Origin of the sequence: Evansella sp. AB-P1 (genome assembly GCF_029688925.1) — a bacterium.
Classification (GTDB): domain Bacteria; phylum Bacillota; class Bacilli; order Bacillales; family Salisediminibacteriaceae; genus Evansella.
Window position 1 is genome coordinate 1 of record NZ_JARUKY010000011.1, and the last position, 57,671, is coordinate 57,671.

The 57,671-nt window shown below is 33.3% G+C and carries 57 protein-coding genes, 10 tRNA genes and 2 pseudogenes (1 of these 69 running past the window's edge); 50 read left to right on the forward strand and 19 right to left on the reverse strand.

What is annotated here, in order from left to right; all coding sequences use genetic code 11:
- Positions 1–45 precede the first annotated feature (45 nt).
- The 23 genes from QA612_RS12565 to QA612_RS12675 all read left to right on the forward strand — a co-directional run bounded on the left by QA612_RS12565 (position 46) and on the right by QA612_RS12675 (position 14,836).
- Positions 46–122: transfer RNA gene (locus tag QA612_RS12565), tRNA-Met, on the forward strand.
- Between the two features lie 51 nt (positions 123–173).
- Positions 174–262 (forward strand) — tRNA-Leu (locus QA612_RS12570).
- A gap of 3 nt (positions 263–265) precedes the next feature.
- Positions 266–342: transfer RNA gene (locus QA612_RS12575), tRNA-Arg, on the forward strand.
- Positions 343–390: 48 nt separating this feature from the next.
- Positions 391–467 (forward strand) — tRNA-Pro (locus QA612_RS12580).
- A 6-nt stretch (positions 468–473) separates the two neighbouring features.
- Positions 474–547: transfer RNA gene (locus QA612_RS12585), tRNA-Gly, on the forward strand.
- 72 nt (positions 548–619) lie between these two features.
- Positions 620–695: transfer RNA gene (locus tag QA612_RS12590), tRNA-Asn, on the forward strand.
- Positions 696–876: 181 nt separating this feature from the next.
- A tRNA-Glu gene (locus tag QA612_RS12595) sits at positions 877–951 on the forward strand.
- 80 nt (positions 952–1,031) lie between these two features.
- Positions 1,032–1,107: transfer RNA gene (locus QA612_RS12600), tRNA-Val, on the forward strand.
- Positions 1,108–1,123: 16 nt separating this feature from the next.
- A tRNA-Lys gene (locus tag QA612_RS12605) sits at positions 1,124–1,199 on the forward strand.
- 84 nt (positions 1,200–1,283) lie between these two features.
- A tRNA-Leu gene (locus QA612_RS12610) sits at positions 1,284–1,368 on the forward strand.
- Between the two features lie 379 nt (positions 1,369–1,747).
- Positions 1,748–2,107 carry a DnaJ family domain-containing protein gene (locus QA612_RS12615; protein ID WP_278284170.1) on the forward strand — a complete coding sequence of 120 codons (360 nt, stop codon included), beginning with the start codon at positions 1,748–1,750 and terminating at the stop codon, positions 2,105–2,107.
- Positions 2,108–2,637: 530 nt separating this feature from the next.
- Positions 2,638–3,906, forward strand: a complete 1,269-nt coding sequence (locus QA612_RS12620; protein WP_278284171.1) for an ABC transporter substrate-binding protein — start codon at positions 2,638–2,640, stop codon at positions 3,904–3,906.
- 88 nt (positions 3,907–3,994) lie between these two features.
- A complete protein-coding gene (locus QA612_RS12625; protein WP_278284336.1) occupies positions 3,995–4,903 on the forward strand; it encodes a carbohydrate ABC transporter permease in 909 nt (302 codons plus the stop codon).
- Positions 4,904–4,915: 12 nt separating this feature from the next.
- On the forward strand, positions 4,916–5,761 hold the full coding sequence (locus tag QA612_RS12630) for a carbohydrate ABC transporter permease (protein ID WP_278284172.1): 846 nt from the start codon (positions 4,916–4,918) through the stop codon (positions 5,759–5,761).
- 47 nt (positions 5,762–5,808) lie between these two features.
- Complete coding sequence (locus QA612_RS12635) at positions 5,809–6,858, forward strand: LacI family DNA-binding transcriptional regulator (protein ID WP_278284173.1); 1,050 nt, start codon at positions 5,809–5,811, stop codon at positions 6,856–6,858.
- Between the two features lie 34 nt (positions 6,859–6,892).
- Complete coding sequence (locus QA612_RS12640; RefSeq protein ID WP_278284174.1) at positions 6,893–7,507, forward strand: YesL family protein; 615 nt, start codon at positions 6,893–6,895, stop codon at positions 7,505–7,507.
- A 101-nt stretch (positions 7,508–7,608) separates the two neighbouring features.
- Entirely contained in the window at positions 7,609–8,952 is a 1,344-nt protein-coding gene (locus tag QA612_RS12645; protein ID WP_278284175.1) for a GH1 family beta-glucosidase, read from the forward strand.
- A 325-nt stretch (positions 8,953–9,277) separates the two neighbouring features.
- Complete coding sequence (gene desA / locus QA612_RS12650) at positions 9,278–10,351, forward strand: Delta(5) desaturase DesA (protein ID WP_278284176.1); 1,074 nt, start codon at positions 9,278–9,280, stop codon at positions 10,349–10,351.
- A gap of 43 nt (positions 10,352–10,394) precedes the next feature.
- Complete coding sequence (locus QA612_RS12655) at positions 10,395–11,528, forward strand: sensor histidine kinase (RefSeq protein ID WP_278284177.1); 1,134 nt, start codon at positions 10,395–10,397, stop codon at positions 11,526–11,528.
- Positions 11,525–12,124 carry a response regulator transcription factor gene (locus tag QA612_RS12660; protein WP_278284178.1) on the forward strand — a complete coding sequence of 200 codons (600 nt, stop codon included), beginning with the start codon at positions 11,525–11,527 and terminating at the stop codon, positions 12,122–12,124. Before QA612_RS12655 ends, QA612_RS12660 begins: the two co-directional genes overlap by 4 nt.
- A 225-nt stretch (positions 12,125–12,349) precedes the next feature.
- The gene (locus QA612_RS12665) at positions 12,350–12,916 is read left to right on the forward strand and encodes a DUF2179 domain-containing protein (RefSeq protein ID WP_278284179.1); all 567 of its coding nucleotides are present in this window, start codon (positions 12,350–12,352) and stop codon (positions 12,914–12,916) included.
- Between the two features lie 278 nt (positions 12,917–13,194).
- Positions 13,195–14,040, forward strand: a complete 846-nt coding sequence (locus QA612_RS12670) for a VOC family protein (protein WP_278284180.1) — start codon at positions 13,195–13,197, stop codon at positions 14,038–14,040.
- A gap of 103 nt (positions 14,041–14,143) precedes the next feature.
- Positions 14,144–14,836, forward strand: coding sequence for an AIM24 family protein (locus tag QA612_RS12675; RefSeq protein WP_278284181.1), 693 nt, complete (start codon positions 14,144–14,146; stop codon positions 14,834–14,836).
- Between the two features lie 48 nt (positions 14,837–14,884).
- Here QA612_RS12675 and QA612_RS12680 read toward each other — a convergent pair whose 3' ends face one another.
- The 6 genes from QA612_RS12680 to QA612_RS12705 form a co-directional block, all read right to left on the reverse strand.
- Complete coding sequence (locus QA612_RS12680) at positions 14,885–16,135, reverse strand: ABC transporter permease (RefSeq protein WP_278284182.1); 1,251 nt, start codon at positions 16,133–16,135, stop codon at positions 14,885–14,887.
- Positions 16,128–17,030, reverse strand: a complete 903-nt coding sequence (locus QA612_RS12685; RefSeq protein WP_278284183.1) for an ABC transporter ATP-binding protein — start codon at positions 17,028–17,030, stop codon at positions 16,128–16,130. Before QA612_RS12685 ends, QA612_RS12680 begins: the two co-directional genes overlap by 8 nt.
- 95 nt (positions 17,031–17,125) lie before the next feature.
- Positions 17,126–17,983 carry an ATP-binding cassette domain-containing protein gene (locus QA612_RS12690; RefSeq protein ID WP_278284184.1) on the reverse strand — a complete coding sequence of 286 codons (858 nt, stop codon included), beginning with the start codon at positions 17,981–17,983 and terminating at the stop codon, positions 17,126–17,128.
- Positions 17,980–18,369 (reverse strand): GntR family transcriptional regulator, encoded by a 390-nt coding sequence (locus QA612_RS12695; RefSeq protein WP_278284185.1) that lies wholly within the window; start codon positions 18,367–18,369, stop codon positions 17,980–17,982. The genes QA612_RS12690 and QA612_RS12695 overlap by 4 nt, the downstream gene beginning before the upstream one ends.
- 116 nt (positions 18,370–18,485) lie before the next feature.
- The gene (locus QA612_RS12700; RefSeq protein WP_278284186.1) at positions 18,486–19,217 is read right to left on the reverse strand and encodes a hypothetical protein; all 732 of its coding nucleotides are present in this window, start codon (positions 19,215–19,217) and stop codon (positions 18,486–18,488) included.
- 1,308 nt (positions 19,218–20,525) lie between these two features.
- The gene (locus tag QA612_RS12705; protein ID WP_278284187.1) at positions 20,526–21,482 is read right to left on the reverse strand and encodes a UDP-glucuronic acid decarboxylase family protein; all 957 of its coding nucleotides are present in this window, start codon (positions 21,480–21,482) and stop codon (positions 20,526–20,528) included.
- A gap of 242 nt (positions 21,483–21,724) precedes the next feature.
- Between QA612_RS12705 and QA612_RS12710 the strand changes: the two genes are divergently transcribed.
- From QA612_RS12710 to QA612_RS12760, 11 genes are all read left to right on the forward strand, one after another.
- On the forward strand, positions 21,725–22,288 hold the full coding sequence (locus tag QA612_RS12710) for a D-sedoheptulose-7-phosphate isomerase (protein ID WP_278284188.1): 564 nt from the start codon (positions 21,725–21,727) through the stop codon (positions 22,286–22,288).
- A complete protein-coding gene (rfaE1, locus tag QA612_RS12715; RefSeq protein ID WP_278284189.1) occupies positions 22,278–23,759 on the forward strand; it encodes a D-glycero-beta-D-manno-heptose-7-phosphate kinase in 1,482 nt (493 codons plus the stop codon). Before QA612_RS12710 ends, rfaE1 begins: the two co-directional genes overlap by 11 nt.
- Positions 23,752–24,426, forward strand: a complete 675-nt coding sequence (locus QA612_RS12720) for a vWA domain-containing protein (RefSeq protein WP_278284190.1) — start codon at positions 23,752–23,754, stop codon at positions 24,424–24,426. Before rfaE1 ends, QA612_RS12720 begins: the two co-directional genes overlap by 8 nt.
- A 23-nt stretch (positions 24,427–24,449) precedes the next feature.
- Positions 24,450–25,502 carry a protein kinase domain-containing protein gene (locus QA612_RS12725; RefSeq protein ID WP_278284191.1) on the forward strand — a complete coding sequence of 351 codons (1,053 nt, stop codon included), beginning with the start codon at positions 24,450–24,452 and terminating at the stop codon, positions 25,500–25,502.
- An 8-nt stretch (positions 25,503–25,510) separates the two neighbouring features.
- Positions 25,511–26,194: a nucleotidyl transferase AbiEii/AbiGii toxin family protein gene (locus tag QA612_RS12730; protein WP_278284192.1), complete on the forward strand. Its 684-nt coding sequence runs from the start codon at positions 25,511–25,513 to the stop codon at positions 26,192–26,194.
- Positions 26,181–26,924 carry a deoxynucleoside kinase gene (locus QA612_RS12735; protein WP_278284193.1) on the forward strand — a complete coding sequence of 248 codons (744 nt, stop codon included), beginning with the start codon at positions 26,181–26,183 and terminating at the stop codon, positions 26,922–26,924. The genes QA612_RS12730 and QA612_RS12735 overlap by 14 nt, the downstream gene beginning before the upstream one ends.
- Entirely contained in the window at positions 26,921–27,964 is a 1,044-nt protein-coding gene (locus QA612_RS12740) for a glycosyltransferase family 9 protein (protein ID WP_278284194.1), read from the forward strand. The genes QA612_RS12735 and QA612_RS12740 overlap by 4 nt, the downstream gene beginning before the upstream one ends.
- Positions 27,957–28,913, forward strand: a complete 957-nt coding sequence (locus QA612_RS12745) for a glycosyltransferase family 2 protein (RefSeq protein ID WP_278284195.1) — start codon at positions 27,957–27,959, stop codon at positions 28,911–28,913. The genes QA612_RS12740 and QA612_RS12745 overlap by 8 nt, the downstream gene beginning before the upstream one ends.
- Entirely contained in the window at positions 28,904–30,133 is a 1,230-nt protein-coding gene (locus QA612_RS12750; RefSeq protein WP_278284196.1) for a radical SAM protein, read from the forward strand. The genes QA612_RS12745 and QA612_RS12750 overlap by 10 nt, the downstream gene beginning before the upstream one ends.
- 7 nt (positions 30,134–30,140) lie before the next feature.
- On the forward strand, positions 30,141–31,745 hold the full coding sequence (locus QA612_RS12755) for a carbamoyltransferase C-terminal domain-containing protein (RefSeq protein ID WP_278284197.1): 1,605 nt from the start codon (positions 30,141–30,143) through the stop codon (positions 31,743–31,745).
- Between the two features lie 238 nt (positions 31,746–31,983).
- Positions 31,984–32,490, forward strand: coding sequence for a hypothetical protein (locus QA612_RS12760; RefSeq protein WP_278284198.1), 507 nt, complete (start codon positions 31,984–31,986; stop codon positions 32,488–32,490).
- Positions 32,491–32,707: 217 nt separating this feature from the next.
- On the opposite strand, the gene gmhB is transcribed toward QA612_RS12760, so the two are convergent.
- Positions 32,708–33,226 carry a D-glycero-beta-D-manno-heptose 1,7-bisphosphate 7-phosphatase gene (gene gmhB, locus QA612_RS12765; protein ID WP_278284199.1) on the reverse strand — a complete coding sequence of 173 codons (519 nt, stop codon included), beginning with the start codon at positions 33,224–33,226 and terminating at the stop codon, positions 32,708–32,710.
- Positions 33,227–33,799: 573 nt separating this feature from the next.
- On the opposite strand from gmhB, the gene QA612_RS12770 reads away from it, so the two are divergent.
- From QA612_RS12770 to QA612_RS12785, 4 genes and pseudogenes are all read left to right on the forward strand, one after another.
- Positions 33,800–34,870 (forward strand): SDR family oxidoreductase, encoded by a 1,071-nt coding sequence (locus QA612_RS12770; protein ID WP_278284201.1) that lies wholly within the window; start codon positions 33,800–33,802, stop codon positions 34,868–34,870.
- A 38-nt stretch (positions 34,871–34,908) separates the two neighbouring features.
- Positions 34,909–35,715, forward strand: a complete 807-nt coding sequence (locus tag QA612_RS12775) for an alpha/beta fold hydrolase (RefSeq protein WP_278284202.1) — start codon at positions 34,909–34,911, stop codon at positions 35,713–35,715.
- Positions 35,716–35,879: 164 nt separating this feature from the next.
- Positions 35,880–36,412, forward strand: a pseudogene (locus QA612_RS12780) (DUF4269 domain-containing protein).
- Between the two features lie 45 nt (positions 36,413–36,457).
- Complete coding sequence (locus QA612_RS12785) at positions 36,458–36,787, forward strand: hypothetical protein (protein WP_278284203.1); 330 nt, start codon at positions 36,458–36,460, stop codon at positions 36,785–36,787.
- Positions 36,788–36,799: 12 nt separating this feature from the next.
- Here the strand turns inward: QA612_RS12785 and QA612_RS12790 are convergent, their stop codons facing one another.
- Positions 36,800–37,552 (reverse strand): DUF4181 domain-containing protein, encoded by a 753-nt coding sequence (locus QA612_RS12790; protein WP_278284204.1) that lies wholly within the window; start codon positions 37,550–37,552, stop codon positions 36,800–36,802.
- Positions 37,553–37,759: 207 nt separating this feature from the next.
- Here QA612_RS12790 and QA612_RS12795 point away from each other — a divergent pair.
- Positions 37,760–38,561 (forward strand): annotated as a pseudogene (locus QA612_RS12795) (AAA family ATPase); the annotation flags it as partial.
- A gap of 141 nt (positions 38,562–38,702) precedes the next feature.
- Here the strand turns inward: QA612_RS12795 and QA612_RS12800 are convergent.
- Complete coding sequence (locus QA612_RS12800) at positions 38,703–39,266, reverse strand: FAD-dependent oxidoreductase (RefSeq protein WP_278284205.1); 564 nt, start codon at positions 39,264–39,266, stop codon at positions 38,703–38,705.
- A gap of 112 nt (positions 39,267–39,378) precedes the next feature.
- Positions 39,379–39,816, reverse strand: coding sequence for a MarR family winged helix-turn-helix transcriptional regulator (locus QA612_RS12805; protein WP_278284206.1), 438 nt, complete (start codon positions 39,814–39,816; stop codon positions 39,379–39,381).
- A gap of 217 nt (positions 39,817–40,033) precedes the next feature.
- On the opposite strand from QA612_RS12805, the gene QA612_RS12810 reads away from it, so the two are divergent.
- Positions 40,034–40,747: a DUF3889 domain-containing protein gene (locus QA612_RS12810; RefSeq protein ID WP_278284207.1), complete on the forward strand. Its 714-nt coding sequence runs from the start codon at positions 40,034–40,036 to the stop codon at positions 40,745–40,747.
- On the opposite strand, the gene QA612_RS12815 is transcribed toward QA612_RS12810, so the two are convergent.
- Positions 40,744–40,881: a hypothetical protein gene (locus tag QA612_RS12815; RefSeq protein ID WP_278284208.1), complete on the reverse strand. Its 138-nt coding sequence runs from the start codon at positions 40,879–40,881 to the stop codon at positions 40,744–40,746. The two genes, QA612_RS12810 and QA612_RS12815, sit on opposite strands and share 4 nt — an antisense overlap.
- Positions 40,882–41,024: 143 nt before the next feature.
- Here QA612_RS12815 and QA612_RS12820 point away from each other — a divergent pair, with 143 nt between their 5' ends.
- Entirely contained in the window at positions 41,025–41,165 is a 141-nt protein-coding gene (locus QA612_RS12820) for a hypothetical protein (protein WP_278284209.1), read from the forward strand.
- 110 nt (positions 41,166–41,275) lie between these two features.
- On the opposite strand, the gene QA612_RS12825 is transcribed toward QA612_RS12820, so the two are convergent.
- Positions 41,276–43,486 carry a diguanylate cyclase gene (locus QA612_RS12825; RefSeq protein WP_278284210.1) on the reverse strand — a complete coding sequence of 737 codons (2,211 nt, stop codon included), beginning with the start codon at positions 43,484–43,486 and terminating at the stop codon, positions 41,276–41,278.
- A gap of 86 nt (positions 43,487–43,572) precedes the next feature.
- On the opposite strand from QA612_RS12825, the gene QA612_RS12830 reads away from it, so the two are divergent.
- The gene (locus tag QA612_RS12830; protein ID WP_278284211.1) at positions 43,573–44,211 is read left to right on the forward strand and encodes a C40 family peptidase; all 639 of its coding nucleotides are present in this window, start codon (positions 43,573–43,575) and stop codon (positions 44,209–44,211) included.
- A 175-nt stretch (positions 44,212–44,386) separates the two neighbouring features.
- On the opposite strand, the gene QA612_RS12835 is transcribed toward QA612_RS12830, so the two are convergent.
- Positions 44,387–44,830, reverse strand: a complete 444-nt coding sequence (locus tag QA612_RS12835) for a MarR family winged helix-turn-helix transcriptional regulator (RefSeq protein WP_278284212.1) — start codon at positions 44,828–44,830, stop codon at positions 44,387–44,389.
- A 130-nt stretch (positions 44,831–44,960) separates the two neighbouring features.
- On the opposite strand from QA612_RS12835, the gene QA612_RS12840 reads away from it, so the two are divergent.
- Together QA612_RS12840 and QA612_RS12845 are read left to right on the forward strand one after the other, a co-directional pair.
- Positions 44,961–45,929 (forward strand): ATP-binding cassette domain-containing protein, encoded by a 969-nt coding sequence (locus tag QA612_RS12840; RefSeq protein ID WP_278284213.1) that lies wholly within the window; start codon positions 44,961–44,963, stop codon positions 45,927–45,929.
- 14 nt (positions 45,930–45,943) lie between these two features.
- The gene (locus QA612_RS12845) at positions 45,944–46,765 is read left to right on the forward strand and encodes an ABC transporter permease (protein WP_278284214.1); all 822 of its coding nucleotides are present in this window, start codon (positions 45,944–45,946) and stop codon (positions 46,763–46,765) included.
- Positions 46,766–46,993: 228 nt separating this feature from the next.
- Here the strand turns inward: QA612_RS12845 and QA612_RS12850 are convergent, their stop codons facing one another.
- Positions 46,994–47,314, reverse strand: coding sequence for a DUF4870 domain-containing protein (locus QA612_RS12850; protein WP_278284215.1), 321 nt, complete (start codon positions 47,312–47,314; stop codon positions 46,994–46,996).
- 184 nt (positions 47,315–47,498) lie between these two features.
- Here QA612_RS12850 and QA612_RS12855 point away from each other — a divergent pair, with 184 nt between their 5' ends.
- Complete coding sequence (locus tag QA612_RS12855; RefSeq protein WP_278284216.1) at positions 47,499–48,386, forward strand: S1C family serine protease; 888 nt, start codon at positions 47,499–47,501, stop codon at positions 48,384–48,386.
- 93 nt (positions 48,387–48,479) lie between these two features.
- Here QA612_RS12855 and QA612_RS12860 read toward each other — a convergent pair whose 3' ends face one another.
- Positions 48,480–49,868 (reverse strand): class II fumarate hydratase, encoded by a 1,389-nt coding sequence (locus QA612_RS12860; protein ID WP_278284217.1) that lies wholly within the window; start codon positions 49,866–49,868, stop codon positions 48,480–48,482.
- Positions 49,869–50,194: 326 nt separating this feature from the next.
- Here QA612_RS12860 and QA612_RS12865 point away from each other — a divergent pair, with 326 nt between their 5' ends.
- On the forward strand, positions 50,195–50,914 hold the full coding sequence (locus tag QA612_RS12865) for a YebC/PmpR family DNA-binding transcriptional regulator (RefSeq protein WP_278284218.1): 720 nt from the start codon (positions 50,195–50,197) through the stop codon (positions 50,912–50,914).
- 55 nt (positions 50,915–50,969) lie between these two features.
- Here the strand turns inward: QA612_RS12865 and QA612_RS12870 are convergent, their stop codons facing one another.
- Both QA612_RS12870 and QA612_RS12875 read right to left on the reverse strand, forming a co-directional pair.
- Entirely contained in the window at positions 50,970–52,142 is a 1,173-nt protein-coding gene (locus tag QA612_RS12870; protein ID WP_278284219.1) for an MFS transporter, read from the reverse strand.
- 510 nt (positions 52,143–52,652) lie between these two features.
- Positions 52,653–52,847 (reverse strand): hypothetical protein, encoded by a 195-nt coding sequence (locus tag QA612_RS12875; protein ID WP_278284220.1) that lies wholly within the window; start codon positions 52,845–52,847, stop codon positions 52,653–52,655.
- Positions 52,848–53,476: 629 nt separating this feature from the next.
- Between QA612_RS12875 and QA612_RS12880 the strand changes: the two genes are divergently transcribed.
- Positions 53,477–54,643, forward strand: coding sequence for a TraB/GumN family protein (locus tag QA612_RS12880; RefSeq protein ID WP_278284221.1), 1,167 nt, complete (start codon positions 53,477–53,479; stop codon positions 54,641–54,643).
- Positions 54,644–54,878: 235 nt separating this feature from the next.
- A complete protein-coding gene (locus QA612_RS12885) occupies positions 54,879–55,874 on the forward strand; it encodes a methyl-accepting chemotaxis protein (protein WP_278284222.1) in 996 nt (331 codons plus the stop codon).
- 131 nt (positions 55,875–56,005) lie between these two features.
- Here the strand turns inward: QA612_RS12885 and QA612_RS12890 are convergent, their stop codons facing one another.
- Entirely contained in the window at positions 56,006–56,200 is a 195-nt protein-coding gene (locus QA612_RS12890; RefSeq protein WP_278284223.1) for an aspartyl-phosphate phosphatase Spo0E family protein, read from the reverse strand.
- 243 nt (positions 56,201–56,443) lie between these two features.
- Between QA612_RS12890 and QA612_RS12895 the strand changes: the two genes are divergently transcribed.
- Positions 56,444–56,623 (forward strand): hypothetical protein, encoded by a 180-nt coding sequence (locus QA612_RS12895; protein WP_278284224.1) that lies wholly within the window; start codon positions 56,444–56,446, stop codon positions 56,621–56,623.
- Here QA612_RS12895 and QA612_RS12900 read toward each other — a convergent pair.
- Complete coding sequence (locus tag QA612_RS12900) at positions 56,620–56,754, reverse strand: sporulation histidine kinase inhibitor Sda (RefSeq protein WP_278284225.1); 135 nt, start codon at positions 56,752–56,754, stop codon at positions 56,620–56,622. The genes QA612_RS12895 and QA612_RS12900 overlap by 4 nt on opposite strands.
- A 622-nt stretch (positions 56,755–57,376) precedes the next feature.
- Here QA612_RS12900 and htpG point away from each other — a divergent pair.
- Positions 57,377–57,671, forward strand: partial view of a molecular chaperone HtpG gene (htpG, locus tag QA612_RS12905; RefSeq protein ID WP_278284226.1) — the beginning only. The gene runs 1,586 nt beyond the window's last position; the window shows 295 of its 1,881 coding nt (coding positions 1–295); it begins with the start codon at positions 57,377–57,379; its stop codon lies beyond the right edge, outside the window.

Genomic DNA, 57,671 nt, shown 5'->3' on the forward strand with positions numbered 1-57,671 from the left:
TTTACTTTAGACTATGTTATACATGATTAGTAAACCTTATAACGTCGCGGGGTGGAGCAGTCTGGTAGCTCGTCGGGCTCATAACCCGAAGGTCGGTGGTTCAAATCCGCCCCCCGCAACCAAAAAATATTTTTAAATCTAAAAGATAAAGTATAAAGTCCTTATATATAATTGCCGGGGTGGTGGAATTGGCAGACACACAGGACTTAAAATCCTGCGGTAGGTGACTATCGTGCCGGTTCAAGTCCGGCCCTCGGCACCATTTGCGCCCGTAGCTCAATTGGATAGAGCGTTTGACTACGGATCAAAAGGTTAGGGGTTCGACTCCTCTCGGGCGCGCCATTATATACTCAGCTGACGAAGAGATTCGCAGGTTATTTTAAACAAGAACGGGAAGTGGCTCAGCTTGGTAGAGCACCTGGTTTGGGACCAGGGGGTCGCAGGTTCAAATCCTGTCTTCCCGACCATTATATGCGGGTGTAGTTTAGTGGTAAAACCTCAGCCTTCCAAGCTGATGTCGTGAGTTCGATTCTCATCACCCGCTCCATTTAACTCAAAAGTATTGGACAACCTTACTTTTGTCTTATTACTATAACAAATAGAAAATCAATAATATTATTCCACAGTAGCTCAGTTGGTAGAGCAATCGGCTGTTAACCGATCGGTCGTAGGTTCGAGTCCTACCTGTGGAGCCATTATTTTTATTTATGTTTTTCATAAAAATATAAATAAATTTTAAAATTTAACTCTGTTTAATATCATTTTTGATTTTTGCTGCTGTTGCTCCCTTTCCGTGAGAGTATCTCACCATCTTCAAAAATTAAATGTATAATAAAACAACGTCATCCTTTAACACAGCCTAAAATTATATAAATTGGCCCGTTGGTCAAGTGGTTAAGACACCGCCCTTTCACGGCGGTAACACGGGTTCGAATCCCGTACGGGTCACCAATCTTTTATATTTTAAGTTAGAAGATAGATATTAAAACTCAATAGAAACCTATAACAACCCAACCTCTTATCTCTAAAATGGAGGATTAGCTCAGCTGGGAGAGCACCTGCCTTACAAGCAGGGGGTCGGCGGTTCGAGCCCGTCATCCTCCACCATAGTATCTTTATTTAAGAGCCATTAGCTCAGTTGGTAGAGCATCTGACTTTTAATCAGAGGGTCGAAGGTTCAAGTCCTTCATGGCTCACCATTTTATTTTTTGGGTATAAGAAGATTTTATTATCGCTTCAAATAATAAATATGAAATCTCACTTCAACTTTTCATCTCTAAAACGCGGGTGTGGCGGAATTGGCAGACGCGCTAGACTTAGGATCTAGTGTCTTATGACGTGGGGGTTCGACTCCCTTCACCCGCACCATTAAATTGATTTTTATAATATTAAATCTAGACAACTTTATAAAATATTTACTGTTAGTACCAATTTGGTATTAACAGTTTTTTTATTCTTTTGGTTATGTCACAGGATAGTGTTATTTTAGTATAAATATATTTTTGTGGATGATGTGAGACTACCGGAAAATTCATAAGATTTATTTTGAGAGTTACCATAGATATAATAGAAGCCATAGACAGAAAAAATCAACGCTAATGATTAACAAACCATTTCAATGGGTTAATTAAATAATTATTTCAGGTGATAGTTAAAAAACAACTATGGATACGTAGTTTTGGATATTTATGGTATAATTTCTTTAGAAGTAGAGTTAATGTTATTGTAAAGAGAAAGGAGAATAATTATGTCTAGAGACTTAATTGGGGATATGCTTAGAAAAGACAAAGAAAACGAAGGTGATTTACCATTAAAAGGAAAAGGAAAGCCTTTATCACGAGAAATATTAGAAGGGGATGCATTAGATAGGACCGTTAAAAATGCTGGTTTTTTGCCTGAGTGGATTAGATTGCAACAAAAAATTCGTGATCGTTTAATTCTTACTAATAATGAGAAATGGAATGGATTAGCTTTAGATAAATTGGAAAATGAAGTAGCTTCCATTAATGATTTAATAAAGAAATACAACAAGATTTGTCCTACAAAAATGCAAAAAATGTTATTAGATCCTACACGACTAGAATCGCAATTAAGAAACTGGGAATAGTTTTCTAACGTACGTTTATGTACATACTGCCAGTAGAATAAATTAGTATTTTATGTATTATGAGATTAGTATATTATTTTTAGTATTAATCTATTTTGTTTGTTCTTCCAGCTCTTCTTATATATCATTTTTAACTCATTATGATAATAGACAAAATATAACTTTGCTATATTCCTTAAAAAAATTTTCAGAATTCTATTGCAATTTTTAATAATTAAATGTATTATAATTGCGAAAGCGGTTTCATAAATAATTTACTACTTGATTTATTTTATGATTATATTCCTACAATTAAACTTATTTTAATCTACAAAATCTTACATCTAATTAATTCACCTATGTATTATTACATTATTTCTATATTTGTAAGCGATTTCATTATTTTTTCTTATATTTTTTTGTAAATTAAGAAACCGGTTTCGTAATTAGTATTTAGAGTAAAATCTGTTTTGTTCCTTGTTCTCTGTCGTCTCGTTTTTCTGCTTTTGTTTTTAAATTTTATTCTGTAAATCATTAAAGGGGGAATTAAGTTGAAAGGGAAAAGTTTACTTTTATTGTTGTCCGTTGTAGTTCTATCCATTTCTCTAGTAGCATGTGGAAACAATGAAGATACTGGTGGCAGTGAATCTGTTGAATTAGATTTTTGGGTTTTCGGTAGTACGGGGTACGATGATTTGGTAGATGAGTATAAAGAAATTGCACCAAATGTAACTATTAATTTCAATCAAGGAGAAATGGATGATACGCATAATAATCTTTTTACCTCTTTATCAGCAGGCAGTGGGGCTCCTGACATTGCAATGATAGAGGTAAGTGAGGTTGCAAGATTCCTTGAGGCAAGTGATAAGTTTCATAACCTATTTGACTATGGAGCTGAAGATGTTGCTGGAAATTATTTAGATTGGAAATGGCTCCAAGCACAAAATGTAGATGGGGATTTCCAATTAGGTTTACCAACAGATATTGGACCTACAACAATGTTTTACAGAACAGATGTAATAGAGGCAGCTGGATTACCAACAGATCCAGAAGAGCTAGCTGCTGAAATTGATACTTGGGATGCATTCTATGAAGCTGCGAAAACCATAAAAGAAACTACAGGAAAGCCTATATCAGATAGTCCGACGTTAGTTTTTAATGCTATACGTGATCAACAGTCTCAGCAATATTTTAATGAGGATAACGAATTAATTATAGAGAATACAGTAAAAGATGCATACGACTTTACAACAAAAATGCTACAAGAAGGACTAATCGGTCAAAACTCGTTATGGACGGCAGAATGGGGAAGTGCAATGGGAGAAGGTAGTTATGCCATTTTACCTGGGGCTCCTGCATGGATGATTGGAGTCGTGAAAGATAATGCGCCAGATGCTAGTGGTAATTGGGCTTTAACGACTATACCTGAAGGGGCTGGGAATTGGGGAGGTTCCTTCTTAACAATACCAGCTGAATCCGATCACCCACAGGAAGCATTTGATTTTATAGCATGGTTAACAGCACCCGAACAACAACTAAAATCCTTCCATGGAATGGGGTTATTCCCTTCAGCACCTGATGTTTATGATGATGAGGAATTTTTAGATACTACAGATGATTATTTTAGTGGTGCTCAAACGGCAAAAATATTTGCTGAGGCTGCTGAATCAGTTGTAGAGGTTTATATGGGAGTAAATTACGGCACTGTAAATACGGAGATTGAAACAGCAATCATGAATGTTGCGGAAGATGGTGCAGATCCTCAAGGTGAATGGGAAGCTGCAGTACGTCGTATCGAACAACAATTAGAAAGACAATAAACAGAAACAAAAATAAGCGGTCTATCGTCAATGACATGGACCGCTTAGAGATTAGTAGAAAGGGGGAGGAGCATTGGCACAAATAGAGATGAATAAACAAACAGCTCCAAAAGATTCGCCCTTAAGTGAAAAGAAAAAAGAATCCTTCCACGGTTATTTGTATATATCGCCGTTCTTTGTCTTATTTGCTATCTTTGGCTTATTCCCTATTCTATTTAGTTTTTACCTAGCATTCCAAAGATGGAATGGATTAGGGGAAATGGAATTCATGGGCCTACAAAACTTCAAATGGATATTAACGGATCCACTCTTTTGGAAAGCATTATCAAACACTATGATCATGTGGGTCTTAGGAACCCTTCCACAGTTAGTTATCGGAATTATTTTGGCCTATGCATTGAACTCAGTATTAATCAAATTTAAAAGCTTTTTCAGAGTTTCCATATTTATGCCTTATGTAACCTCGACAGTAGCTGTTGCTATCGTATTTGGTATTATGTTTAACAGCCAAGAGTTTGGGTTAGTAAATGCCATCCTAGGAAATTTTGGGTTTGATCCAATAAATTGGGGTAGTTCTGAGTGGGGAGTTAAAATAGCTATTTCGACAATGGTATTTTGGCGTTGGGTTGGATATAATACAATTATTTATTTAGCAGGCTTACAAGGAATTCCAAATGATTTATATGAAGCTGCAACAATTGATGGTGCATCTATTAGGCAGAAAATACAGTATATAACTATACCAATGCTACGACCGATTATCATATTAACTGTATTTACTTCCACTATTGGGGCACTCCAATTGTTTACTGAACCTTTGATTTTTATAGGGCGAACGTATAGAGAAGAAGGAATAACCGTTGTTCTTTATTTATACCGAGAAGCCTTTTCAAATTCAGCCTTTGGTCCAGCTTCAGCAACAGCAGTTATCTTATTTGGAATAATCATCATTTTTTCTACAATAAATGTCATCATAGCAAATCGGCTTGCGCGGTAAGGGGGATTTCAAGTGAATCAATCAAACAAAATTAATACGTTCTCCATTTCAAGATTATTTGTATATACCCTGCTAATTATCGCTTCCTTTTTATCCATTTTTCCGTTTTATTGGATGTTTGTAATGGCAACAAATCATAACAGTGCAATTAACAATTTACCACCTGCAGTTATTCCTGGTTCTCAACTAGTAACAAACTTTACGAATGTAATTAACACAATAGATTTCTTTGGAGCAATATTAAACTCGTTAATAGTAGCAACCTTTGCAACGGCAGGAACATTATTTATTTGTTCATTAGCTGGATTTGCATTTGCAAAATTACACTTTAAAGGAAAAAACATTCTATTTATAGCAATCTTAGTAACAATGATGATTCCACCACAGCTAGGATTAATTCCACAATATATTATTATTACAAAACTAGGGTGGCTTAATGATTTAAGAGCAATCATCGTACCAGGTCTGATAGATGCTTTCGGAATATTTTGGATGAGGCAATATATTAGTAGTAACGTTCCAGATGAATTGATGGATGCTGCCAAAATAGACGGCTGCTCTACATTCAGAGTTTATTGGAATATAACAGTGCCTGTTATTATACCTGCTTTTGCAACTTTAGCTATCATTAAATTTATGTACATGTGGAATGACTTTTTATGGCCATTAGTTGTATTACGGGATCAATCATCGCACACAATACAAGTTGCATTAAGAGGACTCATTGACAACTATGTACGAGATAATGGTATGATTTTATCAGGAACTTTTTGGGCAACTGTACCATTAGTTATTGTATTTTTACTGTTAAATCGATTATTTATATCGAGTTTAACAGAAGGTGCAGTAAAAAGCTGAATCTATTACTTTCATAAAATATATGAGCTAGAATAGAAGGGATAACTATGAGATTAACCATTCGAGATATAGCAAAAATGGCAGGAGTCTCTCCTGCAACAGTATCAAAAATTATTAATAACTATGGTGAAATTAGCAGCACTACAAAGGATAAGGTAAATCGAATTATTGAAGAAACTGGTTATAAACCTACATTTTCAGCAAAGGCATTAGCAACGAAGAAGTCAAATTTAATCGGAATTATTTATGCAGGAAAAGTAAATGTAGATTTAAATCATCCATTTTTCAATGAAGTTATAAACCATTTTAAAAAAACTGTAGGTAAGCTAGGGTATGATCTTCTTATTTTTAGTAATGAAAGGTTTGCTCAAGAACAAGAAAATTATCTCCCACGTGCTAGACACTTTCACGTGGATGGTTGTCTGATTATTGCTGGGGAAGAAATACAATCTGCTATTTATGAATTAGATCAAAGTGACATTCCTTGTGTTGGTGTTGATATTCAACTTACTGGACCCATGTCAAGCTATGTCATGACCGATAATGAAAAAGTTTCTACTAAGGTAGTGGAACACTTATACTTACATTCTGTGAGGGATATTGCTTATATTGGAGGTAAGAAAAAATCTCCTATAGCACAAATAAGGTTAAAGGGATTCTTGTCAGCAATGAATCAATTTGGTCTTGAAGTGAAAGAGGAATGGATTCATTTTGGAGATTTTTTTGAAGAGAGTGGATATGAAGCAATGACGAAAATACTCGAGTCATCAACACATCCTAAGGCTGTTTATGCTACTTCTGATATGATGGCTCTTGGTGCCATTCAAGCAATAAAAGATAAAGGACTAAGTGTCCCACATGATATTCGAGTGGTAGGATGTGACGATATTGATGCATGTCGCTACAGTGAACCGAAGCTTACAACAATAAAACAAGATAAAGAGAAGCTAGGAAAGCTTTCTGGTCATATGCTTCACGATTTAATTGATAGAAAGATTGAATCAAAAGAAATTCAAGTAGATCCTGAGTTAATTATTAGAGAGTCTTGTGGATCCGTAGTTAAACCTACAATCAATATTGTAAGGCAAAATTGTTAAAAATGTATCAATTTTATAGGGAGGAGGGGAGATATTGGGGAAATCACAAAGTACTTTTTATCGGATACTTGAAATATTCACCTCTTTCCTATTACTAAATAGTCTTTGGTTAATTTTTTGTCTTCCCTTATTCACTATTTTTTCATCTACAGCAGCTATGATTGGAGTAACACGTAAATGGCTTACAAAAGAAATCGATTTCGGTGTGATCAAGCCTTTTTTACAGCTCTTCAAAGAAAATATGAAACAAGGTATCATTGTTCAAATGTTATGGATAGGAATGGCAATAGTTTTAACTGTTAATTTTATTATCGTATTCCAAAATGAATTTGTAGGGAAAGAAATTATCTTTAGTTTAACAGCGTTCCTCTCCATGATATTTATGCTCATGTCTATCTATCTCCTTCCACTAATGGTGCATTACCACCTTTCATTGAAGGATCTTTTAAAAAATAGTTTGTTTCTTTCGATTGGTTCACTAGGAACTACCTTCTTATGTTTAGGAAGTTTAGTAGCAATCATTGCATTAACCTATATATTTCCTTTTGCAATATTAATTAGTGGAAGTTTAACTTCTATAATTGTTTATCAACTTTGTCATAAAACGTTCGAAAAACATAAAAGTCATTTAAATAATAAGACTGCTTAATTATATATGATGGAATCGTTTGATCACTACGATATTAACTATAAAGAAAAGAAGTGAAAGTATTATTATATTTTTAGACAAATGATTTTGGAGGTTTTATTATGTCTATTATACAATTTCCTACTGAAATGAAATGGGGAGTAGCAACTGCCTCTTATCAAATTGAAGGTGCTGTTAATGAAGATGGGCGTGGACTTTCTATTTGGGATACGTTTAGTCATACTCCCGGAAAAGTTCTAAATGGTGATAATGGTGATATTGCTTGTGATAGTTATCACCGATACGAAGAGGATATTGCTTTATTAAAGGATTTAGGAGTAGATGTTTATCGCTTCTCTATTGCTTGGCCAAGAATATACCCTCAAGGAACTGGAGATGTGAATGAAAAGGGGCTAGCGTTTTATCATAAATTTGTTGATACATTACTAGAGAATGGAATTGAACCCATTTGTACCTTATACCATTGGGATTTACCTCAAGCGTTACAAGACGAAGGAGGTTGGAACAATAGGTCTACAATTGATGCCTTTGTCGAGTATGCAGAGACAATGTTTCGTGAGTTTAAGGGAAAAATAAACTATTGGATTACATTAAATGAACCATGGTGTACTTCCTTTTTGTCTAATTATTTGGGTGTTCATGCACCAGGGTACAATGATTTGCAGCTAGCGGTTAACGTTTCCCACCACTTGCTTCTTGCTCACGGAAGAGCTGTTCAAAAATTTAGAGAGCTAAATATAGAAGGCGAAATTGGATATGCACCGAATACTACTTGGATTGACCCATATAGTAATAAAACAGAAGATATTCAAGCTTGTCAACGTGAAATAGGTTGGTACATTGAATGGTTCATGGATCCTGTTTTTAAAGGGAAATATCCTGAGTTTTTGGTTGAATGGTTCAAAAATAAAGGTGTAAAATTACCTATTAATGAAGGAGATTTAGAGGTTATAAAACAACCTATTGATTTCATAGGAATTAATTATTATAGTGGTCACGTTGGTCGTTATAAAGAAGGTGAGGGCCTTTTTCATTTAGAAATGATAGATTTAGGCTATGAACGAACAGATATTGATTGGCCAATATATCCAGATGGCTTTTACCATGTGTTAACACATATTACAGAAAGATATGGAAAAGTTCCAATTTATATCACGGAAAACGGATCATGCTACAACGAAGAGCCTGTCCATGGACGAGTAAAGGATAATAACCGTATAAAATATTTACAACAACACCTTACATCGTTACATCGTGCTATTCAATCTGGTGTAAATATCAAAGGTTATATTTCGTGGTCATTAATGGATAATTTTGAATGGGCAGAGGGATACAGTAAACGTTTTGGTCTTGTATTTATAAACTTCCGAACACTAGAACGTATAAAAAAAGACAGCTTTTATTGGTATAAAAAAACGATAGAAAATAAGTGGTTTGATCTTTAATCCTTTTGTTGAAAATAAACATAAATTCTAAAAAAATGCCTGTAAGTTAATGTTCGTTAACTTACAGGCATTTTTTATTGTTTTTTTAAAAGACAAGCAGAAAGTATATAATTGACTCTAAAGATAAAAAATTTAAATATTTTCAAACATTGTCTAGTTTTCTTATATAAAGAATAAAATACAAGAGATAATTCTTCATGACATTTGTCATGTCCTTTTTTTGACGTTTGTGACTTAAATAACATTTCCACTATATTTATACTGAATATATGATAGTACGGAATGACGTTTTTATTATATAAGCGTCAATTAAAGGAGGATATGCATGTCTAAAATAAAAATTAACCAATTAAAAAAAGAAGTTTCCCCTTATGAAAAAACAAACACGAAAACGAGTATCATGCAAATTTTTAATACGGTGGGACCATTACTTATTTTATGGTATGCGTCTTATTTAAGTTTGTCAGTTTCATACTTGTTAACGTTACCTATTTTAATCGTAACAGCAGGTTTTATGGTTCGCACATTTATCATTTTTCACGATTGTTGTCATCAATCGTTCTTTAAAGCTCGAAAAGCAAATGATATTTTAGGGACTATTACAGGTATTTTAACTCTTGTTCCTTATGAGCAATGGAAGAATAGCCATTCTATACACCACGCTACTAGTAGTAATCTAGACAAACGAGGCACAGGTGATATGTGGCTGTTAACAGTTGATGAGTACATGGAAGCGTCAATTTGGAAAAAGATAGCATATCGTGTTTATCGAAATCCATTTGTGATGCTTATTATTGGACCTATCGCAGTATTTCTTATTGAATACCGCTTTAATGTTAAAGGAGCAAGACGAAAAGAACGTGTAAATGTATATGTTACAAATATTTCAATAGTGATCCTATATTCAGCGCTATCCTTTATTATTGGTTGGCAGGCATTTCTCATGATTCAAGGGCCGATTTTACTGGTGTCTGGTCTATTAGGCATTTGGCTTTTCTACGTACAGCACCAATTTGAGGATTCTTACTTTGAACACGAAGATGAATGGAGCTACGTTCAAGCTGCTGTAGAAGGAAGCTCATACTACAAACTACCAAAGGTATTACAATGGATAACGGGTAACATTGGCTTCCATCACGTTCATCACTTAAGCCCTAGAGTTCCTAACTATAACTTAGAAGAAGCTCATAACAATACACTTCCGCTACAAAAAGCAACTACCATCACAATTGCTACTAGCTTTAAATCGTTAAGCTATCGATTGTGGGACGAAAAATCAAAAGCATTCATTAGCTTTAAAGAATTAAATCATTACATTCGCAGATCAAAAATGATCGCAAAGCCTGGAGTAGTATTAGAAAAAGAGCCAAAGGTTGAACTTGCTAGAAAAGTAAATTAAAATTAAATTGTAATGTAATAGTTAAAAAGAAAAGAGGGAGATTGTGAGGAATTGGTTTCAAAGATTTCGCAAAAGCACAGGGCTTAGTCCCTTTGTATGGATCGTCTTTTATATACTCCCTTTTTACTTTATTTTGTATGATTCATCTACACTAGAAGTTGTAATAGGTATTTTAATGATTATCGGTTATTTTATATCCTACGTGCTGTCCTTTACTTCTAAAGGATGGCTTGTCTATATTGGTGCTAGTGTTCAAATTGCCATCGCTACTGCCATGAGTTTACTTTTTGGCTATATATACTTTTTCCTCTTTCTAGCATTTTTTATAGGAAATGTGCGACGTTTAGCTGCGTTTATCACTTTTTATACCATTTTGCTTGTAAGTACATTTGCTACTAGCTACTATGGATTTTTTGCTCATGACGTATTCATTACACAATTACCTTTCGTTTTTCTTAGTATTTTAGCAGTAATACTCCTACCAGTAAGTACATACAACAAAAATAAAAAAGAAAAGCTACAGGTAGAATTAGCATCCGCCAATAAAAGAATATCAGAACTTGTGAAGCTAGAAGAACGTCAACGAATAAGTCGTGATTTACATGATACACTTGGACAGAAGCTTTCTTTAATTGGCCTTAAGAGTGATTTAGCTGCAAAATTGATAACAAAAAATCCAGCGCAAGCACGAACAGAAATAAAAGACATTCAAAAAACATCCAGGATAGCTTTAAAGGAAGTTCGAGAATTAGTCATGGAAATGAGAGGCGCTAGGCTCAAGGATGAAATTTTTCGCGTAGATCAGTTATTAAAAGCAGCCCAAATTGATTTTCACATAGATGGGGAAGTAGCTACAAAAAATATTTCATTAATTGCTGAGAATGTCATTAGCATGTGTATAAAAGAAGCAATTAACAATGTAGTAAAGCATAGTAACGCAACACAGTGCTCTATTTTAATCAATCAACTTGAATCTCATTTACAAGTGAAGGTAATAGATAATGGCCGTGGGATGAAAGATTCTTCAACTAAACAAAGTGGAAGTGGATTACAAGGTATGAAGGAACGGTTAGAATTTGTTAATGGAAGTGTAGATATAATTTCAGATAATGGAACTACAATTGTTATTGAAGTGCCAAATAACTATATACAGCAGGGAGAGGGGGCTAATATATGATTAGCGTTGTCATTGCTGAGGATCAAAAAATGCTATTAGGTGCTCTTGCTGCACTGATTGATTTAGAAGATGACATGTCTGTTGTTGGTAGTGCAAGTAATGGGGAAGATGCCCTAGCCTTGGTTAAGGAACATGAACCAGATATTTGTATTATGGATATTGAAATGCCTAAGAAAAGTGGATTAGATGTGGCAGAAGAAATTAAAGATTTTGACTGTAAAGTAATCATTTTAACTACATTTGCTCGTTCAGGTTATTTTCAACGAGCCGTTAAGGCTGGAGTGAATGGTTACATGTTAAAGGACAGTCCAAGCGATGATTTGACTAGTGCAATTCGACAAGTAATGGAAGGAAGACGAATTTATGCCCCTGAATTAGTTGATGAATTTTATAGCCAGGAAAATCCATTAACAGATAGAGAAAGTGAAATTTTAGTATTAATGGCAGAAGGAAAAAGTACAAAAGATATAGCAGAGGTTCTGCACCTTACAAATGGAACAATCCGAAATTATATCTCTACTATTCTCGATAAGCTTGAGGCGAGTAATCGCATTGAAGCAATTACTCGTTTTAAAGAAAAAGGTTGGTTCAACTAACTTTTTGAGGCTGAGATTGTGCCCTTAGCGTAATTGGTCTTGTGGGCTGTCTGAAGCGGAAATCGAATTTAAATTATTTGTATGTTCGTGTTATTGAATGAAATAGTTGAATAAAAATTGACTCAATTTGTAGGAAATTAAATGAAATTTTAAAAAAACCTATTTCTTTTCTTTTTCCCCTGTTAAAATGGAGCAGGACTTAGATTGGAAAGAGGTGTTTTTTTTATGTTATTAGAAGCAATTATTATATTTGTAGCTCAATTATTATATGTTCCAATCCTTACTTTACGTACGATCATGGTTGTAAAGGGACTTAAAGGAAAAGCTGCAAGTATGGGTGTTTTAGAAGGGGTTATTTATGTTGTTGCTATAGGAATTGTATTAAGCGATTTATCAAATTTCTATAATATGGGTGCTTACGCTTTAGGATTTGGTGTAGGTTTATATATAGGAGCAGTAATTGAAGAAAAGCTTGCAATTGGATATGTAACAATTGAAGCTAACATACCAGAAAAAAATCAAGCATTGATTGATCGATTGAGGGAAGTGGGATTTAGTGTTTCTACTTCTTCTGTAGAAGGTATTAACTCCATGCGATATTTGCTATATTGTACTGCAAGAAGAGATAGAGAAAGAGAATTTTATCGTATTATAGAAGAGTATGAAGAAAAAGCTTTTGTTGCGTCCTACGAACCTCGTAACTTTAAAGGTGGCTATATTACAAAAGCCATGAAACGAAGACGTGAGTTGTTTTTGAAAAAAAAGAAAGGGAAAACAACCACAGAAGAATAATAACTACTTAATTTTATGAAATCTAAAATTGATAATGTAATGACAATAATAGATGAAGCTGTTAGTTAAAGGGTATTACTTTCCTTTAAGTGATAGCTTCTTTTTTCGAAAAAATGGGGCAAAAGAAAGCATCCTTGAATTTTATTGATAATTTTAAATACACTTTCCTTGAAATATTTTTCTAACAAAAATATAATAACTTACATAATGTAATTAAATTTATATTATGAATAATCATTAATAATTATCGAATTCTACTTTTGAAGGGGGTAGGGAAAATGGAAAAAAAATATTTTCAAAAGCCATGTATCTATGTAGGGGAAGTAAATATCAATGTAATGGATTTAGAAAAATCTGTACAGTTTTACCAACAATTTATTGGATTTAGTATATTAGAAAAAACAGATAGTAAGGCAATTTTAACAGCTGATGGTAGCAAACCATTATTAACATTAAATAAACCAAAAGATGTCCAAAGAAAACAAACTCGAACGACGGGTTTATACCACTTTGCTATTCTACTTCCAAGTCGTGTGGATTTGTCCTCTTTTTTTAATCACGTAGTACGTAGCGGATATGAAATGGGAGCATCTGATCATTTTGTTAGTGAAGCACTTTATATTTCTGATCCTGATGGTAATGGTATTGAGGTATATAGAGATCGACCTTCATCAGAATGGAGTTGGTCAGATGGGACCGTATCAATGGCTACAGAACCCCTTGATGGTCAAAGTCTTCTTGCGGAAAGTGATGAAGAATGGAACGGATTACCGAAGGATTCTATGATAGGACATATACATCTACACGTTTCTGAGTTAGAAAAAACGGAAAAGTTTTATACAAAAGGGTTAGGATTTGATGTGGTTACTCGTTATCCTGGTGCTCTTTTTATATCAACAGGTGGTTATCACCATCACATCGGTTTAAATGTGTGGAATGGTATTGGGGCACCAGTTCCAGAAAAAAACAGTGTAGGACTTCAATTATTCACACTAGAATTTCCTGATGAAGAAAGCCGTCAAAATACGGTGCACAGCTTAAAGAAAATTGGAGCAACTGTTACACAAAAAGGGGATATCTTTATGACAGAAGACCCTTCAAAGAACTGTATCGTTCTAAGGTGAAATTGATATCCACAAATCTTACAATAACAACGATTTAACGTGAAACTTTCAACCTTCTATTATCGTATAATTAAATGTACCATAGAAGGAAGGGGAAAAGTGAATGAGCAAATATTCCATTGACGAATTTATTAAGCAAACTAAAGAAGATGAGCACGGAAATGATTTTTTTGAATTAGAAACGCCTCGAATACTTGAAGTAAACCTGAACGATATGGTTTGGGCAAAAATGGGATCCATGGTTTCTTATAATGGCAATATAAAGTTTGAACGGGAAAGACTATTAGAGCATGGTGTAGGTAGAATGTTGAAGAAAGCCTTTACTAGTGAAGGTACTTCATTGATGAAAGCACATGGAAATGGTCAATTATACTTAGCTGATCAAGGAAAAAAAATAACTATTCTTGAATTATTTAATGATGAGATTACAGTAAATGGAAACGACCTACTGGCTTTCGAACCAGGAATTCAATGGGATATTAAATTTATGAAAAAAGTTGCAGGTATGATGTCAGGTGGATTATTTAATATTCACTTAAAGGGTAGAGGTTTAGTTGCCATTACTTCACACTATGAACCTTTAACTATACTTGTACGTCCTGGCATTCCAGTCATGACAGATCCTCAAGCAACAGTTGCTTGGTCTGGTCATTTAAAACCTGAAATAAAAACGGATATAAATTACCGAACCTTCTTAGGTCGTGGTAGTGGTGAATCCTTTCAAATGGAGTTTTCTGGTGAAGGTTTTGTCATTGTTCAATCAGTAGAAGAAAGCTTTTCATCTGAAAAATCATAAATATATAGAAGAGCTTCGTTCATTTGTGAACGAAGCTCTTCTTTTATCTTACTTTTCTTTTTTCCCAATTGTAAATGCTTGCTTTAATCCATCTTTAAAAGAGAATTTACCGTACATGAGAACGCCGCCTTTATAAATTCGAGCAGCTATTATATTAAAGATTATTGCACTTAATACGAGGATCCCAAGTATTAATGTAACCTCCCACATTGGGACAGCACTCATTCCTATTCGTAAAAACAAAAGCTGTGGTGTAAAGAATGGCACATATGATAAAACCTGAATGAATGTAGCGTCCGGAGTATTTAATCCAAAAATTGATACAAATAATCCAATCATCGCTAAGAATACTAATGGCTGTAATGCCTGATTCACTTCTTCAGCGCGGCTTACGAGTGCACCTAGCATTGCGGCAATTCCACCATATAAGAAATATCCAAGTAAAATTAGTACTAGTGCCAATACGATTAACCATACATCAATTACTTCAGTAAAAATCATTTTTATAAATTCTTCACCACTTAAATACGAACCAATAATGGCAGCGGCAGCAATAGCTAATAAATTTAGTAGACCTGCTACACCAATTCCAACAATTTTTCCAAGCATTTGCGTAACAGGATTAATACTCGAAACAATTAATTCCATAACCCTAGAGGATTTTTCTGTTGCTACTTCTGTTGCAATCATAGATCCAAATGTTAGAACAATCATGTATATGGCAAAAACGAGGAAATACACCATCCAATATGCTTGCATATGGGTTTCCATCGTTTGAACTTCTCCACCTTCCCGAAGTGGTTGTTCGTTAAATGTAATAGGAGAATAAATAATAGATAATTCTTCTTCATTTAAACCTAGCTCATTAGTAGCAAGGGCTTCTTTCATTCGTTGTACATCTTGATTCACTTCATTCGACATCATAAAATCATTACCATCACTATAGAACTCAGCTTCAATTGTTGAAATATCTCCAGTTAAGTAAAGGACAAAATCATGTCCATTATTCCCAGCATCTTCAATAGCATCATCTAGTTCACCAGTAAAATTTACGTAATTAAATAGCCCGTCATCATAGGAAGCAAGGGTTTCGCCGAAAAAATTATCTGTTAACGTTTCATCTACAACAGCAACGCTAGTAATATCTTCTGATTCATCACTTGAAAATAAATCTATTATGTTTGTAATATTTGTTAAGCCAAGGATGAGCACAACCATAAAAATGGTTGAAATAACAAATGCTTTTGATTTAATTCTTCTTCCAGCAGTATGACTAACGGTTATCCAAAAATTATTCATTTTCTTCCCCTCCAGCTCTATCTATGAAAATATCATGTAAAGAAGGTTCTTCCACTTCAAATTTGCGAACAAAGCCTTTGTCACTTATTGCATAGAAAATATCTTCTGCCACTCTTTCATTTTCTACCTTAATAACTGCACCGTCTTTTGATCTATTAATTTGTAAAACGCCATTAATAGATTCTAAGAAATTCAAATCATAATCTGCAGAGATACTGATGCTTTTCATCCCATAGGAACGCTTAATTTCTCTTAGGTTACCTTGAAGGACTGATTTTCCACGTTTAAGCATTATAATATCCTCACATAGCTCTTCCACATTTTTCATTTGATGACTAGAAAATACAATAGTCGTTCCTGAGTCTTGAAGATCGAGGACGGCTTCTTTTAACATATCGGAATTTACGGGGTCAAGCCCACTAAATGGTTCATCTAAAATCAAAATCTCTGGCTTATGTAATACAGCGGCCATAAATTGAATCTTTTGTTGATTTCCTTTAGATAGTTCTTCTATTTTCTTATTTTCATATTCTGGTACTTGAAAGCGATCAAGCCAATGCTTTATTTCCTTTATAATCTCTTGATTTTTCATTCCTTTTAGCTTCATTAAATAAATCAGCTGTTCCTTCACCGTTAATTTTGGAAATAGTCCTCGTTCTTCCGGAAGGTAGCCAATGAGCTTCGTTCGTCGATAAGATAATCTTTCTCCATCCCAAGTAACTGAACCTCTAGTAGGATCTAATAATCCTAATATCATTCGAAACGAAGTGGTTTTCCCTGCACCGTTTGCACCTAGCATTCCAAACATTTCACCTTTTTCAACTTTAAGAGATATACCATCTACTGCAACGTGATCATTAAAATTTTTTCTAATGTCATTTAATATAAGTGTCATATAAATTTCCCCTTTCTCTTAAAAAATATATATATTAACGGAGATAGTGTAGTAGAAATTACACTACTTACACATTCCTGTTAAGTATTACCGTCTTAAACTAGTATTCGAAGAACTTCTGTAATACTAATGGTTTGTTCTGATATTACATGAAGGTTCTCCTTTCTTAATGCTACTTCTGTTAGTTCTATTTGCTCTGTCATAACTTCCCAATAACCTCCATTGATGTTTACGTTTATTACACCAGGAAGGTTTCGTATTTTTTCTTCAGAACCTGAAATCCATAATCTTTTAAATTTTTGTATGAGATGATCTTTTTCATATTGTCCAGTTACGGTACCTCTTTTCATACAAACAATATAATCAGCTAATTGTTTTACTTCTTCAGGTATATGTGTTGCAAAGAGAATAGATCTATTTGGGTCTTCATCCATATAGGATACTAGTTCTTTGGTGATTAGTTCCTGACTTTCTAAATCGACTCCTGATAATGGTTCATCTAATATAAGTAGCTTTGTAGAATGAGACAATGCCAAAAGTATAAGTCCTTTCTTTTGCATTCCAACAGAAAGTGTTTCAAATTTCTTGTTTTTTGGCAGGTTAAATGCTTCTATTAATCGATTAAAAGTATCTTTACTCCAATTTTTATACCCTATTTGATAGAGTTCTCCTAATTGTTTTAGACTAAATTGTTCATAGCCAATTGCAGTTTGAGGCACATAGCCAATATCCTTCTTCCATTCATTTTCTGAATATAGTTGATCGAATCTATGAATCACACCCTTATCAGGAAAGACCTTTCCAGTAAGAATACGAATGAGAGTACTTTTCCCTGCTCCGTTATTTCCAACTAATGCAGTAATCGTACCGGGATCTATTTGAAATGTTAGAGGTCCTATATGAACTTGTTTATCCATTCTCTTTTCTATGCCTTGCAAAGAAATCACTTTCATTTTCCCTCCTTCAAAATAGTTGAAAATAACTGCACAAGCTCTTCATCTGAGTATTGATAACTTTTCCCTAAATTAGCAGCCCTTGATAATGCGTCAATAACAGCTTTTTCCTTCTGTTCATGTTGTTTATTCATATTTATCTCAGCAACGTATGTTCCTTTTCCTTGAAGTGTATTTATATATCCTTGATGTTCAAGATTTTGATAGGCCCGACGTGTTGTAATTACACTACATGACAAAGAGGTAGCTAATTTACGAATGGATGGAAGCGGGTTCCCAGCTGGTAATATACCACTAATAATTAGTGTTTTCACTTGTGATTCAATTTGATCATAAATAGGAACACGACTATTTTCGTCAATTTCTATTGGAAGTAAATCAGACATGAGTATCCACCTGCTTTTACATTGACATCATTCCTCATCTCCCAATAAGTCCAAAAGCAATTTTTTCTATTTAAATCTAAGTTTAATTTTGATACATTCACAGTTGCACCTTCTTTCTATGCATGATAATCTGCCTTTTTATGTTGTTGAAGAATGTATCTCCCTGTTAATATTACAGAGATTATTGTGAGTATAATTATCATAATCGGAAAAAGTATAGGATAGTTTATTACACCATTAAGGATGAATGGAAAAATAAAATCACCAGTGATTAATCGAAAAACAAGGCTACTAAAAAATAAAAGAATGATAAAAAAGATCATACCTAAATAATACATTGTTTTAGACATATGGGAACCTGTCTCTGAAGCTGTTACAAAAGCAGAAAGAAATATTGCGAAACATACCCAAACGATAGAGAAAGAGAAAAAGTTTGGAAAAAATCTATCGGCAATATCAGATGGAAGAACATTACCTAAAAGAACAAGGAAAACGATGCTTGAAAGTACTCCATATAGAATACTTGTAGTCAATCTACTGATAACCAAAGTTATGTGTTGTATAGGAAACTGTCTAATTATAAGTTGAATTGGCGCTATATAAAGGTTTCCTTTTAGTTGTCTAACTGAAAATGAATAGAAACGAAATAAAAAACATGAGGTACAAAGGCCAACTAAAAATATAAAATCAATTCCCATACCTCGTGGATCTTCTATTAAATATCCTGGTAGGATGTCCGCAAACAACATAGCAATTAAGAGAGCAATCGCAATGTTAAACAAATAATAAATTACAGGTGTATTTTTAAATTCAAAAATAATAAGACGTCTACATTGATTCCAATTCATTCATTTCCTCCTTTGTTATTACTGTTCACATCAGTTTTAAAACAAAATAATTCCTACCACTTGAACGTTAGGTGAATCATTTACTGTTATGGTGTTTATATCTATATACACACTAACACAATGATTTGTAATAATTCAACAAGAATTTTCATTATATTGGTAAAATATTTCGGGGAAGAAACTTGCTAATGTAGAACTCAAATGAACAATTGAGGGGAGAGGGGGGACTGATTGGTTTGTTTATTTATTTTGCTTAGCAATTTTCAGGGTAGACCGCCCATGCAAGTGGAGATTTGCACCATGGGGGATGAAAATACTCATCTGAAGGTTCATCCGTTACTGACGAATCTATTACGCCTAAGGTCAGCCCACGACCTGTGGGCAACGGCGTAATCCTGCCATCCTCCAATTACGCCTAAGTACGGCCTACGTCCTGTAGGCAACGGCGTAATGTCGCCATCCTAGCTCCGGGCAATGCCTCAGCCTCCACACTATACATTTTGTATACTGCTAAAGTACATTGTCCTGTCTCTGCCTCTGCAAGTGTGCTCTGATGTTATATGCGTCGAGACAACAAAGAGTTTATTTGTGATGAAGATGCTCGTCATTGGAGTCACCGCATTCACCGCTGAACTAACACTTAATTTTGACATCAGCTAATTTTAAGGAAGTTTGAATGCTATTATTGACTTCTGGTGATTATCATGGTATATTTACTTAATCAAAGTTAAACTAAACTATAATTCACATGTTAAAAAGGGTTATCAGTATGACATTGGTTACTCCTTTTAATATGTGAATTTTTTTATTTTAGTCAAAGGCATATCCATTATGTTATGTATTTGTATAATTTCATAAAATAAAAACTAATGATGTTAATGAAAAGTTGTAGTCGTCGAGTTATAGTTGACGTATTTTTAATATTAGTAATCTTCGTTTTTTATATAAGGAAGTAAAGTTTTAACCCTTCAAGTACTCCTCATATTTCTTCGTATTTTACTCATCATTCTTTTCCATTCCTAATATATTAATTCAATTCTCACTGGATCGGTCATTGGAACCGTAAGAATAAAAGAGAGGTAGGGCTTTTGTTGTTTTGTTTATTAGAAATTAGGCTATACATTGTTGTTTTTAGGAGGCTCTTTTATCGATATCAATTAAATCTGACGTTGTAGTGAGATCATAAAAGGAAGATGCCAATTTAACTCCTTTACCTTAAGTAAAAAAGGAGTTTAGATATGCTTTATAACAATAGAAAGCTTTGAATAAAAAAGAGAGGTGTCCCTAAATTTTAGAGACACCTTTTTTCTATACTGCATTATTTTTCTTTTCATCCTCATGTTTAAAATAGGCTATCGTCTTATTTAAACCATCCTGAAGAGATATCTTAGGATACCAATCTAGATTCATCCTTGCCAAACTAATGTCTGGCATTCTTTTTTTTGGATCATCTTCTGGTAGCTTTTCGTATATGATTCCGGATGAAGAATCCGTTAAGCTTACAATAGTTTCTGCAATCTCAGTAATTGTATTTTCAGTAGGGTTACCTATATTCACTGGACCAACCAGTTCATTCTTTTCCATCATAGCAACCATACCTAAAATCATGTCATCTACATAACAAAAGGATCGTGTTTGTAATCCATCGCCATATATTGTAATGGGCTTTCCTGAAAGGGCTTGAACAATAAAGTTGCTAATAACTCGACCATCATTCGGACTCATAAATGGTCCATACGTATTGAAAATTCTTACAACACGAATCTCTACATTGTACTGACGATAATAATCAAAACATAAGGTTTCAGCACATCGCTTCCCCTCGTCATAGCAGCTTCTAATTCCAATCGGATTTACATTTCCCCAATAATCTTCTAGTTGCGGATGTATCATTGGATCCCCATAAACCTCTGAAGTAGAAGCCTGTAAAATTCTTGCTTTTTTCTTCTTCGCAAGTTCAAGAACGTGATTCATTCCAATAACATTTGTTTGTAACGTTTTAACAGGGTCAATTTGATATTGAATGGGACTAGCAGGACTAGCAAGATTGTATATTTCATCAATAGGATCATCGATATGAAATTCCTTTGTTATATCATGTTTGACAAGAGAAAATCGTGGATGATTTAATAAGTTTTTAATATTGTTATAACTCCCAGTAGAAAAATTATCTAGACAAAAAATCTGATGTCCCACATTTATTAAATAACGACAAAGGTGACTACCAAGAAAACCAGCTCCACCTGTAATAAGTATCTTTTTCATATACATGTAAAACTCCCTCAAATACATTTCCAATCTTAATACACTATAAAGTATTTTAATGTAAATATGGTAGGAATAAAAGTTTTTTATTATACTATAGTAAAATATATTTATTCATTTTCTATTTTACTAGAAAATGAGTAAATACTGCTAGATATGTGTGACAATTCTTTTGTAGTGGGGAAATTGATGGAGAATTTGTAGAAATCTACGAAAACTAAATAGTGGATAGGAGTTTTTACGTGATAGAATCGTATATAAATGATCATATAAAAGTATTAGAGCAAATAAGAGATTATAATGAAAAGGAAATACAAGGTATTGTATCATTATTTTTACATACTATTTACAACAATAATCGCATTTATTTTATAGGTAATGGAGGAAGCGCTGCAGATAGTCAACATTTAGCTGCTGAGTTTTCTGGCAAGCACCTTTCAAAAAAACCTTTATCTGCAGTTGCATTGACTTCAGATACCTCTGTTATTACTGCCATAAGTAATGACTATTCATTTGAAGATGTATTTGCAATTCAGATTGAAGCACATGTAAATAGAAATGACCTTGTTATTGCTTTATCTACATCAGGTGATAGCTTAAATATTGTGAATGGGGTTAAAATGGCAAGAGAATTGGGAGCTAAAGTAGTGGGTTTAACAGGAATGAATGGTGGGCGGCTTGCACCACTTTGTGACAACACCATAATTGTTCCATCCAATCATATTGGACACATTCAAGAATCACATATTATCATTGGTCACCTCATTTATGAATTAGTTTGTAAGGAGCTTTTAAATGAAGCATGATTTAAATAAAATAATACAAATATTGGAAGAGGATTTGTCCAACAAACGTATATTGGTTGTTGGTGATATTATGTTGGATCAATATTTCATTGGTCAGGTTAATCGAATTTCTCCTGAAGCTCCTGTTCCTATTGTTAATTGTAATCAAGAGGAAAATCGATTAGGTGGGGCGGCAAATGTGGCTTTAAACTTAAAGAAATTGGGCTGTAATGTTACAGTTATAGGTTTAATTGGCCAAGATGACAATGGGAAAACTATTGAAAAGCTTCTTTTGGATGAAGAGATTGATCATCTCTTAATTGAACATGACTTGCCAACAACGACAAAAAAACGTATTATTGCTAATCAACAGCAAATTGTGAGAGTAGATATTGAAGAAATTACTACACTTAATGTGGAAGTGCAGGATCAAATCATAGATTCTGTCATATCTCAGCTAAAAGAAACGGAATTAGTCATTATCTCTGACTATGGAAAATCAGTATGTTCAGAGAGAGTTTGTAATTATACTATTAAAGAGTCTAATCGACAGGGAATACCAGTAATTGTTGATCCGAAAGGACCTCATTGGAAAAAGTATTCTGGCGCTAAATATATAACACCAAATATGAAAGAATTAGAGGATGCTTGGGGACAAACTATAAATAATGATCATGAAAGCATCACACCTGTATGTATCCAACTTAAGAGTAAGTACAACATTGATAACATTGCAGTAACGCGATCTGAGCATGGAATTAGTTTCTTTAGTCATACAAATTCGGATCATTATCCAACAGAAGAAAAAGAAGTTTACGATGTATCTGGAGCAGGAGACACAATTGTAGCTACCCTAACATTTGCATTATTGAATGAATTGGAAATAGAGGATGCAATTTATTTAGCAAACCTCGCTGCTGGGACTGTAATTGAAAAACTAGGAACGTATCCAATTATAAAGGATGAACTACTTCTACATCTTCAATCCGTAGACAAGGGTCTTAGAAGTAAGATACATTCAAAAATTGTAGATAATGAAGAATTAACAGAATTATTAGTTCAGTGGAGGGAAGCTGGAGATGAAATTGTTTTTACAAACGGATGTTTCGATTTAATCCACCACGGTCATATTACATATTTAGAACAGGCTAGGAAATATGGTGATAAATTAATAGTTGGCCTTAATTCCGATGAATCAGTAAAAGTGTTAAAAGGAGCATCTCGTCCTATTATTAAAGAACAGGATCGAGCATTAATGCTTGCCTCCTTCTCCTTTATTGACGCAGTGATTATTTTTGAGGATATGACACCAGCAAATTTAATCAAATTGGTTAAACCAGATCTCCTAGTAAAAGGAGGAGACTATACGGTGGATACTATTGTAGGTGCAGAACATTCAAAAAGGGTAAAAATAATCCCCTTTATAGATGGTTATTCCACAACTAATTTAATTAATCACATACAAAGCCTAGGTTCGAAGAGTAATGTTTAATAAGAGGTGGGAAGTTGAACCTATTTATGGACATCGAAAATTACCTGTATATTTATTAATTGAAACAGGATTTAACAACAAGGGAGCATCCATTGAAATAGAAAAAGAGATACAGCCTCTTCTTCAGAGCTTGGGAGATGATACCCAAGGAAATGATTCTGTATCACTGAATGTTTTGACCTTCTCTGAAAATACGTTGATAAATCATCTAAAATACTATTCAGATGTATTGGAAGAAAGTAATGGAGTAGGGAATCTTTTCACTTATCTAAAACAAGACATGGAAACAAACATATGTAGCCGGACGAAAGGTGATAGGAAAGGTGACTGGCTTCCCATCGTTATCATCCTTACATTCACCCCTTATTCACAAAAAATAATAAAGGATATCGAACAGGTATGGAAATCCTCCAGCAAGGATATTACACCTAGCATCCTTTTAATAGGTAATTATTTTAATAAAATGAACAAAGATAATGACTTTTGTTTATCTCCATCCTTAATGATAAACATTGAACAAGGTGCCTATGCTATTCATCAGTTTTTCACCTATCTTTCTGTGGCACTAATTAAAGCAGTTAAACCAGGTAGTGTTCGTGATTATCCAGCAAGTTCCTTTCGGAAAACCATATGTCAATTTTCGTCATTGAGTATAGTAGAAGAATAACAGAGTGAAGAGAAAGGATATGTATGTCTTTATTAAGGTTAGAAAAAAACGATAATGATCAGCTAACAAAAGACTTAATTGTAGGTGATCGACAATTTCATTTAGAAGGGTCAGAAGGGGTAATTTATTTCAGTGAAGATAATCAATTTGCTGTAAAAATTTATCGCAGTTGTTCTGATAAACGAAAAGAAGAAATTCGAACATTAATAAAACTAGCTAAAAATGTTCAACGAAAAAGTTTGTTATGGCCAATTGCTATTGCAAAAACAATGAATGGTGAACCGTGCTTTGGTATCGTAATGAAAAAAGCACCAAAACATGTAGTTCCATTAGGTGATCTCGTTTTCTCTCCACTCGAAGCAACTATTCGATTTAAACAAGGTTGGAAATGGCAAGATTTTTTTACAATTGCTTTAAATCTTGCTAGAGAGGTTCATTCCCTTCATCAGGAAGGCTTCATTCATTCGGATCTTCATTTTAATAATATTCTTGTTGATCTTTCCACATTGGAAGTTTACATTATTGATTTAGATAGTGTAGGCTATAAAAATCTGATTAAAGCATTCCCAAAGGGACTTTGGGGGTTCAAGGCACCTGAAATTATATTAAAAAATAATCCTACAATATTTTCTGATCTCTATAGTTTAGGAATTATTATTCTTTGGACAATATTATTTAGAAACGTCATGTTGCCTCAAATGTGTCATGACAATAAAAGTCAATTAAATGATTATACTATTGCATACACAGAGAAAGCTAGTTTTAGTGAAAACGAAAAAAATAAAGTAAACTGGCATGAAAAAATAGGGAAACCTCTTTACTATAAAGGGGCATTATCATACCGTAGCTTACCTAAACCTCTTCAGCAGTTAACGGAACAAACCTTTATAGATGGAGTATTTTCACCAATAAAACGAACAACTACTGAAGAGTGGATAAAAGGACTAGAGAAAGTTATGCCACTTTTTATTCCGTGTCATGACAGTGACTGTCAGCAGACAATTTTTTCATTATCCTTATTAAATTATAATAGTGAAATCTGCCCTTTTTGCGGGTGTAAAATTCAATCAAATTAGGTGAGACAATGACAACTTGTATACAAGGTCAATACGATAAGCATGATTTTCCACTTCAACACTTTACATTGAATACCATCTCAGAACCACTCTTACACGTTTTAAGCTCACTTATCCTTTCACACGATGGGTGGGCATTGAAAGGGGGAGTTGCCACATCTATTTATGTAGAAGATCATTTAAGGGAAGTAACGGATTTAGATATATTAATACATAAAGACAATATAAAGAAAAATGTCCTTGATATTATAAAGAACTCTTCTAATTGTAGTCATGTTTTTGAAGAATCCTATCGTAGCGGGAGAATGCGTTATACTGCCTTTTTCCCTGTACAAAAATCCTTTGTTAAAACAGAATGGATTTTAACAGAAGAATTACCTAGTGTAGAACATAAAGATTGGCCAATTAATGAAACAATTTACACTCTTCCATGTATTTCTCGCCAGTCCCTTATCGGTGAGAAGATTTTTAAAATTGCCCATTCGGAAACGAACAGTAATTATAAAAAGAAGTTTTGGAAGCATTTGAATGATGTAGTTCAATTACTACCCTCCATAGAGAGTTTTTCAAAGGAGATTGACCATTCATTACTTCCATCTATGCTCCGTATATGTAAGATGCATATGCAAGAAAAAGATTATTCAATTTTTGTAGCACAAGTAAAGGAGAAGGACACTAATGACAGCTTATAGAAAAGAACTGGATATCTTACTTTCCATGTGTGCATCCTTACATGAAAAATCAACCTCTCCAAAATTGATAAATAAGGAACAATTTCCTCCAATTTTTACTTTTGAAGGGTTAGCTGGTTCTGGTAAATCAACACAGATTAAGCTTGTGACGGAAAAATTAGAACAGGAGTATGGAAAACCAGCCTACCTTGAGGTTCCGAATCATTCAGGTGTTGCAAAGGTACTACGAACACTATATCAAGATCAGAAAAATTATACAAAACTCCAAGAGGAAGTTCCGTGGTTAAATCCTTTATTCGTAATGGTAGACTTATATACGAAGCTGCAACAAATTACGGAGGAAGGGTACAATTATATTTTCATGTCTAGAGGTCTATTTTCAACGTTATATTACAATTTGGAGGCTTTCGAAAGGGCAGGTAATACTCCGAAAGAAGCCTGGGACGAAATCTATTTTCTTTGCACGGAATTCATTCGACCTAAAGCTACGATCTTTCTGGACATTCCAATTGAGACTGCCTTGTTGAGGATTGAACAACGAAACAGACTTCCTAAAAGAGAAAGCGATACAGAAGAAGGGTTACAAAGATCATTAAAATCTTTTCAAATGATTTTTGAACAATTTTCTGGAGAAGTACCTATTCATTACGTAAGCGGTGTAGGAGCAGAAATGGATGTAACAAAGCGAATATGTAATGAGATTAAACCATATTTAAGAGGGATAAAATGAAAGTACTAATTTCACAGTTAAGGAGTTATGGAGACATTATCCGTACATTTCCAACTATAAGGGCCATTAGAAAAACATATCCAAATGCTTATATAGCCTTTACTTGTGTACCAGAAATGGAGCAAGCAGCAAAACTGTGTAATGAGTTGGATGAGGTCATTATCCAGCAAAGACTTTTAGCGCCAGAAGACCATGTTGGACATACAAGGTTAGTTGATACATCCCCTTTAGAAGGGGCATTAGCTACTGTAAAAGAAGTAGAGTTTGACTATTATATTGATTTTCACGGAATATTTCAAACTGCACTGTTCGGATTGATGGCTAACATTCCAAACCGCATTGGGCCAGGAAAAGGTGCCGGAAAGGATGGTTCCTATTTATTTTATAACCATCATTATACTGGAGAGTGGAAAAGGATCCATCGAATGAAGAGACATGTTGAAGTGGCTAAAACTGTCTTTCCCACTATTCAATTAGAAAGATCAATGGGGAAGTTTTCTTCCGATAGAGAAAAACCTCTACTTATCATAGCCCCAGGCACAAGTGAAATTGGAATCTATAAACGATGGCCAATAGAGTACTATAAACCATTAATTCAAGCGATTATTCAAGACTTTCGTGTCAATATTCAAATTGTTTGTTCTTCCGCTGAAAAAGAAATAGGAGAAAAAATCATTCAATCTATATCGAACGATAATTGTACCCTTGTAGAATGCAAGAGCTTCGAACACGCCTACGAAGTGATACAAAAAGGTCATGCTTTTATAGGATGTGATTCAGCTTATACACATATTGCAACAGTTGAAGGGATTCCATCCTTTATGCTGTTAGGACCAACTCCACCTTCGGAAAATGCACCGTGGGAGTATGTTGATAACAGCTATGCTTATCTTGATCTCGACTGTAGTCCGTGTAATCTGTGGGATAAAGCCTGTCCACACCACGTCCAGTGTATGTCAAAATTATTACCAGAAAAGGTTTATAAAGAAGTATTTACATTTTTAAATAAATTAAATTGGGATGGATGTCAGCATGAGTAAGCTATGTTTAGTAACGTTTCATATACATTCAGAAAGTTTTACAGAAGCTTTTTCAGAGCTTACGAGGAAATTAGATGAAAGCTTTGAACAATTGGAGGTCGCTGTATTTGTTGATGAAGTACAAGAGCATAATATTAACATGCCTATTAAACAAATCAAAATGCCACAAACTACGAAATATAAACGAATTTTATCCTTATTAGACGAATCAGATGCAGATTATTTTTTATTTATTGATAATGATATTAAGGGTGATATTCCTAAGACGATCCGTTTTATTAAGAAAACGATGGAGAAGGGGTCAGACATTGCTTGGGGAAAAATAATGGCACAAAAACATAAAGGAATAACGAGTAAAATGGTAGCTGTAGATAAATTATTATCTCATAATGTCCTTCGTCCTTTATTATGGAAAATGAAACTAGGAGTTACTGTTCCAGGGCAGTGCTTTATGATTAAGGCATCTTCTTTTCGTAATAAAATAGATAAGTTCGATACTTTTTTAGATGATATATCCTTTGGACTACATGTACAACTTAATCACATGTCTGTTCATATGGATCCACATGTTTTAGGATATGAAGAACCAAATGCAAAGCTCAAAAACTTATTTAAGCAACGGAAACGTTGGGCCCATGGATTTACTTCTATTTTTTCAACTAATAGGAAAAATAAAAAGGGGAGATTTCTCCTTTCTATCCATACTCTGTCATATCACTTGTCTTGGATTCCTTTTTGGGCTACCTTTGCACTTATAGGAATAAACAGCCTTACCTTCGCCATTCTATTTTTAGTTATAAGCATTGTATTATTATGTAGAAAGCAATTATCACTAGTACCAGCAGCCTTATTGTATTCAATCGTTTTTCCAGTTTTACATATACATTGGTTTAGACATGTAGTGTCGTTTTATTTCAAACAGCTTAAGGGGGACTTCACATGGAAATAAATGAAACAATCGTAAAAGGGCATATATTATCAAAGGGTGTTGTTTTTACAAATAAGGCAGTAAATTATGCCATTGAATCAAATGCAAAGGGGCAGAATTTAGTATATAACGCACCGAAAAACTATGAAAATGGTCGACCTCAGGAGTTATTTATTCGTGGTTTAGATGGATATGAGGTAGTGGCTTCCTGTGTTGCACCGAATGTAAAGGAACAGGCAGTTGTTATTGATCATAACGGAGAAAAACTGGTGGCTATAATCGATAATAACATCATAGAAAATATCTCATTAGAATATGTTCCAGAGCCTAGCTACTATTCTATGAAAACCTCAAAGGGAACACCATTAAAACGTCTCGTCAGTGCCTGTGGACTTGATGAATTAAATATTTGGCCATGGCATGATTGTGCTATTTCGAACAAATGTAAGTTTTGCGGTGTAAATACCATTTTACATGAGTCAGATTCAGATGATTTATTTACTTCCCTATCCATTAGTCGTAAACCTGAGAAGTGGGATCAATTTCGAGACTATTATTTAGAGGATTTAACGGAAGCTGTAAAAATGGCTATGGACGACCCGTGCTATGATGAGCATTTACATTTAATTTTGATCTCAGGTAACTTAACAAACGATCAATTAGATTTACAGGCTAACATTTTTAGTGATATTGCAAATACATTGCAAAAAGCGGTAGGAGATAAGGCTACTGAGGGTGTTGTTTCTGTCATGATGCCACCGAAGGACCCTGCACTATTACAAAAAATGAAGGACTCTGGCGTTGATATTGTTGTATTTAATTTAGAGGTAGCACAGAACCCATATTTTGAAGAAATATGTCCTGGTAAAGCAAAAATTGGACGAGATTTTATTATAGAAAGACTAGAACAGTCGGTTGAAATATTTGGTAGAGATAAAGTTTGGTGTAATTTTGTTTTTGGTTTAGAACCAATTGATGGATTACTAGAGATGTGTGAATATTTAGCATCAAAAGGAATAACACCTGGAGCCAATATTTTACACCTTGATCAAGGGAGTGTCCTAAAAAACACCCCGCCTACAGTAGAGGAGATCATTTATTTTTATAGTAAATTAGCAGACTTGTATAAAAAATACGATTTAAACCCGTATTATTGTCAAAAAGCGTTACGTACTGGATTAGCCAACGAAGCTTTTGCTGGTCGACTTGCCGCAGCAACCGTAGGAAACCAAGGAAGGTAGAAGAGTCATGACACATAAACCAACCTATATTATTGGAACTCACAGTGGTCATGATGCTTCCGCTTGTTTACTAAAAGACAATGAATTGCTTTACGCAATAACAAAAGAACGTCTTACTAGAAAAAAACACGATTCTGGAGAACCTACAGAGTGCATTAACTATTTATTAGATGCTGCCCAACTAAAAAAAGAAGAGATCGATTTAGTCATACGAACGAATTGGTTCGATAGTACGGAGTTGAACGATAAATATTATGAAAATTTTCCAAAGGTAATCAGTTCTAGACGCCATCATGAATTTCATGCTTGGAATACAACCACTGTATTAAAAGATACGCCAACATTGATTCTTATTACTGATGGTAGAGGATGCAGACCTGAGGATTTAGAGGATGATTCAAACATAATTCCTACCGATAGTCATCTACAACAATTCGAAGTAGAATCCGTTTACTTGTATGATGGAGAAAAAATGTCGTGCTTAGAGAAACGATGGGGCACATATGAGAAAAATAAGTATAGCTGGGGTTCTCATATAGTCAGCCTTGGCTATGCTTATGCAGCAGTTAGTAAAACGATTTTTGGTTCTTCTAACGCGGCTGGAAAGGTAATGGCATTAGCGGCTTTAGGAGCTAAAAATCACACAATTCCTTCCCCCTTAATCTATCATGAAGATTTCTTTGAGATCAATGAGGAGTGGTTACATTTTATTGAAGCACAGTCAAAGCCAATTCAATGGGATTCCGCTACTGCAAAAGACTTAGCTTTTAGCATCCAGAAAGCCCTTGAAGAATATTTGACCTTCAGAGTTAAACAATTAATTGAAAAGTATGGTGTACGTTCGATCAGTCTAGGGGGAGGCGTTGCTTTAAATTGTAAAGCAAACGGACTATTAGCTAAGCTTGATGGTGTACAGAATGTTTCTGTTTTTAACGCTAGCGGGGATGATGGTTTGTCCTTAGGAGCTGCCATTTGGGCAAAGCACGTGTTGTATAAAAATAAAGAAACTCTTCAATGGAATGTCGGTACTGGTCGATCCTATACCATTGAGGAAAGTGGAACAAGCTTAGGTATTCATTTCGGAGAAGTAATTGCAAAGCTATTAGTAGAAAATAAATTGGTTGGATTGTTCAATGGTGGGTCAGAGTTTGGCCCACGAGCCTTAGGTAATCGTAGTATTCTAGCTTCCCCTCTGGATGCTAACATGAAAGATTATCTTAATCAAGAAGTGAAGGAAAGAGAAACTTTTCGACCCTTTGGTTGCGCTATTCTTAAGAAGGATCTCGAAAGTGTAACAGATGATCCCCTTGCAAGTATACACATGCTTTCGGCTTTCCATATAAAAGAACATTGGAAGGAAAAGTATCCGGCTATCCTTCATGTAGATGATACAACACGAATTCAAGTGATTGAAGACGAAACATCCCCGTTTGGAAAAATATTAGCTGCCTTTACAGCACAAACAGGATGTCCATTCTTAATCAACACTTCCTTTAACGGTAGAGGAGAGCCTATCGTAGAAACAGTAGAAGACGCCACTCGTTGCGCAGAAAACATTGGATTGGATTACGTAGTGATAGAAAAAGAGCTTATGAAAGTTAGCAAAGTATAGTTAAGGAACATTAGACAAGAAAAATAATAAATCAGCCTGTTAACGAAGTTGCTAAAGATTTTTATCATGGTGTTTAACTTGAATTTAACCTTTTTTTTGTAACATGATTATAGAAAAAAGCATGCATGCTCCTTTGCGTAGCATGTTTTTTTCTATTTTCCATTAAATTCTAATGGATAAATACAACAAAGTGAAAGGATGAATTCTACTGCAGAACAAGTCATTAGGACGATGGTTCATGCTACTAAGTCTGATAATGACACTGGGTTTAGTAGCGTGTAATGATGATGAAGGTCGTGAAGAATCAAGTAGTGGAACGAATGTAGGGGATACAGAAAGTGAAGGGTATTTTGAGGTGATTTTGGAAGGGGAAGAAATGGAATACGATTCAATCACTTGTAGAGAGATGGGAGAACGTTTTCAAATGGAATTAGGAATTGATGGTTTTAGTGAAAATGATAGCTTTATTGTTGGTTATCCTCGCACCGATAATCTTGAAGTGCGAGAATATGACTTTGAAAAAGTAACCCTTGTTTCTTTGTTTATTGATCACGGCGGAGAGACTATCGGAGATGGAGAGAGCTATTCTATAAGGGATGTAGAACATATTGAGGGTATTACGATAAGTGGAGATGGGATGTATGCTGAAGGAAAAGTTGTGTTAGAGGCAGAAAGAAATACGAAGGCGGAAGAATTGAATCCTGAAGGTGGTACGGTAGAATTCGAACTTAACTGTGGAGCATAAAAAGGGATCAACCAGACAAGAACTACACTTGTCTGGTTGATTTTATTAAAACTACTATAGGTTAAGTCTTCAGAATGCCGTAATAATTTCCTTACTTGTATTCTCTTGAAAAAGAAGAAAAATTAAATAGTAAATTGTTAGCAACATCTCCACATGATAGGCCGGTATATTTGTCCCGGTCTTATACTTCTGAAGGAAGTTTATTATAAACTAATTATCAAACATGTTCCGTTCTTCTTTTTTCCAGAATTCTCAAAACAAAGGAATACAAATTTCCGTCCAAAAATTGATATCCTTGTATTCCAGCATTTTTTGCCGCTTCTACATCAGATTCTTTATCACCAATTAGAAAGGATCTTGATTTGTCTATTTCAAATTGTTCTATTCCTTGTAAGATCAACCCTGGCATCGGTTTACGACAATCACAATTTCTTCTGTAGAATCTAACCTTTGCTTCAGGATGATGGGGACAATAATAAAAGGCATCTATTGTAGCTTGCGACGCTTGTAAGTCTTTATTTATTTGCTGATGCAATGCTTGTACATGAGATTCCAAATAATAACCTCGTGCTATACCACTTTGATTCGTTATGATTATGACTAAATATCCGAGACTGTTTAGCAGTTTAATTGCATCAATGGCTCCAGGAATCCATTGAAAATCATCGTATTGATACACATATCCAAAATCTTCATTTATAATACCATCTCGATCAAGAAAAACTGCTGGATTCAATAGAGTACACCCCCTATAAAAAGAAAAAAGTTTAGCTTTTCAACTCGTCTACTTTTATTTTACAATAACATGGATATTGCGTTTTTGATAATATTATGGAAGTGAATAATCTACTTGTGTGAATGAATTTCATAAATGAAAAATTAACTCGTGTATAAGGATAAACTAAAATAAAGATGAATTTGAGGTAAAGTTGAAGGGAAAAAATGAATAAGAAATATAACAAGTTTGATGAGTTTATTAAAATTGTAAAAAATCTAAATGATATTTAAGTTATACTATTGTTAATGGGTTCCGTTGGTTTAGAAGTAAATATAGAAAAGACTTTGGATGCTCTAGACTTAGATATTCATGTACCTTGTTATAAAGGGAGTCTCGCATTTTCCGAAAGTTATGTTTATTAGAAATCAAAACAACCCTTTAAAATAGTTCATAAAATCACAAAGAGTTATCTTAATATTCGGATTAATTGTTTTTTCTATTAAATAAACCTATAAAACTATGTAATTAAAGTTATAAAATAAAAAAGATGCTATAATGATATAGATCATTAATAGTGGGGGAGTTGTTTTAGTGAATATTTTAATTACTGGTGGGACTGGCTTTGTAGGATCTACTCTTGTAAAAAAGTTACTAGAGGATCAACATCATGTCTATATACTAGCAAGAAGTCAGAAAAAAGTAGAAAAATTACTTCAAAGTTTATCCAGTAAACAATTGAAGTTTTTAAATATTATTGAAGGAGATCTCTCATTAGAAAATGTTGGTTTATCGAAACAAACATTAAAAGACTTAACAGGAACAATCGATGCTGTTTATCATAGTGCCGCATTTTTATCCTTTGATGAAGAGGATAGAGAAAAGCTATTTCATATAAATGTAAATGGCACAAAGAATCTTCTTAATGTGTCAAAAACGTTAGGGATACAGAAATTCATTCATGTAAGTACAGCTTATACACTAGGAGAAAGCACTCAAGGGTATGAGGAATTATATCCAATTGAGTCAACATCTTTTGTTAACTCCTATGAAGAAAGTAAATGTGTAGCTGAACATGTGGTAATGACTTATAAAGACCATTTTGATGTAACAATTATGCGTCCTGGAATTGTCATTGGAGATTCTATTACAGGCGAAGCGGATACAACGTTTGGACTATACGGTGTATTAAGGGCAGTGGAACTATTAAAGAAGAGAGCTACTAGATTAAACGAAGCGAGTGGGATGGTATATCGCTTATTAGTTGACAAAACAAAAGTTTCTCACTTAGTCCCAGTTGACTATATTAGCAGTCTACTTGCACTAGGGTTATTATACGGTAAGAAAAATACGATCTATAACTTAGTAAATCCAACACCACCGTCAAATGAACTTGTCATAGATTCCATCAAGGAAGGATTAGAGTTCGAATATATCGATCTAGTTTCCAACGATCTTTCACAGTCTTTATCTGAGACAGAAATAAGAGTGAATCAGCAATTAGTAGTTTTTAAAGAATATTTAAATAGATCTATTTTTTTCCGTGATGAGAATACAAGAGAACTTTTATCCTTTGCCAATGAATCCCTTCTTCAAATGGATAAAGATATGCTTTTAAGAATTGTATCTGGTTTCCGTAATCGAAGAGAACTTGTAACGAATTAAAAGGTTAATTGTATTGAGAAAGGAAGGAATACGAATACATGTCTTTACCTAACTTATTACATCATCAGATATACTATAATAAAAATGCAGCAACAGCTCCTTGGGTCGTCTTGCTTCATGGTATTGGTGGTAATTCTAAAATTTGGTTTAAGCAATTGAAACAATTTAAACGCCACTTTAATGTGATTGCCATTGATTTACCCGGCCATTACCCGAACAAGACGTTGGAAGAGTGGGAAGAAGAATATTCTTTAGAAAAATGCGCAGATATGGTTATCAATGTTTTAGATGAAAATAAAATAAAAAAAGCACACTTTATTGGTATCTCTTTGGGGTCTGTACTCATTCATCAACTTGTGAATCGCCATCAAGATAGAATATATTCAGCAGTATTAGGTGGTATGATCCTTCGCTTTAATCTATTATCTAGAATTCTTTTATTTATGGGACATGGATTAAAAAGGTTTCTTCCATATATGTGGTTGTACCAATTATTTGCACATATTATGATGCCAAAAAATAATCACAAACAGAGTCGAGAAATGTTTATAAATGAAGCGAAGAAAATGTGTCGAAACGAATTCCTAAAATGGTTTAAACTTACAAGGGAAGTACAGTCCACTTCTAAAAATATGGAGAAGTTTGAAGTGCCACGTCTTTATATTTCTGGAAATGAAGATCATTTATTCGTTAAGGTATTGAAGAAGTACTTGCCGAAGGATAGATTCAGTCAATTAGTGGAGTTGAATAATTGTGGACATGTTTGTAATTTAGAGAAAAGTGACGAATTTAATCAATATGCAATTACTTTTATTCAGCAATTCTCAACGAAAAAAGGTGCTTAATATAAAAGTGCAAGACGCCTGGAGTTAGACATCGTTAAAAAAGAACTATTACATTATCTTTAAAAAAGTATCAGGGAGAATGAATCTCCTTGATACTTTTCTGCTGATAATTTAGCAGTTTAATTGCACCATGGCTCCAAGATTCCATTGAAAGGAGATTCCATTTGTTCTTTTCAATCGATTATTTAAAAAAAGGAAATGAAAGCAAAAAGAAGCATATGATGCAATTAATAAACTAAATATCATGAAGAACTTAGATTCCTACACACCAGTTCTTTGTGGAACAATCCCGATAAATTTACATATAGAAGGATCTGATTTAGACATTATTATGGAAGTTAACAATCTGCATGTGTTTAAGGATGAACTAATAGCCTTGTATAGCACGATGCAAAATTTCAAAGTAAAAACAACATCAATTAGAGAAAGAAATGTTGTAAAAGCAAACTTTACGTATGAATCATTTGAATTTGAATTATTTGGACAAGGACAACCAGTTCATCTTCAGCATGCTTAAAGGCATATGATAATAGAGTATGATATTCTAACAAGGATTCCTAGCATAAGAGATAAAGTAATAGATTTAAAGAAACAAGGATTAAAAACAGAACCGGCATTTTGTAAAGTTCTAGGCTTACAGGGGGAGGACCCATACGAAAGCCTTTTACAATACGGAATTAAAGAAGGAATCATATAGAAATAGCAAAATAAATAATCGAATTTTTATAGGGGGAAGAAAAGATTGAATGTAATAACGTTATGCGGTTCTACAAAATTCAAAGAACAATTTGAACAAGCTAACGCACATTTAACATTACAAGGAAATATTGTTATTAGTCTCGGTTTCTTTGAACAATATGAAGGTATCGAACTTAACGACGAGCAAATTCGATTGTTTGAGAAAATACATATTAAAAAAATTGATATGTCGGATGAAATTTTTGTAATAGATGTAAATGGATATATTGGCGAAAGCACAAGAAAAGAAATAGATTATGCGCATATTCACGAAAAAACTGTGAACTATTATTCAAAAAGTATATTAGCAAATAGTAATAAAAATCGAATATAATGACATATTAACTCAAGGTTGTAAGAATAACTGATCAAATAATTCCTCTGCTTCGTCTAATGTTTGTGACGGAGCAGCAATCCGTATTGATTTTCTACCGATATCTACCATCTCTAAGCGATTAATTTTTCCAGCCATTGATTGAAAATCTTCAGCTAGCCACATCTCACCCCTACTTCCACCATTTACTTCGAGCATAACAATGTTTAATAGTTTGTCCTTGCTATCATTGTTATTAGGAGAAGTATAAAGGTTAAATTCCATGTTATCGAATGTTAGTTTTCCTCTGAAATGATTTGCATTTAAAAGGCGTGGCTGTATTTGACCAACTACTTGAAGTTCCAAAGATTCCTCCATTTCGCCATCTATAGAATAGACTAAACCATTGTATGACAAATCGATATCAGATGGCTTAAAATAGATCATCATGCTTATAAAAACAAAAAAAGTAAAACAAATCTCTAATACTGATATTATATACCGTTTTGACTCTTTGTCATATTTCCATTCCATAAAAGCGTTATAACCAATTAACAACCCTATTGCAACTAGGAAATAGGACATATTTATATATATATCAAAGAAAATGAGTAAAGAAAAAGGGATAAGGATTATGATAAAAACAACCACTAATTCTGAATACCTATGTAGCTTATTCACTGGTTTATATCTACCAAATGGGCGACTTATTTTTAATTTTTTTGAGAGAAAATGAATTCCAACTATCCAAACAATAAAAAGAATAATTAAATAATATAAAAACACACAATCACTCCTATATAACAGTATAGAAAAGTTAAATTCTGTAAAAGACTACTTCTTAACTTTACCACAATTATCCATGTTTTCGTTAAATAATTTGAAAATATCATGCAAAAAACTTGAAAGTCAAAAAAAGATCAAAGATAGTCAAAGTCAAACTCTTAAATGTAATGAGCTAGAAAACGAATAAATCTATGTCATTCGTGCTTTGATAAGCTTAGAGGTCGAGAGGATGAAATAGAAAAAACGATAGAGATTTTAAATCGACGGAACAAGAACAATCCTGTTTTAATTGGAGAACCTGGTGTTGGGAAAACTGCAATTGTGGAAGGCTTGGCATTAGCTATTTCTAATGGGAATGTTCCGTCAAAGCTATTAAATAAAGAAGTGTATTTACTTGATGTTGCTTCCTTAGTTGCAAACACGGGCATTCGTGGCCAGTTTGAGGAAAGAATGAAGCAATTGATAAAAGAATTACAACAAAGGAAAAATGTTATTTTATTTATTGATGAAATTCATCTTTTAGTTGGAGCAGGTTCTGCCGAAGGATCAATGGATGCTGGGAACATATTAAAGCCGGCTTTAGCGCGCGGAGAGCTTCAAGTTGTTGGTGCAACAACGTTAAGAGAATACCGTAATATTGAGAAAGATGCAGCTCTTGAACGTCGTTTTCAGCCAATTATGGTAAATGAACCATCTGTAGAACAAGCAATAAATATACTAAATGGTATTCAAGAAAAATATGAGAAGTATCACGAGGTAAAGTATACAGATGAGGCTATTGAAGCATGTGTTACTTTATCACACCGATATATTCAAGATCGATTTTTACCAGACAAAGCAATCGATTTATTAGATGAAGCTGGTTCTAAAGTAAATCTACAAATAGGTGTAGTTGGGGAGGGTGAAATAGAGAAACGTCTTTCTACTATTACAAAAGAAAAAGAAAAAGCATTAGATGATGAAAATTATGAGGCCGCTGCAAAGCTTCGTGATGAAGAAAACAAATTAATACAGCAACAAGAAAAGGAGCATAAGGAAAAACCAATTCTAGACATACAACTTGTTCAAAGCATTATAGAAAAGAAAACTGGCATATTACTTAATAATATAACCTCTCCGTTAGATGGTAACAGAGAGGTTTATTGCTTTTTTATGATTGTAAAATATCGTGATCTACATATCTTTCACCATTTATTTCACTTACGATGTTGATTGCTACATGCGCACCGTGTCCTGCTGTAATGATCGTATGAACACTTACACCAGCTACAGTACCAGCAGCCCAAATACCATCAATATTTGTTTTTCCATCTGAATCTGTTTTAATGATTGTTTTAATTCTAGGTTCAGTTCCAGGTACGAGCGTTAAACCAACTTTATCTGCCACATCTGTCAAAACCCCTGATGCAATAACTACATGTTTTGCAGCGACCTTATTATTTTCTGTTTCAATTGTAAAAGCATCTCCATCTTTGGAGATGTTAACAACGGATTCTTCTAAAAACTCACTTCCTTGTTTTGTGGCTTGTTTAATCCCTATATCAACGAGAGCAGGACCTTCAATGCCTTCAACACCGTAGTGATTTTCAATCCAAGCTTTCTTTGTTAAACTCTTACCATTGTCAATTAACATTGTTTTTTTACCTGCTTTTGCTGTAAATAATGCTGCACTAGCACCAGCAGGGCCAGCTCCAATAATAGCTACATCATACATGCCATAAAACCTCCATATTTTTAAATTATTTTATTTATGTTACCTACTATTTCATAGTTGGTGTAACAACTATTCATGTAAAAAGTTGTAATAGAAACTAAAAAAAGTAAATTTACTTCAGTAAACAGTCTACATTCTTACTAATTTTTATTAGTGTTTTTTCAAATTGTACTAATTCTTTTACCGTTATTCCCTTAACAACAACATCATTAAACTCTTCAGCAATAGGAATGACCTTATCCCCTAAAGCTTTCCCATTAGGAGTTAAATATAACCTTATTGCACGGCGATCATTGTCACAATGACTTCTGTAAATAAACCCTTTTCCTTCGAGGTTTGATGCCATTCTCGCTATATTTGTTTTGTCCTTTTGTAATTTTTGAGAAATTTGATTTTGTGTTAGTCCATCCTTTTCCCAAAGTAGCATCATAATTAGATTTTGTTCTGGTGCTAAATTAAATTCTTCTAATTTCCCTTTAATATAACCAGTAAGATGTAAGTCAGTTTGGTGGATTTTTATACTTATGTAATCTTGTAAAGTTAGTCTCAAAAGTATCCCTCATTTACCGATTCATTTAGTTGCTATACATACTATTTACATTTATAAATTTTATTCAACTAAATAGGCACTGTCAACAAAATTGCTTATAGTTATTGTTTAAATTGGATGGTATTTATATTCAAATCTGATTATGTCACCGGTCAACCTTTCATCTGCATATGTTATCAAGAATATTACCTAGGTTAATAACAGGAGGAATGGAAAAATGTATTATAATGACCCATATTATCAATATGGAAACCCATATGGAAATTATCAATATGAGTGGGATCGTAAAGCCCCTCAAAACTATCCTGAAGATAGTAATTATATTCAACATTACAATAGTGAAGTACGTCAGCAACCAGCTAGAGGGCAAGCTTCTTGGACTGATGGAGGTCAAGTAACGAGATGCGGAATTCCTTGGTCACATAATCAATTTATGACTGTTGCAGTAGGTGTTAATGCACCCTATCGTTGTGGAGATATACTAATAATAAGAAATCTAACCTCTCCAGGTCAAAGAGAAATTACAGTGACTGTCGTGGATCAAGTTACAAATTATCCAGCAAACAAAATCAATCTCCATCGAAATGCTTTTGAAGCGTTAGGTGCAAACTTAAACGAAGGAGTAATTAATGTAGAAATTATTCCTGCAACAAATCAAGTACCTCAGCCTTCACCAAACCAAGGTCCACAACCTTCCGTAAACGATAATGGATGGGGGAGACTTTTATCTGGTGTTATCCAATCTGCTTATCCTAGTTCCCAAGTAGTTAATTATCAACCTATAGGGAAAACAGAGGTATCACCAACTCAAACAAGAGAAACCTATGAATTTACATTACAAGGACTCCAAGGTCAACTTAAGATTCGCGGAAACGTTGTGTATAATTCCAGCACAAACCAACTTGTATCAGTTGACCTAAAAGAAGCTTAATTCCTTTTATTAAGAAACCCTTTCACTTGAGCTAATGCTATTTTTACTTCATTATAAGTTAGTCCTGAATTTTTATTTAATTTTTTAACCTCATCAATATTAGTTCCTGTTACTGTTGTTCTTTGTTTTTTCATTAGTTGATCCCTCCATCATTCAGTTTTTACTTAAATGAGATAAGTTATATTACCAATATTAGTATGGACATTTAACGTATTTAGGACTACTAGAAAGTTTATAATAAACAATATAAATCATAATTTTTAGGAGAGCACACAAAATGGATAATAGAAAAAATAAGAAACTTGATACTGAACAAAAAGATGAATTTAGTGGAAGTAAAAATAACGAAGATGTAAATAAGGATAAGATTAATTCAGAAAAAATAAGATATGAATTTGCAGATGAAGTTTATAAATAACCATTTTCTTGTTAAAATTTTTTTCATGATTTCGATAAATAATTCAAAATGTCCAAAGCTAGTGTAAGCTTTGGACATTTTACTTGTGACTTTTTATTATATAAAAGTCATCATACGGCATCATTGTTATTACTAGCATTTTGCCAATTGTTAATAAATACAGTTTGATTCCTACCATTTTCTTTTGCTTCATACAATGCATCGTCTGCTATTTTAATTAACTGTGTAAGTTCTAAGGTACATTCTTTTGAAGTTACAGCACCAATGCTTACAGTTACGGGTATGAACATACCATCATTAAAAGTAAAAGATCTTTCCATTAAATTATCATGTATTTTATCGCATAATTGGTTTACAGAACGTAGAGAAATGTGTGGGATTACCATAATAAATTCCTCGCCGCCAAACCTTCCAACTATTCCAAGATCTGTACAAACATCTTTAAGAATTCGTGATATGTATTGAATAACATCGTCACCAACTTGATGACCATACGTGTCATTTACAACTTTAAAATGATCAATATCAATAATGAGGAGGGAAATAGCTTCCTTTTTATTGGACATTGAAACAATTATTTCATTACTATATTTTTCAAAATATTTTCTGTTGTATAAGCCAGTTAAATAGTCGTACTGTGCTGATTTGTCTAACTCTTCAATAGAATTTTGCGTTTTTAAACAAACAGACACTTGTTCAACAAATTGTTTGATTACTTTTAATTCATCATCTGGAATTAACTCTTTTTGATCTTTATACAATATAAATAATCCTACTTTACTTTCTAATTCTAGTGGTAGAGTTAAAAAGAACTGTTTTTTCTCGTTATATTGAAGCCAAGTAATGTCTAAATGATCACTTTGTATTGGATTATATAAATATTGTTTAGGTATATGAATATTTTTAGATTTATCAACAAGATTTTCTCCAAATACGATATTCCAGTTTTCGTCCTGTTTCTCTATATAGATAGCATTATTATAGTTCGTCACGTTCAGTAAGGCTTTGCTCCCCCTATTCACGATTCCTTTGTACTCACGAATACTAGTAATATGTTGTAATTCATTTTGGAATATTGAATGAATATCACGAAGTCTTTTTTCACGATTTTTTTCCACTGTTATCCTTTTAATTTTATCCGCTAAACCGAGAGACAAAATAAATACTTCCAATAATGCACCAATTTTAGGAGCCTCTAGGGTTACTAAGGTTAAAGGAACTAAATGGAAAGCTGCTAGAAGATTTAAGAATACACAAAATAATAATACAGACCATGCTGTAAAGAAAAAGATACCTTCTCGAGATTTACTTCTCATTTTTAGTGCAATTGTAACGACCATTACTAAACTCAATGCAGCTATAACTGTACTTATTTGTGTTGATAAAGCGATCGGAAACAAAATTGGTAAAAGCAAACTAATGGAGAAAATACTTATAAATATAGTTAAAATTTTATTTAAGATAGGGGATTGAGTTTTTAAATGTAAAAAATACTTTGCAAATAGTAATGAAAATAAAGATGTCCAAATGATAAAAAACGAATTTGCTCTTTGAGCCCACCAAGGAAAATCGCCCCAAATCCATTGAAAGGCAAAACCATCCCATACAAGCTGCATCATTGTAAATCCAAATACAAATAGAACATAAAACAAGTACATTTTTTCTCGTAAAGCAATAAATAAAAATAAGTTATATAGTGCCATCGCAATCATAACACCGTAATAAATACCGTATAAGGTTTGGTTTTTATAATTATCTTCAGAAAAAGTAATGTGGTCCCAAATAACAATTGGTGACTGGAAGAAGCTATTTGTTTGAATTTGAAAATAAAAGGTATGATTACTTTCTGCAGTTAACGTGATGGGAAAAGTAAAGTTTCGATGAGAGATGGGTCTCTCTTGAAATGGATAGTCCATTCCAACTGTATTTTCTAAAACAATTTGATTGCTTTGTTCCGAGTAAAAAGATATGGAACTAAGGTGTGGTTTTTGAATTTCAATTAGTATATCTTTGTTACTTTGTTCATTATGTAATAGATCCAATTTTAACCAATAGGTAGCATTCCCTATCGTTCCATGTACATCTAGATCAACAAGAGACTGAAACTGATCGTCTATATGAGGCAAATCCGAATAGAGGATACTATTATCTTCATCTACAAATATATGAAGATACTCTGTCACTTCTAATTTAGTCAATTCATCAGAGATGATAATATCATTGTTTGAAGCATTAACATTACTAGCAATTGCTTGTTGTAATACAAAAAAGAATCCAGTAATAACTATAATTTGTAAAATGTTATTATTTTTTATCTTCATTGATAAATTTCCCCATTATTTTCAGATAATTTTGTATAATTATATCATGATTTGGAATTTTTACTATACTGTGAGGGGGTAATGTTTTGAGGAAGATGCATTATTACGAAATAAAAGAGCAATTAAAGACCGGTGATATAATATTGTTTAGTGGTCAATACAAGATTAGTAAGTTAGTAGAGAAGCTTGAACATTCTGATTGGTCTCATGTAGGAATGGTTGTCCGACCTGATCCAAAAGGAGAAATTTATTTCTTCGAATCAACTGCACTAACGAATTTAGAAGATGAATTATTTCACGACAACAAAACTGGACCAAAATTAGTTAAGTTGTATGATAGATTAAAAACCTATGGGGAGGATCTTACACCTTATGTTCCTCCATTGTATGCCGTTCGTTCCATTGTATTAACAGATACATCCATTGATGAAACAATACTATATAACTATATTAACAAAGTTCACGGAATACCTAACCCAAATCAATGGGAAATGATATGGGAAGTATTAGAAGGGCGTTTTTTACATATTTCCTCTAAAAAATCAGACTATACTTGCAGTAAACTAGTAGCAGAATTGTATGAAAAGTTAGGTCTATTTAAACCCAAATTACCACTTAACGGGTATATGCCAAAGGATTTTTCATCGAATTCAGGATTAAAGCTAGAAGGAGCATATTTAGAGGAAGAAGTAGTCATTCAATTAGATGAGGAAAAAGTCATATAAAGTCAAAAAAAGAGACAGAGTGGAATAAAACTGCCACCTGTCTCTATTTAAAAGAAAAGAAAGAAAATTTTCACTCTACTTAAGGTGTATAGGAGAAAGGATGTCGATATTACGCCGTTGCCTACAGGACGTAGGCTGTACTTAGGCGGAATTGGGGTGCCTTGCGCTTTTCTTATTATAATTTAGCTATCACTTCACTCATATTTTTTATGGATTCGTGTAACTTATGGATATCTTTATCATCTAAATCTACAAAACGCTTTTTAATCTCTCCATGTAAGTAATTCATTTCTTGTTGTATATATTCCCGTCCTTCATCCGTTAAAAGAATATAAATGATCCTCCGATCATGTTGGGCATTTTCCCGACTTACGAAACCTTTTGATAAAAGTTTGTTAATAAGTGGGGTTAAATTTGATTTTAAAATTAACAATCTTTTCCCAATCTCTGTTGTTGGTAGCTTCCCACATTCCTCTAACAATAACAAAATCCAAAAATGAGTGGGGGAGATTTCTTTTTTATGAGCATTCTCTATAGGTGGCAATATTTTTTTCTTTAATACAGGAAAAAAAGTCAAATAAAAATTAGCTATGTCTTCAATTTTATTGTTTGTATTCATCGTATTTTTTCCTCCAGCTTATTTAAACTTATTATATCAAATCCTACATTGACTGAACACTATTAGTTATTCTATAATAACCATATTGTTATGAAATTATAACTATTAAATAGGAGAAGTAGGTGAAAAAATGATAAAAGTAACCAATCTACAGAAATCCTATAAGGATTTTCAAGCTGTGAAGGGGATTTCTTTTGAGGTAAATGAAGGAGAGATATTCGGTTTTCTTGGTCCAAATGGAGCTGGGAAAAGTACAACTATCAATATGCTCTGCACAATGCTTAAACCAAGTGGCGGTAATATATTCATTAACGGTTATGACGTACAGAAAGAGAAGGACGATGTTCGAAAAAGTGTAGGAATCATTTTTCAGGAAAATACATTAGATGAAAAATTAACAGCTAAGGAAAATTTAATGCTTCATTGTAAATTCTACCGTGTTCCTCGAAAAGAAAGAGAAAAACGAATCCAAGAAGTATTAGAAATCGTAGATCTTGTGGAAAAAAAAGAAGGGTTAGTTGAATCGTTTTCAGGTGGAATGAAGAGAAGGTTAGAAATTGCACGAGGGCTCCTTCATTATCCTAAAGTATTATTTTTAGATGAACCAACTGTAGGACTCGATCCCCAAACAAGATCTCATATTTGGGAATATATTTTAAAGCTAAAAGAAAAAGAAGGAATTACGATGTTTTTAACAACACATTATTTAGACGAAGCTGAAATTAGTGATCGTATTGCTATTATGGACCATGGAAAAATTATTGCAATAGATACCCCTAATAAGCTGAAACAGCAGGTAGGGGGAGATATTATCGAAATTAGCACGAAAGATAACGTAGCTGCGTTGAAGGAGATTGAAGAAAAAATAGAGAGTCTAGAGGTGACTGTAAAGGAAGATATCATTCGGTTAAAAGTAACGAATAGTGATGCATTTATTTCTGACTTCATAAAAAATATGGAAACTCCTATTACTAGTTTAAATATTAGAAAACCTACGTTAAATGATGTTTTTCTCACTTTTACAGGAAGAGACATTAGGGAAGAAGAAGCTTCAAAATCAGATCAATTTAAACAAAATATGAAGAAAATGATGAAGTAGGAGGGTCTTATACATTGGAAGGTATTATCGCTATATGGCAACGTGACATTATTAAATTTTTTCGTGATCGTGCTAGATTATTAGGTTCCTTCTCCATGCCGATCCTATTTTTAATTATATTCGGTGGTGGAATGGGAGGGACGATGGAGTCGCTTATTTCTGGACCTGGGGGAGAGGTAGACTTTAATTATGTGGAATTTATTTTTCCAGGTATCGTTTCTATGACATTATTAATGACATCAATCTTTTCTTCTTTATCTGTTATTCAAGATAAAGAGTTTGGATATATGAGAGAAATTTTGGTTTCCCCAGTTTCAAGAGTTAATATTGCAATTGGAAATGTTTTAGGATCATCAACCGTTGCTCTTTTGCAAGGATTACTAATGTTTGTTTTAGTTCCATTTATTGGTGTAAGAATTGATTTTATTTCCATACTACAATTAATTCCTGTCATGTTTTTAATGGCTTGTGCTTTTTCTTCTTTAGGCTTATTAATTGCTAGTGTTTTAACATCGTCCCAAGGATTTCAGCTTCTCGTTCAAGTACTTGTTATGCCCATGATTTTTCTATCGGGGGCATTATTCCCAATTAATAATATGCCTGTATGGATGGACTTTTTAGTGAAAATTAATCCTGTTACATATGGTGTAGATTTAATGAAAAAAATTATGGTTGATGTCGATCAACTATCACCAATCGTTCAAGAGGCAATGGGACTCAATTTATCGCTATTTGGCAGACCTGTAACTATGTTTGCTGAAGTCATGTTCCTAATTATTTTTATGGTTATTTTATTAACGCTTGCTACAATCAGTTTTAAAAGAGCAAATGCATAAATATTTTTATGAAAGTAGAAAAGGGATTGCTTAGAAAACTTTATAGTGAAAAAACCCTTAATACAGTGTTTTATTTTTCTGCACTAAGGGTTTTTACTTGTTTTAAAAGGTAATAATTTATAAGTTTTTTCTATTGATGTCTAGGAGTCACAACGACGATAACTTAGCCGTTTCCCACAGAACGTGGGCTGTACTTAGGCGGAATTGGGGCGCCTTTCGCTTTTCTTATTATAATATCCGAAAAATAAAAGGGAATCTGTAATACTCTCCTTCATAGGCTTTTATTGCAGCAATTATGGTAAATATAAAAGAGCCAATACCAACTACAATTACGAATAATATTCCAACAAGAACAACAATCAAAATGATACTTACTATCGTGTATACAAAAACAGAAATTAAAAAGTTAAAATACTCTTTCCCGTGGTGATCAATAAATTTTGAATCATCCTTTTTCACTAACCAAATAACTAGTGGTCCAATAAATGCGGTAAAAAAACTGATTAAATAAATTAACATTGCTAGTAATCGTTCATCTTTTTCTGCCAATGATTCCACCTCCATAAATTATTTTCGACAGATAACAGCCTGTATCCTGCTAACAATGTTTTATTTTAACAAAAAATATCGTTTATTGTCATTCATCTTATTTTTATGTTATCAAATTATTTTCTCATTTGATAAACTATACAGTATACGCTATTACACTTTATATGTGGTCTTTATTGTAAAAATGATTCATCTAGAAATAGGGGGTATTCATATTAAAGAATATAATAAAGATAAAGATAAAAATACAACTAGTAATATAGATGGAGAAAAAACAGACAAAAAGGAAGAGAAATTATTTTTTGATGGAGAAAAGTATTATACAATGGAAGAATTTTTTAATCCTGAGGAGGAAGAAACGGAAGAAATAAAAGAACAAAAGAAATCTCGAAAAAAATTAAAAGTACTCATTGCTTCTATTTTGACGATTGCATTATTGAGTAATGTATTTGCCCTGTGGCCAAGAATTATTAACCTATCTTCCATTCAATTTTTAGCTATTTCAATTGAGCTTTCTCAAGATGAACAAGTCCAGTTATATAAGGAATCAGTGGTCGTTGTTAGGGCAGGGGATAGTAAAGGAACAGGATTTTATATTTCAGATGATGGCTACATAATGACGAATCATCACGTAGTGGATAACCCTGGATCTCTAACAGTGTCATTTGAAGGAGGAGAACGCTATGGAGCTGACATTGTTTCAAGTGATGAGGAAATTGATATAGCAATTTTACAAATAGATACAGGTGACAAGAATCACCCAGTTTTACAATTTGATGAAACTTGGGAACAAAACATGCCTATTTATGTCATTGGTAATCCACTTTTCTTTAATTTCATTGCAAATAAAGGTAATATCATCGGAAGTACTCCTGAAAGAGAAGTACCAATGCTTATGATCGATGCTCCCATTTACCGAGGGAATAGCGGTAGTCCCGTTATAAATGAAGAGGGAAATGTAGTAGGGGTTGTTTTTGCAACTACTAGGATTGAAGTGGAAGGGTCCCGTCAACGAGTTGGCCTAGCCGTTCCTGTTGAATATTTCCGTGAGTATTTACCATTTGAAGACTAAAGTCATTCCTATATAAACATTTGTATAATGTAAAAGGAAAGAGAACGGGCCTATCTTCGTTCCTTTCCTTACTAAAAATTTAAGTATATTCATTTATAATAATCCTTCAGGTCGTAATGCTTTTTCAACTTCTGTTGTATACAAACCTCGTTCCTGAAGGACTTGTTTTAATGTTTTATTTTCTTCGTCCGCTTGCTTTCCAATTTGAGCTGCTAGATCATAACCAAAAATAGGGCTTAGAGCTGTAACTAAAGCAAGGCTTGCAGTCATCCAATTTCTGCAAATCTCCTCGTTTGCTTCGATTCCACTTATACATTTTATTACTAACGTAGAAATAGCATTTGAAAGAATTTCGATTGATTCAAGTAATGTAAAAGCGATTAGTGGCATCATTACATTTATCTCTAATTGCCCACCGATACCTGCAGTAGTTAGCGCAGCTTCATATCCAATTACTTGAGAACATACCATGTGCGTCATTTCTAAAATAGCAGGATTGACCTTTCCAGGCATGATTGTAGAACCTGGTTGAACAGGGGGGAGAGTAATCTCAGCTAATCCTGTTCTTGGACCAGAGCTTAATAAGCGAAGATCACTAGTGATTTTAATTAAATGAATGGCTAATTCCTTTAACACTACCATAAGATGAATAGGTGCATTTCTGTTTTGCATGAAGCTAAACATATTACGAGGTTCACGAAAAGGGAGATTTGTTCGAACACAAATTTCCTTTGTCACCTTTGGAATATAAGATGGATTTAAGTTTATCTTTGTCCCAATTGCATTTCCACCTAAACCGATCTCATAAAGGAGTTCTAATGAATCCTCCAATTTTTTTGTACATTCATTTATTGTGCTTGCATAGCCAGAGAATTCTTGTCCTAATCTAATAGGTACAGCATCATGAAGATGTGTTCGTCCAGCCTTATATACTGGCATAAATTGCTCTGCCTTTATTCGTAATTCTTGTTGAAGTTGTAATACAGCTGGGAGGAGCTTATATTTTACACTTTCCACCGCAGCAATATGGATTGCTGATGGAAAGGTATCATTTGTTGATTGATTCATATTTACGTGATCGTTTGGATGTACACGTTCCTTTGACTGGATTGGAATCCCTAATATTTCTGAAGCTCGATTAGCTATAATTTCATTTGCATTCATATTTTGTGATGTACCTGCTCCAGCTTGATAAACATCTACTACAAAATGTTCATCCCATTTCCCCTCTATTACTTCTTCTGCAGCTTTTAATATTGCTTTTCCTCGTTCAATGGAGAGATGGTTTAAGTCCATATTTGTAGCTGCTGCTGACGCTTTAATAATTCCTTGTGCCCTAATAAATGAACGTGGAAGCCTATGACTACTAATTTGAAAGTTATCCATGGCTCGTTTAGTTTGAGAACCGTAATAGGCAGTTACTGGAACTAAAATTTCTCCTAGCGTATCATATTCCTTTCGATAATTATCTGCAGATTTCATTTATAACTCCTCCTTTCCTATTGGAAGTAAAATAGAAACAATAAACTTAACTTTTATATTGGTTATTGTTTCCATCACTTAATTGGACTAAACAAGAAGAACGAATATAGTAGCTTCTAAAAAACACATAATTTTATATGTTCATATAAACGTAAACAAATCAAAATGAATTAAACTTCAAATTAATTAGTCTATTCATGTATAATAAATAATAGGTTCTTTTTTGAATATATTTATAAAAAAGCAAAACTGTATAACATCTTCAAAAATTACCCATTACATAGTATGAATAATAGTAGATTTAAAGTAGAAAGAGAGTGGATAACATGGGTCGTAAATGGAGTAATATTAAAGAGAAAAAAGCATCCAGAGATGCAAATATGAGCCGAATTTATGCCAAGTTCGGATTAGAAATTTACGTTGCAGCAAAGCAGGGAGAACCAGATCCAGAATCAAATAGAGCTTTAAAAGTTGTCCTTGAACGTGCAAAGACTTATAACGTACCGAAAGCAATTATTGATCGAGCAATCGAAAAAGCAAAAGGTGGCTCAGAAGAAAAATACGATGAATTGAGATACGAGGGCTTTGGACCAAACGGTTCTATGGTTATTGTAGATGCTCTTACAAATAATGTAAATCGTACAGCTGCAGAAGTACGTGCAGCTTTTAATAAGAATGGTGGAAATATGGGAGTAAGTGGATCTGTTGCTTACATGTTTGATGCAACCGCAGTCATTGGTGTAGAAGGAAAGACAGAGGAAGAAGTATTAGAACTGTTAATGGAGGCAGAAGTTGACGTTCGTGATATTATTCAGGAAGATGATACAGTGATTGTTTACGGTGAGCCAGATCAATTTCACGAAATACAAGAAGCCTTTAAAAGTATTGGAATAACAGAATTTACAGTAGCAGAGTTATCTATGCTTGCTCAAAGTGATGTTGCTTTACCTAATGATGATCAGATTCAATTTGAAAAATTAATTGATGCTCTAGAGGATCTAGAAGACGTTCAGCAAGTATATCACAATGTAGATTTAGGAGAATAAGTGATGGCAAGCCAATATTTCATTGGCTTGCCATTTTTGAAATTAATGTACTTAATTATGCAGATTCTAATTGAAGTTTTTTAGATTGTATTGAGTAGATCCTGAATAATACAAAAGCAATTAAAGACAATAAAATTCCTGAAATATAAGGTAAACCTATTGAAATTGCGAAGAGCCAACCTCCTAGTGGAGGCCCAATAATTCTTCCTAGTGAATCAAAGGAAGATAGTAAGCCAGTCGTACTTCCATATCCAGTATTCGCAGTCTTAGTTAACAACGAAGAGACACTAGGTCGAATAAACCCATTTCCTATTCCAAAAACAGTTAAGTAAATTGCAGCCGTAATAAAACTGTCTACGAACAGTATAAGAGCAAAGCCTAATGCAGAAATACCTATTCCAATTTGGATCACAACACCTTCTCCTAATTTCTTTGTTAATCGCCCTACTAAACCACCTTGTACCAAAGCACCAGCAAAACCCATAATCATAAATATATATCCTAATTGAACAGCGTTTAATCCAGCTCTTTCAGCAGCAAAATAGGCAAATGTTGCTTCTAATCCTGCTAATGAAAGTGAAATAAATAACTGTAGAAAAAATAAAATCGATCCTGGTCCATGTAATGCTTTTCGTAAAGGAGTACGTTTGGATCCTGCTTTACTTCTATTTTTAACTGATAATGATTCCTCTAACATAAACAATACAAAGAAAAATGTTAATAAAGATGAAATTGCAGATATGTAAAAGGGCATATGTAAATTTATTTGTGAAAAGATTCCTCCTATTGCAGGACCAAAGACAAAACCTAGTCCTACAGCGGCACCGATAATTCCCATACCTTTTCCGCGATCATCTTCAGAAGTTATATCAGCTACATACGCCATTACGGTAGGCATGTTAGCAGAGGATAAAAATCCACCAACAATTCTCGCCACAAAGAGCATCCACAATTGTGTGGAAACTGCCATAAAGAAAAAAGAAATAGCAAGTCCGAAAATTCCTATCATAATTACTGGTTTACGACCAATTCGATCTGAAATTCGCCCCCACATTGGTGCAAAAACGAGCTGCATAAATGAATAGACAGCCATTAATAATCCTAATTGTAAAGGAGATGCTCCCATTTCTTCCGCGTAAAAAGGGAGTACTGGAATAATAATTCCAAACCCTACCATAACAAAAAACATGACTGCAAAAAGAATGGGTAACGCTTTTTTTGTGTCCAAAATAAAATCCACTCCATAATAATCCTATTATCACTATAAAAATGATAATTAAATTATAAGGATTTTAATTATTGTTAGTCAAATGTTTAGAACTATTTTATAAAGTAGACCTCACATACAAATGAGATGCTCCATGGGGGGTGAAAATACTCATCAAGTTGGTTCATCTGTTTCTGGCAGGGATTTTCGCCTCGCGCTGATCCCACTGGTCGCTGCCTTACACTACTGAACATTTCTATCTTCAGGGTAGACCTCCCATGCAAATGGAGACTTGCACCCTGGGGGGGAAATAATATCAGTTGATAACAGAAATTTTTACTTTTTTACTTGGGAACAAGGAAGGGTGAGGGAGTATAATGAAAAAAGCAAAAAAGAAGCAAAAAGGCAATACACCTTATGCTTCTTTTGTGAAATAGTATACTTATTGAATTTTTGTAAGCGTTTTCTAAATGCTTCAAAAAAATAGTTCAACTTAAAACTTCATCTAATTTTAAATATAAATGATGGCTACTACGTTAAGAAGGCTTTACAGTTTGGGCATAAAGACTTATCGTACTCTATTGGGATTGTGTCACTACAGGTTTTACAAGTTTTAATAGTAGGTTTAGCAAGCTCTTTTCTTTCTTTTAACTTATTAAAAACTCCTTTAGATGCTAAAGCCACGACTGCAAGAAGTGCTACCATTAATAATAGTCCTAACGACATATTGACCAACTCCCTTTAATTATTTTTTAACAACTAGTTTTATTACTTTTCTTATTCCCTCCTTTTTTATCAAATAAACTATAATTAAAAGATAGTACAAGTGTTATACACGAATGAATATTTTGCTTCCTATTGTGGTGTATAATCAAATACTATCTTCTGTTCCAAGATTAAATGAAAGGGCTTACAAAAATACTTCCAAAAAATAGTTGCTTTAAAAGAGCATGAAATATTGGAAAAATAATAAAATTTCTCTTTAAAGTGTAGCTTTTAATTTGTTCAATTAAACTTGAAAAAACACTATTAAAGATTTAATTTGAAAGGCACTGGTGAAGTCGTCTAGTGTTGTTAGCAAAGCTAAAACAAATTGACAAATACTGAAGTAATTAGTGGGTCTATTTACATTTGAATAAAGTCTATTTATCAAAAAAATATTTTTTCTTAATTACATAATTCGCTATAAATTTTAAATACCCTTCTTTTTTTGAAAAAAATATTTTTCTTTAAAGAAATTCGTTCCTTTTTACCAATTAAATTAAGATAGAGTAAGCAAAATTGTGCTATAGTAGTATTTAATTGTATTATTAAAATTGTAGGAAAAGTCGAAGTTGGTTAAATGGAGGAAGTATATGTCTGAAGAAAATATTACGAGAATATTTATTGATGAAAAAGAACTAATACTTATTGGGACTGCTCACGTTTCGAAGAGAAGTGCAGAACAAGTAAAAGAAGTAATTGAATCAGAAAAGCCTGATTCTGTTTGTATAGAATTAGATGAACAAAGATATAAATCCATTATGGACGGTAATCAGTGGAAGAACATGGATATATTTAAAGTAATTAAAGAAAAAAAAGCAACATTACTTTTAATGAATTTAGTTGTATCTTCCTTTCAAAAGCGCATAGCAAAACAATTCGGAATAAAACCAGGTCAAGAAATGATACAAGGAATTGAATCTGCAGATGACATTGGAGCAGAGCTAGTTTTAGCTGATCGAAATATACAAATTACATTTGCACGCATTTGGCATAATGTTGGTTTTATGGGGAAGTCAAAATTACTATTGCAAATTTTTGCTAGCATTTTTAATAAAGAAAGCATTTCAGAAGAAGAGCTGGAAAGAATGAAATCACAAGATATGCTTAATGCTACACTTGATGATTTTACTGACTCATTTCCAAAATTAAAGGTTCCTTTAATTGATGAACGGGATCAATACTTATCACAAAAAATAAAGGAAGCTCCAGGCAAAAAAGTTGTTGCTGTTCTAGGTGCTGCTCATGTGCCAGGAATAAAGGAAGAAATAAAAAAAGACCATGATTTAAAGGCAATATCACAACGTCCACCTAAATCAAAGGTACCGCAAATTATTGCTTGGACAATCCCATTACTTATTATTAGTATAATTGCTTATACATTTTATACTAATCCTTCAGCTGGCATTCAACAAACTATTAGTTGGATCTTATGGAACGGTTCCTTTTCAGCCATTGGTGCTGCCGTTGCATTTGGACACCCTCTTGCTGTCCTTACTGCTTTTATAGTTGCACCATTAAGCTCTTTAAATCCATTAATGGCCGCTGGATGGTTCGCAGGAATTGTACAAGCTTATATGAGACGTCCAAGTGTTGGGGATTTCGAAAATTTGTCTGATGATGTTTATAATGTAAAAGGATTTTGGAACAATAAAGTCACTAGAATTCTACTTATTGTTGTTTTGACAAACTTAGGTAGTACTTTAGGTACAATAATTGGTGGGGCAGATGTAGTACGACTCTTTATCGAAAATTTATAAATCTATCAAGCCCTCTTTGAAGGATCACATATTCTGAAGAGGGTTTTTTATTGTTCACAAATTTGTAAAGAACCTGTTTTGTGGACACTTTGTGAACACAGTTTATAATAAGAAGCTTTTTCATTAATTAAAAGTATAGCTTAAATAATCTATGATATAATTTTTATTAGAATAAACAAAAAATTACTAAAAGTGACAATTCACGCACTCTTAACTTTTTTAAGGAGATGACGTTGTGGAAAAAATTATTGAAAAAAATTTGAATGTTTCGGTATTAATGAATGAGTTAAAGCAGGATAATCGAAAGATGCAAGACGTGATGAAAGAAATAAAAGGAATTTCAACTAAGTCCAATATTTTAGCACTAAATTCAGGAATTGAAGCAGCGAGAGCAGGGGAAGCTGGAAGAGGTTTTTCAGTTGTTGCAACTGAAATTAAAAAGTTCGCAGAACAAAGCTTAAATGCAAGTAACAAAAGTGAAACAATTATTAATAGTATCCAAAGTAAAGCCAACGAAATCATAGCAATGAGAACGGTTGACGTAGCCTTTGATACGATTGATAAAATAGATCGAAATTTATTTGAAAGAAATTGTGATGTACAAGCATGGGCAACCTTTGATGCAATAAAAGATTGTTTATTGAATCCTACTCAAGAGACAAAAGATGTAGCAAAAGCTTTTATGAAGAACATTCATAGAATTTACGAGGTTTATTTTGACTTTTTCGTCGTAGATCTATCTGGTGAAATCATCGTTGCAGTACAAAACCAAGATCAAGTTGGACAAAACATGTCCGATCGTCAGTGGTTTCAAGAAACTATCAGAACAAAGAATGTCTATGTAACAGATATGTACCACTCCTCTGTGGTTGGAGGATACACGATGGGCTATTCTAGTCCTGTTTTAAATAACGATGGTGAAATTATTGGCGTATTTACAACGCGTTTTAACTGGGAATTTATATACGATATTATTAATAAAGTTCAAATTGATGAAAATAGTAACTTATACGTACTTAACTCTAATGGATATGTAATCGCCTCGAAAGACCAAACAGGAATTCTAGACACACAGCTCAGTCATTTGAAAGCTGTTGAAAAAGTTTTAACAGGTTCAGAAAACAGAGGATATATGATAGAAAACAATAAATTATACGCATATTGTTTAACTGATGGCTATAATGCATATAAAGGTAAAGGTTGGTTTGTATTAATTGAAGAGTCTATTTAAAAAATGCTTTCAATTATTATTAAAGAGATAATTAAGTTTTACATTAGAGTATTCTAACAATAGGGTACTCTTTTTATCATATAAGGAGAAAATTAGGATAAAACTATTAAATGACATTTCACGAATATAAATTAAAATTCAGAATGCTCCTGAACCTGTTTTAACAAAACTATGTATTCTTCTAATCCTTGGTATTTATTTAGTAAAACATCTAAATCTTGACTGCAAGACACAACTCTACTATCTGTAAATCCATAGTTCATTGCTTTTTCATACATTTCTTCTTGTTTGGTCTTGATTTCTAATAGTAAAGAACCATTATACATAGCCTATTCCCCCTTTAATAGGTTTGAACAAGAATTTAGATACTTAATTAAACTTAATATTATAACTAACATGCAGTAGAATTTTGTAGAAGGTTGTCCCACATGTTGATTGTTCGAAATATCGTCACAATTATGCGGTTTAATTTTAACTATATTTTCTTTTATAGATAGGAGTACAATATATTTTTTTGATGCTACATACGATATAGGACAGAAAATAATAAATAAATTGGAGGGACATCTATGAGTAAACAACAGTTGTCAAATGTGGATAAGCATAAGTATACTTATACGGCCACAGGATTATTTGTCATTGGTGCCATACTTTTTGTCATAGGATCTATTCTTCTATTCTCTGTTTCAAAAGTGGAGCTTCAAGAAGCCATTAGTGGAGAAAAAAACAATAATGAGTTATTTACTTAATCTTTATGGTCAAAGTGAATATTCCTTTTTTCCATTTCTTTGATTAAAAGTGATAAAAATTCATCACTTACTTCTAATTTCTTCGCTTTTATATAGCTTTCTATTAACATGGCATTGGAAAGTCGATGCATTTTCCTCAGCTCCTTAATATAATTATTGACTATATTACACTAACCCAATATACCTATATAATTAATTTGTTATAAATTATATCAGAACATCTGTTCTTGATCAATGGATAAATAATAACATTTAAACCATTTTTTAGTTTCGAATTGAGATAATCTCCATATTACAAAAGAATAGTTGTAAAAAACTATAATATTCGTAAGTGGATTAGTTTATGGCAGTTATTAAACGCTTATATAATAGAAATTTAGACTATGAAAAAGGGTATCAATTACTACATAATCCGTATAGAAAATGCCCATGCATCAATTTCATCCCTTCTCTTTTGAAGTATATGCACTTACATGAGTATTTTAAGTAGAAGAAACTTACCTATTTATCTATCTACAGGCTTTAAACCTCAATTTATATGATATCCATGGAAGAAGACAATACACCCTTAAACATATGGACTTTAAAATACTATAGAACCCCCTCATGTATTGACAAATTATGAACAAATATGATAAATAATAGTATGTATTAGCACTCTGTTGATTAGAGTGCTAATTTTTGAATCGACCTACATACTACAAATGCTGTAATGTAATTTTGGCATTTTTATTTTTGAAAGGAGAGAGTATTATGGCAAAAAAAGAATTTCAAGCAGAGTCTAAACGATTGTTAGAGATGATGATTAACTCGATCTATACACAAAAGGAAATATTTTTACGAGAGTTAATCTCTAATGCAAGTGATGCCATTGATAAGATTTATTACAAGGCATTAACAGATGATTCGTTAACGTTTGATCAAGATAATTACTACATAAAGATATCTGCCGATAAAGAGAGCAGAACGTTAACGATTACTGATACAGGAATTGGCATGACACAAGAGGAGTTAGAAAATAATCTAGGTGTTATTGCAAAAAGTGGAT

Bases quoted from the DNA above. Each gene is read 5' to 3' on its own strand.
- QA612_RS12825 (WP_278284210.1), bottom strand. From the start codon at position 43,486: ATGAAGATAAAAAATAATAACATTTTACAAATTATAGTTATTACTGGA.
- QA612_RS12890 (WP_278284223.1), bottom strand. From the start codon at position 56,200: ATGTATAATGGTTCTTTACTATTAGAAATCAAGACCAAACAAGAAGAA.
- QA612_RS12705 (WP_278284187.1), bottom strand. From the start codon at position 21,482: ATGAAAAAGATACTTATTACAGGTGGAGCTGGTTTTCTTGGTAGTCAC.
- QA612_RS12725 (WP_278284191.1), top strand. From the start codon at position 24,450: ATGTCTTTATTAAGGTTAGAAAAAAACGATAATGATCAGCTAACAAAA.
- QA612_RS12875 (WP_278284220.1), bottom strand. From the start codon at position 52,847: ATGTCGTTAGGACTATTATTAATGGTAGCACTTCTTGCAGTCGTGGCT.
- rfaE1 (WP_278284189.1), top strand. From the start codon at position 22,278: ATGAAGCATGATTTAAATAAAATAATACAAATATTGGAAGAGGATTTG.
- QA612_RS12745 (WP_278284195.1), top strand. From the start codon at position 27,957: ATGAGTAAGCTATGTTTAGTAACGTTTCATATACATTCAGAAAGTTTT.
- QA612_RS12860 (WP_278284217.1), bottom strand. From the start codon at position 49,868: ATGAAATCTGCAGATAATTATCGAAAGGAATATGATACGCTAGGAGAA.
- QA612_RS12800 (WP_278284205.1), bottom strand. From the start codon at position 39,266: ATGTATGATGTAGCTATTATTGGAGCTGGCCCTGCTGGTGCTAGTGCA.
- QA612_RS12685 (WP_278284183.1), bottom strand. From the start codon at position 17,030: ATGACACTTATATTAAATGACATTAGAAAAAATTTTAATGATCACGTT.
- QA612_RS12835 (WP_278284212.1), bottom strand. From the start codon at position 44,830: ATGAATACAAACAATAAAATTGAAGACATAGCTAATTTTTATTTGACT.
- QA612_RS12740 (WP_278284194.1), top strand. From the start codon at position 26,921: ATGAAAGTACTAATTTCACAGTTAAGGAGTTATGGAGACATTATCCGT.
- QA612_RS12660 (WP_278284178.1), top strand. From the start codon at position 11,525: ATGATTAGCGTTGTCATTGCTGAGGATCAAAAAATGCTATTAGGTGCT.
- QA612_RS12645 (WP_278284175.1), top strand. From the start codon at position 7,609: ATGTCTATTATACAATTTCCTACTGAAATGAAATGGGGAGTAGCAACT.
- QA612_RS12895 (WP_278284224.1), top strand. From the start codon at position 56,444: ATGAGTAAACAACAGTTGTCAAATGTGGATAAGCATAAGTATACTTAT.
- QA612_RS12735 (WP_278284193.1), top strand. From the start codon at position 26,181: ATGACAGCTTATAGAAAAGAACTGGATATCTTACTTTCCATGTGTGCA.
- QA612_RS12700 (WP_278284186.1), bottom strand. From the start codon at position 19,217: ATGAATTGGAATCAATGTAGACGTCTTATTATTTTTGAATTTAAAAAT.
- QA612_RS12665 (WP_278284179.1), top strand. From the start codon at position 12,350: ATGTTATTAGAAGCAATTATTATATTTGTAGCTCAATTATTATATGTT.
- QA612_RS12720 (WP_278284190.1), top strand. From the start codon at position 23,752: ATGTTTAATAAGAGGTGGGAAGTTGAACCTATTTATGGACATCGAAAA.
- QA612_RS12750 (WP_278284196.1), top strand. From the start codon at position 28,904: ATGGAAATAAATGAAACAATCGTAAAAGGGCATATATTATCAAAGGGT.
- QA612_RS12615 (WP_278284170.1), top strand. From the start codon at position 1,748: ATGTCTAGAGACTTAATTGGGGATATGCTTAGAAAAGACAAAGAAAAC.
- QA612_RS12670 (WP_278284180.1), top strand. From the start codon at position 13,195: ATGGAAAAAAAATATTTTCAAAAGCCATGTATCTATGTAGGGGAAGTA.
- QA612_RS12820 (WP_278284209.1), top strand. From the start codon at position 41,025: ATGGATAATAGAAAAAATAAGAAACTTGATACTGAACAAAAAGATGAA.
- QA612_RS12810 (WP_278284207.1), top strand. From the start codon at position 40,034: ATGTATTATAATGACCCATATTATCAATATGGAAACCCATATGGAAAT.
- QA612_RS12680 (WP_278284182.1), bottom strand. From the start codon at position 16,135: ATGAATAATTTTTGGATAACCGTTAGTCATACTGCTGGAAGAAGAATT.
- QA612_RS12625 (WP_278284336.1), top strand. From the start codon at position 3,995: ATGAATAAACAAACAGCTCCAAAAGATTCGCCCTTAAGTGAAAAGAAA.
- desA (WP_278284176.1), top strand. From the start codon at position 9,278: ATGTCTAAAATAAAAATTAACCAATTAAAAAAAGAAGTTTCCCCTTAT.
- QA612_RS12635 (WP_278284173.1), top strand. From the start codon at position 5,809: ATGAGATTAACCATTCGAGATATAGCAAAAATGGCAGGAGTCTCTCCT.
- QA612_RS12760 (WP_278284198.1), top strand. From the start codon at position 31,984: ATGCTACTAAGTCTGATAATGACACTGGGTTTAGTAGCGTGTAATGAT.
- QA612_RS12755 (WP_278284197.1), top strand. From the start codon at position 30,141: ATGACACATAAACCAACCTATATTATTGGAACTCACAGTGGTCATGAT.
- QA612_RS12865 (WP_278284218.1), top strand. From the start codon at position 50,195: ATGGGTCGTAAATGGAGTAATATTAAAGAGAAAAAAGCATCCAGAGAT.
- QA612_RS12880 (WP_278284221.1), top strand. From the start codon at position 53,477: ATGTCTGAAGAAAATATTACGAGAATATTTATTGATGAAAAAGAACTA.
- QA612_RS12855 (WP_278284216.1), top strand. From the start codon at position 47,499: ATGATTCATCTAGAAATAGGGGGTATTCATATTAAAGAATATAATAAA.
- QA612_RS12900 (WP_278284225.1), bottom strand. From the start codon at position 56,754: ATGCATCGACTTTCCAATGCCATGTTAATAGAAAGCTATATAAAAGCG.
- QA612_RS12775 (WP_278284202.1), top strand. From the start codon at position 34,909: ATGTCTTTACCTAACTTATTACATCATCAGATATACTATAATAAAAAT.
- QA612_RS12675 (WP_278284181.1), top strand. From the start codon at position 14,144: ATGAGCAAATATTCCATTGACGAATTTATTAAGCAAACTAAAGAAGAT.
- QA612_RS12730 (WP_278284192.1), top strand. From the start codon at position 25,511: ATGACAACTTGTATACAAGGTCAATACGATAAGCATGATTTTCCACTT.
- QA612_RS12695 (WP_278284185.1), bottom strand. From the start codon at position 18,369: ATGTCTGATTTACTTCCAATAGAAATTGACGAAAATAGTCGTGTTCCT.
- QA612_RS12815 (WP_278284208.1), bottom strand. From the start codon at position 40,881: ATGAAAAAACAAAGAACAACAGTAACAGGAACTAATATTGATGAGGTT.
- QA612_RS12690 (WP_278284184.1), bottom strand. From the start codon at position 17,983: ATGAAAGTGATTTCTTTGCAAGGCATAGAAAAGAGAATGGATAAACAA.
- QA612_RS12840 (WP_278284213.1), top strand. From the start codon at position 44,961: ATGATAAAAGTAACCAATCTACAGAAATCCTATAAGGATTTTCAAGCT.